We start from the raw sequence: 57671 nt of genomic DNA on the forward strand, positions 1-57671 counted from the left end.
TGCTTCGTGGCGAACAACGGCCGGCTCGGGTTCGGTTCCGGCGACTATCTGGCCTACGCCCCTGAAGCGGGCGCGCCGATCCGGTTGGAGTGGATCGCCGTCCGTGCAGACCGTACCCGGTTCACTGCGGCGGCGGGACTGGACTACCGCAGCCATCTGGAACAGGAGCTGGGACCGGCGGCGCTGGCAGGGTTCGAATCCACGCTTCGTTCAGCCGGGCTCGAAGCCGGCGACTACCTGTTTATGCCGGTGCATCCCTGGCAATGGCAGAACAAACTCAGCGTGACCTTTGCGGCCGATATTGCCCAGCAGCACATCGTGCATCTGGGTACCGGGCAGGACACCTATCAGGCCCAGCAGTCCATCCGCACCTTCTTCAACCGCGATGCGCCGTCCCGCTGCTACGTAAAGACGGCCCTCTCCGTGGTCAATATGGGCTTTATGCGCGGTCTCTCCCCCGAATACATGGTCGCCACCCCGTCCATCAACGACTGGCTGGACGGGCTGGTCCGCGCCGATGCAACGCTGCAGGCCGCCGGTTTCCGTCTCCTGCGCGAGGTGGCCGCCGTCGGGTACACCAACAGGTATTACGACGCCGCGGCCCCCAAGGGTTCCGCCTACCGGAAGATGCTGGCGGCCTTGTGGCGGGAAAGCCCGGTGGACCAGCTTGATGACGGAGAGCAGCTGGCCACCATGGCGTCCCTGCTGCATACGGATGCCTCCGGAACGCCGTTCACGTCCGCACTGGTCCGGCGCTCAGGGCTGCCCGCCCGGGAATGGCTTCGCCGTTACCTGGACGCCTATCTGGTCCCCCTGCTGCACTGCTTCTACGCATACGACCTCGCGTACATGCCGCACGGAGAAAACCTGATCCTGGTACTCCGGGACGGTGTGCCGCACCGGGTCTTCATGAAGGACATTGCCGAGGAAATCGTGGTGATGGGAGACAAGGTGGATCTGCCGGAAGCAGCCGCCCGGGTGCGGGTGCAGATTCCTGCCGATGAAAAGGTCCTGTCCCTCTTCACCGACGTCTTCGACTGCTTCTTCCGCTTCCTCTCGGCCATCCTGCACGAGGACGGCGTACTGCCCCAGGACGAATTCTGGGCGGAAGTGGCGGACACCGTGCGGCGGTACCAGGCCGGCCATCCGGAGTTCGCGGTCGAGTTCGCCGCGTCGGACCTCTTCGCCGAGGATTTCGCGCTGTCATGCTTGAACCGGCTGCAGCTGCGCAACAACCAGCAGATGCTGGACCTCAGCGACCCGTCCGGCGGCCTGCAGTTCTCGGGACGGATCGCCAACCCTCTGGCCCGGTTCCGTCCGGCCAGCTAGCTGGCTGCACCGGGCCGGGCCGGCGGGGTGTGGGAAAACCCTGCAGTTTGTGGCAACCCCTTCACCGCGCAACGCGGGAATCCCGACAAACCGAAGGGATCTGCACAAACCGCAGGGGCCCGGAGGCAGGCGGCACGCGGGCCTCCGGAACGCTCGCGCCGGTCGGCGGCACGCCGGGGCTACGCAGGAGCGCACCCCGCAGGCGGAAACCCTGCGGTTTGTGGCAATCCCTGCACCGCGCAACGCGGGGATCCCGACAAACCGAAGGGATCTGCACAAACCGGAGGGGCCCGGAGGCAGGCGGCACGCGGGCCTCCGGAACGCTCGCGCCGGACGGCGGCACGCCGGGGCTACGCAGGAGCGCACCCCGCAGGCGGAAACCCTGCGGTTTGTGGCAATCCCTGCACCGCGCAACGCGGGGATCCCGACAAACCGAAGGGATCTGCACAAACCGGAGGGGCCTGAATAAGGCGGCATCAATATTTCCCGCGAGCTCTGCGAGCGCGGAAATTTCGTTGCCGCCGTTCCAGGCCCCGCAGGGGCCCGCCCCGCAGGGGCCCGCCCCGCAGGGGCCCGCCCCGCCGTTCCAGGCCCCGCAGGGGCCCACCCCGCAGGCCCCACCCCGCAGGGGCCAGCAGCCCTAGCGCAGAGCCGACACCCCGGTGATGTCCCGCCCGACGATCAGCGTGTTGATCTCATAGGTGCCTTCATACGTGTAGATGGCCTCGGCATCGGCGAAGATCTTGGCCATCCGGTAGTCGGTGACAATCCCGTTGCCGCCGAGGATGCTGCGGCCCAGCGCCACGCTTTCGCGCATCCTTGCGCTGGCGTAGGACTTCGCCAGGGCGGCCCGCGCCATGTCTCCGGGAGCTGCGCCGGCAACGGGTGCTTCGTTACCGGGTACGGGGTAGCCCCCGTGTTCGAGTTCGGTGACCCGGGCCAGCATTCCGGTGCTGGCCACCGCATTGCCGAGGATCTGCACCAGCTGCTGCTGGATCAGCTGGAAGGCTGCCAGCGGGCGGCCGAACTGCTGGCGTTCGACGGCGTAGGCGCGGGCAACGTCGAACGTGGCCAGCTGGGCTCCCACCGCCTGCCAGCCGACCATGATCCGGGAGCCCTGCAGCAGCTGCTTGGTGTCGTCGAAGCTTTCCACTCCGGCGAGCAGGTCCGCGGCGGGCACCCGGACGTCAGTCAGCACAATGTCCGCGTTCTGCACGGTGCGCAGCGCGGTCTTGTTCTCGATCCGGGTCCGGGTTACCCCGGGCAGGTTCGCGTCGAGCAGGAAACCGCGGGTGTATCCGGTTTCCGGCTCCCGCGCCCACAGGACCATGTAGTCGCAGAAGGTGCCGTTGCCGATCCAGCGTTTGGCACCGTTCAGCACCCAGGTGTCGCCGTCGCGCACCGCGGTGGTGGACATGCCGCCGGCAACATCGGAGCCGTGTTCCGGCTCGGTCAGTGCGAAGGCACCGGTAATCCGCAGCGCACGGGCGTCGTCTAGCAGCCGGGCTTTCTGCTCCTCGGAGCCAAAGACATGCAGGGCTTCGACAAACAGGTCATGGTGGACCATGAAGAACGTGGCGAGCGAGGTGTCGGCGCGCGTCATTTCCGCGATCACCAGACCGGCGAACAGCGGCGAGTAGCCCTGCTGGACAGGCGTGGAAAGTTCCAGCTGTGCCAGCTTCGGCAGGAGGTCGGAGGGGAAACGCGCCTCGTTCCACCAGTCCACGGCGTGCGGCAGCACTTCCTCGGCGAGGAAACGCCGCAGTTCGGCAAGCTTGGCTTTCTCGGTGTCGCTGAGCAGGTCTTCGAAACCGTAGAAATCGGCGTCGGGCAGTTGGTGCAGTGGTGCGGAGGAGCTCATCAAGGTCAGCGCGGTCCCATCCGGATGGCGCCGTCCAAGCGGATTGTCTCGCCGTTGAGCATCTGGTTTTCAATGATGTGGGCCGCCAGGGAGGCGTATTCCGTGGCCCGACCCAGGCGCGAAGGGTGCGGCACCTGTGCGGCCAGGGAATCCTGGGCGGCCTGCGGCAGTCCCGCCATCATGGGTGTTTCGAAGATCCCCGGCGCGATGGTGACCACCCGGATCAGGTGGCGGGCCAGCTCACGTGCCAGCGGGAGCGTCATCGCGGCCACGCCGCCCTTGGACGCGGAGTAGGCGGGCTGGCCGATCTGGCCGTCAAAGGCGGCAACGGAGGCCGTGTTGATGATGACGCCGCGTTCCTCGGTGCCGTTGGCGGTGACCGGATCGGTTTCGGCCATGGCGGCGGCGGCGAGCCGGGTGACGTTGAAGGTGCCGATCAGGTTCACGCTGACCACGCGGGCAAAGTCCTCCAGCGGTAGGACGCCGTCGCGGCCCAGCACCTTGCCCGGTGTTGCGATGCCCGCGCAGTTCACGGCCACCCGGAGCGGTCCTGCAGCCATGGCTGCTTCGACGGCGGCCTGCATCTGTTCCGGGTTAGTGACGTCGCCGGGCACGAACCGGGCGTTGTCCCCCAGTTCCGCTGCATAGGCAAGGCCCTCGGACTGCGGCAGGTCCACCAACACCACGGAGGCGCCGGCGTCGTACAGCCTCCGCGCCGTCGCCCGCCCGAGTCCGGACGCTCCCCCTGTGACTATGGCCGATGCGCCTGCGATGTCCATGCGTTCCTCCTGGCAGATTTACTCACCGGCAGTGTCGTCTATGTCACACCGGCAGTATCCGAGCCTACTGTGCGGTGGCCTGTGCCGCATCTTCGGCCGCTGGCATAGGGTTGGCGCATGCTCTTTGAGGATTCCGACGACCGCGCCGAGACCGCCGCCCGCACCGTGAGCGCCGCGTTTGGCCGTTCGCTTGCCGGGTTGCCCGGGACGCATCTGGCTGCCACCAGCCGTCCGGTTTCGCGGCTGCAGCAGCTGCGCCAGCCCTGGCATTACTGGTGGCAGGCACACTATCTCGATGCCCTGATCGACGCCGGCCTGCGCGAACGCCGCACAGGCACGCCGTTCCGCGGACCGGAGCATCCCTCGGCTGCGGACCTGGCACCGGCGCTGGTGCGGACCATCGGACTGCGGAACCGGATGCACTACACCAACCGTTTCTACGACGACATGGCGTGGCTGGCCCTTGCCGTAGGCCGCCTGAACTCTATGTCGGGAGCGCGGGACCGGCAGGGCCCGTACCGGAAAATCCTCTCCACCCTGAATACGGCACTGGAGTCCGCCCACACCCCGGAACTGGGCGGCGGCATCTACTGGAACAAGGACCGTAACTTCAAGAACACCCCTGCCACCGCTCCGGCTGCCCTGCATTTTGTCCGCACCGGATCACGGGATCGGGCACAGGAGCTGGTGGATTGGCTTAACGCCACCGTGCTGGATCCGGAAACCGGCCTGTATCTGGACGGGGTCAAGATGGTCCGGGGCCGTCCGCAGCTGGAGAGCACCGTCTTCACTTACAACCAGGGACCTGTCCTGGGTGCCCTGCTCGAGCTCGGCGGCAGCGCCAACCTCACCCGCGCTGCGGAACTGGTGCGCGCCGTCGACACCCACCTGACCGACGACGGCGGCACCTCGCGCGTGCTGCGCACCCACGGCACCGGCGACGGCGGTCTTTTCACCGGCATCCTGGCGCGGTACCTGGCTCAGGCCGCAGTGTCCCCCGCCCTGCCGGAACCGTCCCGCCGGACGGCGGCCGCACTGGTGGAAGCCACCGCCACGGCACTCTGGGAGGGCCGGAGCAAACGGGCGGACTGGATCCTCTTCTCCGCCAAACCGCTGGTACCGGCCGCCGTGTCCTACCCGGGCGGCTCCGCCGTCGGGCTTTCCACCCAGCTTCAGGCCTGGATGGTCCTGGAAGCGTCGGCACGGGTGCAGCGGGCCGGGGCGGGCCTCACCTAAGGAACATCGTCAGCCGGTCTTGAGCGGGTGCTGCGACGCCGCCGCTGCCGGGTCCAAATCCGCCAGCGTGATCAGGTGCTGCGGGTGCTGCGGGAGCGGAAACGTGCGCAGGACATTGAGGTCGCTGTCCACATGCAGCATTTCGCCGGAGTCCAGCAGGCGCCAATTCGGGTTGGCATCCATCTTTTCGGTAGCCACCAGTACTTCCGGCCGGTTCTCCTCGCGTATCTGGTCACTGTGGACGCTGATCCGACTGCTCCGCTTCTCCCCCACCGGACCCCGCGCTCCCTGCTGCAGGACGTACAGCGGATGGGTGTCCGGGTACCGCACGGCCCACAGCTCGGTGGCGGTGGTGAGGATGATGTTCACCGCGTATAGCCGCAGGTTCTGCGCAATCCAGGTCAGCGTTGACGCAATGGCAGCGGAAACGTCTCCGCCGTTCACCCTGGCTGCGCCGGTGATAAGCGCGAAGACCCGCTCACTGTCCGTCTGGCCCTGGACCAGGTGGTACATCTCCAACTGGCGCAGCCGGTCATCGAGCTTGTCCAGGTCCTCCACCACCCCGTTGTGGGCCAGGAGGCGGTTGTCCTGCTCAAAGGGGTGCGTGTTGACGTCCGTGTCCCCGCCGGTGCTGGCGTAACGCACGTGCGCCAGGAACGTGGTGCTCTCCAGCTCCCGGGCCTCCTGGGCGTACTGGACATCCTCATACGCAGCGATGGGCGCTTTGTCGACCACCGGCCTGCCGTCGGGGGTGAAGGTGCCGATCCCGAAGCCGTCCGCTTCCTTACGGCTCTGCTGGGCCAGGCTGTCCGGGGCCGTGAGCAGCCAGAACGTTGCCCGGACCGGATCCTTCCCGGCATGCATACCAAAGAGTCGGCACATGTGGACCTCCTGGGGGCCGTTCTGGTGGACGGGCGGGGTTTCCGGGTGAACCGCGGCAGCCAAGCCGCGGCGGCTAGGTGTTAGGCGCCTGCTCCACCGCTGGCGGAGGGGACGGCTTCCGTTTCTGCGGATAGGGGGCGCGGTGTTCGCTGAGCATCTGCACATAGTCCGTGATCCAGCGCTCGCGGGCCGCCTGCGTCTTGAGGCCTTTGAGCCGGATGTACATGGCGTAGCGGTTCTGCGACGTCAGCACGTCGAACATTTCCTGGGCTGCGGGAACCGCGGCGATGGCCGCCCGAAGGTCCTCCGGGATTTCCGCTGTTGCCGATCCGGCGTAGGCGGCATCCCAGCGGCCGTCCACCTTGGCGCTGAGAACGGCGTCCCGGCCGGCCGGATGCATTCTGCCTGCCGCTTCCAGCCGGTTGATGTAGCCGACGTTCCGCAGCGACCAGTTACTGCGCGGACCGCGCGGCTGGAACCGCTGCAGGTAGCTTTGCTCGTCGCGCCGATCGGCCTGCGCATCGATCCAGCCGAAGCAGAGCGCTTCGTCAAGGGCCTCGCGATACGTCAACCGGGTGACGCTTCCGCCCTTCTTCCCCAGCACCAGGCGGACGCCGGCGGATAACCCGTAATTGTGCTCCAGCCACTCCCGCCAAGCCCCGGCATCCGGCAGGAGAAGCTCCGGGAGGTCCCGTGTCATAGCCCAAGTCTAGGGATGCATCTGGCGGGCTGAAAGGGTCCGGGCCGGTTCAGCCGATGGCCGAAGCGTAGCGTGCCGTGTGACTGGCACGGCACCTTTGAGGTAGAACACTGCTATGAACGTTCGTACTCCTGACCCGTATCCAGGCTGGCTCTCCGAGGAAGATCTCTACGAGGCCCGGCAGCGCCTGCCCATGGTTTACGTCGAGGCCGTGCCCGTGCGGTGTGACCCACTGGGCTATGTCACCGAAGTTGGACTGCTGCTGCAGGCGACGCCGGAAGGACAGATGGTGCGTTCCTTCGTTTCGGGCCGGGTGCTGTACCGCGAAACCATCCGCGGCGCCCTGCTGCGCAACCTGGAGAAGGATCTTGGGCCGATGGCGCTGCCGCAGCTGCCGCCAACCCTGGTGCCGTTTGCCGTCGCCGAGTACTTCCCCTCCCCCTCCCAGAGCGGACTGACGGATGAACGCCAGCACGCCGTGGCGCTTGCCTATCTGATTCCTGTGACCGGTGAGTGCAATCCCCGCCAGGATGCATTGGAACTGTCCTGGCTGACTCCGGACGAAGCACTCAGCCCCGCGATCTACGCCGAATTTTCCGGCGGCCGCGGAGACCTGCTGCGCCAGGCACTGGCCTCGGCCGGCTGGGGTCGCTGAAAAAGGCGCCGCTGACAAGCTTTATATACTGGAGGTTCTGGGGAGCCGAGGTCCAACCACGAAGGAATCGCCATGTCTGAGAGCCTGCCGGAAACGTACGCGTTCCGGGTCAACGCGGAACTGCTTGCCCCCGGACAGATCCTTGTCCCGGGTGAGGGTGCTGCAGAACCACTGGCTCCGGTAGCCGGAACCAGTGTGGAGGCCGATGATTTCGGTGTTCCCGCGCTGGTGCTCGCTAAATTGGATGACGGAACTTCGCTCCGGTTGGCCTACGGATCCGCCGTCCGGGTACAGGCTCCGGCTCCCGAAGGCGCGCCGTCGGACGCTGTTCGGCAGGTGCCTTCGGAGGAAGACAACGCGGCCGAAATCATTGCCGACGCCGCGGCCGCCCACCCGGAAAACTCCGCCGTGCAGGAGATTGCAGCGCGCCTGGAGCGTGGTTTGAACGTGAAATCCGGCAGCCACCTGCAGGATGTCCGAGATTTGGCCCACATTCTCTATATCGATCTCGGTGATGCCGAAAACGCCCTGAAGGTCTGCAACGTCATCACAGGGCTCCCCTTTGACGGGAACTTTGGCCGTTGGAACTGGATCCAGGGCGCTTTGGCCCTGGCGGCGCACATCACCCATGAGGCGGGCGACGCCGAGAGCGCGGCAGCGTACAGCCATGCCGTGCGTGCTGCGGACACGTCCGAGACGGACCCGATGAAGGCCAAGCTGGCTGCCGAGCTGCTGCAGCGCCAGCTGAACGAACCCAACCTGTACGACCGCGAAATCCACCGGGCTGCCGAGGCCGGTAAGGATGCCAGCGAACGGGAATGGCGGATCCTGCGCCTGAACGCCCTGCTCTACCTGCGCTCCCACGGCGGTTCGCAGACGCTGTCCGACGCGGAGCTGGACCGGCGCATCCGCACCGAGCTGATTGCCGTACGCGGCTAAGCGGACTTCCGCTGCTTTTGCTGCAGCTGCTTTTGCCGGACATGGACGGCCACCACCACGGCCATGCCGACGACGGCGCCGATCAGCGTTTCAATGCCGCGGTCCCGAAGCAGCTCCATCGGGTTGCTGGGGTGGGCCAGCTCCGTGCTGACCAGCGCCAGCGGCGTGACCACCACCTGCGCCAGCGCGTATTGCCGCGCGATGAACATTTCGGCCCCGAACTGGCAAACGGCAATGACCAGGACCATCTGCCAGGGCTCCAGTCCCGGAAGCAGGATCAGCGCCGTCAGCAACAGGCCGCCGAACGTGCCCAGGATGCGCTGCAGGCCACGGTGGACTCGGTGGCGTACTGTCGCACCGATCAGTGGAACGGTCGCCGCGACCATCGCCCAGTAGTTGTGGCCGATTCCCAGCAGGGTCGCGATGGATCCTGCCACCACTGCGGCCACCGCATACTGCAGCCCGTCAATGTAGATGAGGCGGCGCTGAGCCGGCGGAAAGCGCAGGCGTTCCGGTGGTTTCCATTCCGTGCGGTACTTCTGCACGAGCATCCCGGACAGGCCCAGCAGGATGGAGAAGGCCACCGTGAGGACCGCGGTGAGCATCCCCTGCCAGAGCGGAGGATGGTTCGGGACGGAGGATATGGCGGCGAAGGCGAAGATATGGAACAGCGAGCCGACTGGGCGCAGCCGCCAAAAGCCCGTGGCAATGGTGCCGAGCCCGGCTACTGCCGTGGTGCCGATGACGATTCCCCAGTCATCCAGGTCCAGGCGGGCACACAGCGCTGCCGCCAGGATGACGGCCAGCATAAGTGTCCCGGCGCGGCCCTGATGGCCCAGTCGCTGGCGGTGCGGTTCATTCCGGCCGTAGATCCCGGTGAAGGCACCGAACGTGGCGAAAATGGCCAGGTCGATCCGCCCCAGGAAAAGCAGCAGGACAAGCGGCACTCCCACTCCAATGGCGCAGCGGACGGCCGCGTGGTGGTCGTTGTGTGCCGGAGCGATCCGAAACATTTCCTGCAGGTGCGTCAACGCGGGTGGCCTCTGCCTTTCGTGCCGTAGGCATCGGAGGGGTGCGGGGGATATTCCTGCGGCCGGTTGCATGGCCGGTGGAATTCCGCCAATCCAACCTATCCCCGTCAAAGCGCCGGCAGACATAAATGTGGTGCATCTCCCAGCAGCCGCACCCGGCGGAAGGCCGGCGCGGAGTAAGGCAAAATGGAGGGGTGTCTTCCTCAGCCTTTTCCTTCACCCTCGGTAAGCGCCTGCGCGAAACCGCCCCTGCAGCGGCCGAACAGCGCGTCGAGGCGAACGGCGGCGGTTTTCAGGGCCGCACCGGCACCATCTCCACGCCGCACGGCGAGATCGCCACTCCGGCGTTCATCGCGGTAGGCACCAAAGCCACGGTCAAGGCGGTACTCCCCGAGTCGGTCGCGGAACTCGGTGCACAGGCCGTGCTGGCGAACGCCTATCACCTGTATCTGCAGCCCGGCCCGGACATCCTCGATGAAGCCGGCGGCCTGGGGAAGTTTATGAACTGGTCCGGCCCCACCTTCACCGATTCGGGCGGATTCCAGGTCATGAGCCTGGGCGCGGGCTTCAAGAAGGTCATCAACATGAATGCCGACGGCACCACGCACGCCACCGGGGCGGACGACGACGTCGCCCCCGGCAAGGAACGCCTGGCACATATTGACGACGACGGCGTCTGGTTCAAGTCCCATCTGAACGGCGACAAGCATCGTTTCAGCCCGGAAATCTCGATGCAGGTGCAGCACAAAATCGGCGCCGACATCATGTTTGCGTTTGATGAGCTGACCACCCTCATGAATTCCCGCGGATATCAGGAAATGTCGCTGGAACGCACCCGGCTTTGGGCGCTGCGGTGCCTTGCCGAGCACCAGCGGCTGACCGAGGAACGCGCCGACAAGCCCTACCAGGCCCTGTTCGGCGTGCTGCAGGGCGCGCAGTACGAAGACCTGCGGCGTAAGGCAGCCCGGGATCTCGGTGCCATGGACTTTGACGGCTTCGGACTGGGCGGGGCGTTCGAAAAGGAAAACCTCGGCACCATTGTCCGGTGGTGCACGGAGGAGCTTCCGGAGAATAAGCCCCGCCACCTGTTGGGGATTTCCGAGCCGGATGACATTTTCACCGCCATCGAAAACGGCGCCGACACCTTCGACTGCGTTTCTCCCACCCGGGTGGCCAGGAATTCGGCGTTCTACACGCCGTACGGCCGCAAGAACCTGTCGAATGCCAAGTTCAAGCGGGACTTCGGGCCGTTGGTGGAGGGCTGCGACTGCTATACCTGCACCCATTACACCCGTGCCTACATCCAGCACCTGTTCAAGTCCAACGAGATGGTCAGCCACACGCTGATTTCCATCCACAATGAACGCTTCACCGTGAAGCTCGTTGATGATGCCCGGCTGTCCATCGACGACGGCACGTTCTTCGACTTCAAGGCAGAGGTCCTGGGGAAGTACTACAGCGGCAAGTAGTTGTTCTACCTACCGCAGCAATCCTTGCGTGCGACGTGCCGAGCTCCAGGGATTCTGCAGAGCCGGGCTGTTAGGAATTGTCCGGCTTGGCCTGGGTCGATTCATCCTCTTCCAAGGCGGGCTGGGCATCCCGTTCTTCGTCTCCGGGGCTCGAATCCTTCTCCTGGGCGTCGTCGATCATCGCCTGGGTGACTTCATCGTTGAATTCCTCCGCGGTGCCGGCAAGATTTTCATCTACTGCCTTGGCACCGGGGTTCGGGACTGGATTGCTCATGTTTGGCTCCTGCCGTACGGGGAAGTGAAACGCTGGCGTTCCCCCACCTTTGCACACCTGGGCAGGGATTGCGCCCGGTGACCTGACGAGCATCACCGCACCTCAAAATCCCCGACACTCCCGCAAAACCGCCCGGTTTGAGAAACTGCTGCCAGTTTGTGGCTTTTGCTGCCGTTCTGCGCGGCAGCAGAATCCCGAGATGGCAGCGGATGTACAAAACCGGCAGCAGAAACCCCGGCGAATAGCCTGCCCAGCGGCGCAGGCAGCGGCAGGCGCCTGACCCCAAGCGCGTACTAACCGGCCCGTGTCAGCTCCGGCCCCGGGCCCTACGCCGCCACGGGCTCCAACTCAGCCGGTACATAGCTGGGTTCGCGCTTCTTGATGACCCGGATGACCAGAGCGGTGACCGGCACAAAAAGGTACTCGATGAGCGTTTTGTAGAGGAAGCCGAACAGGACGTAATTGAAGAACCCCCCGGCGTCGGTAATCCCGATGACCGGTGCCGCAATGGCACAGAAAATCAGGGTGTCCGCAAACTCCCCCACGCCGGTGGATAGCATCAACCGTCCGGCCAGTGCCTTCTCGCGGAACCGCTCCTTCATCCGCACCAGCACCATTGAGTTCAGCAGCTGGCCGGCCAGGAACCCCAGCAGGCTCGCAAGGACAATCTGCCAGACCGGCCCGAGCGCCACTTCCAGTGCAGCCTGCTTCTCCAGTCCGTAGGCATCAGTGAACCCGGGCAGGGCAATGATCACGGCGAAGCTGGCGACGGCGAGGAGTGCCATCGCAAAGCCGGTAAAGATGGCCCGGCGGGCGGCTTTGAAACCGTAAACCTCGCTGACCACATCGCCGAGGATGTACGCGAGTGGAAAGAGGAAGAAACCGCCGTCGGTGACGATTTCCCAGCCGCCGGGAAGGGAAAACTGCACTCCCTTGGTGGCGCCGATATTCGAAATGACGATGACCACGCACATCAGGGTGAGGATCAGGTCGTACTGCGAGCTCCCGCGGGAGGCGTAAGTTGCAGAAGTTTTCACAGCTGCCCGTGGCTGTGCATCCATGGCAATTCCGTTCCGGTAGTGGTTCGCCTGGCTTTCGCCGGCTGTATTAGCACTGTGCCCGCTGCCCCGGGCGGCCCTATTGGACCGCATCCATTCTGCCATGCCTGGTCCGCTCCTACCGCGCACCCAATTTTGAACACGTTCAAAAGAATGGTCTACTAAACGCTGAAAATACTGCAAAGGGAGCATCATTGGCCGTCACCGCCAAGAGCGAACAGACGCGCCGGCTCCTCATCGACACCGCGCTGCGCCTCTTCGCCGCACAGGGCTACGAAAAGACCACCATGCGCGCCGTCGCGCAGGAGGCAAACGTTTCGGTAGGCAACGCCTACTACTATTTCCGTTCCAAAGATGACCTCCTCCACGAGCTTTACCGGTCCCTCCAGGACGAACACCGTTCAATTGCGCTGCCGCAGATCCGCGAGGGCCACAATCTGGGGGAAAACCTGGCGGTTATTCTGTCCACCGGCCTGACAACCATGGAGCCGTACCACGCCTTCGGCACGCATTTCCTGCGCGACGCCATGTCGCCGAACCGCAGGGAGGACGACGCCGTCGGGCGGGGGAAATCCATCGCAATGTTCCGTCAGGCGGTGTCGACCGCCCGGCCGCAGCCGCCCGTGGCTATCCGCGGCGACCTGCCCGAACTGCTCTGGCTGATGCATATGGGGATCACCTTCTTCTGGGTGTATGACCGCTCCCCCGGTCAGCGCAGGTCCCACCGGCTGGCCGCGAATCTGGCCCCGCTGGTGGCCAAACTCGTGATCCTGTCCCGGCTCCCGGTGGTCCGGAACATCCTCGAGGACGTAGTCCGCCTGCTCCGAGGCGTCCGCCGGGACGGTTAGCCCGCAGCGGCGGGAGCCGGCACGGTAACGCGCCGGGACACGACGGCGGCGGGGCACGACGGCGGCGCGCCGTAACAGCGCGTCTTACAAGGGTGGCCGGTTCCGCCGTTTTGGGTGGAAGATGGACCCATGTCTGCAAACACACCCACTTCTGCGGCCTCAGCTCCGGCCGTCACGCTCACCATCGCAGGTTCCGAAGCCACCGGCGGCGCCGGCGCCCAGGCCGACCTGAAGACCTTCCAGGAACTCGGCGTCTACGGCATCACCGCCCTGACCTGCATTGTGTCCTTCGATCCCAACAATTCGTGGAACCACCGGTTTGTCCCGGTGGACCCGCAGGTCATCACCGACCAGCTCGAAGCCATCACGACCGCCTACGACCTCGACACGGTTAAGATCGGCATGCTCGGCACCCCGGCAACCATCGACGTCGTTGCCAAGGCGCTGCAGGCCCAGGACTGGAAGAACCTCGTGCTGGACCCGGTGCTCATCTGCAAGGGCCAGGAGCCCGGCGCGGCACTGGATACCGACAAGGCGCTCAAGGCCCAGATCCTCCCCCTGGCAACCTTCGTGACCCCCAACCACTTCGAGTCGATGTCCCTGTCCGGCATGGACTCCATTGAGACCGTGGAAGACCTGCAGGAAGCAGCCCGCCGCATCCATGAAGCCAGCGGAGCCGTAGTGCTGGCCAAGGGCGGTGTCCGACTGGAAGGCGACGACGCCGTCGACGTCTTCTACGACGGCGAAACCATGGAGGTCCTGCGGGCACCCAAGGTAGGCGAGGTAGCTGTCAGCGGTGCCGGTTGCACCCTCGCTGCGGCCATCACTGCTGAACTGGGCAAGGGGGCCACGCCTCTGGAAGCGGCCAAGACGGCGAAGGCCTTCGTCACGGAAGGTATCCGCAACCGCGTTTCCTCCAACGCACCGTTTGATGCGCTGTGGCAGGGCAACGCCGGCCAGGGCCCGGCCCTCTAGGTTCCGGCCTAAGCGCCGCGCACCTTCCGCCTCCGTCGTTCACGACGGCAGCCGGAGGTGCGCGGCGCTTTCTATGCAACCGGCTGCGGCTTAGGCGCGGTGTCGGCGGAACTTCGACAAGGAACTGTGCAACCCCAAAGCGGTCTGCACGGTCCTGCTGCCGGCCAGCCGCTGGTGCGCTGTCCGCTCCTCCTCCAGGGCACGGTAGATAGGAGCAGTGAAGGACTGCACCCGTTCGTCCTCTGCCGCCAGGCGTGCTGCCAGGAGGGACTGCGGGTAGAACCGCCGGCGCAGCTCAGTCTCCGCGGCCGCCCACTCCCCGCGGCCCTCCAGCCGGGCACTCGGCGACAGGCCGGTTGCCCCTGGCGCCGCAGAAACGGCCGCCGCGGAAGTATCGGCCTGCAGGACGGCAGCCACCCGGTCCCACCAGATGCCGGCATCGCGGGTACGGAATTCCAGCACTGCCTTCAGGTGGCTCGCTGTTTCGGCACGCCGTTCCCATGCTTCCAGCAGCGCCTCATCCAACAGGTCCTCCTGCAGAGCGGGAAGCGACAGCACAAAATCGTCCATCCCCCAGTTCTCCATGGCGCCCCTCAGGCGGGCATCGGAGTAGGCCTCCACGGACAACGCCACGGCGGCAACACCGGCAGAAAGCGCAAACACCGCCGGGTGGTAGCGGGTGGTCACCACGAGGGACGCCCCGCGTGTCAGCCGGGCAGCCTCACGGGCCTCCACGACCGGCACCAGGACTGCAGGCGTGTCCATCAGGGCCGCGATCTCCGCGTGCATGCCGGCGTCGGCGTCGATGTTTCCGGGGACACCCATGTGCGGGATGAACACGGCGGGCAGCTGCGTCTTGGCATGCAGCTGATCCAGTGCTGCCGCCAGCCCGCTCCGGAAGTCTTCATCCCCTCCGGGGGCAAACGTAACTGCCACATAGTCCCCCGCCGGAGCTTCATAGCGCGGCACGGGCCGAGCGGCGTCCTGCTGGACGGCGGCGCCGCCGTCGGGCAGCGCCGGGTCAGCGAGGAACGAGGCATCATCCAACCCCTGCACTGCGTCCACACCCAGTTCCCGGGCGATCCCGGCAGATGTGGATTCGCGGACGCCAACCAGTTGGGCGCCCTGAAGCATTTCGGCCAGGACCTGGGCATCCCGGGCTGTCAGCACCGGCCCGAGTGTCTGGCCGGACACCACTACGGGTTTGCCGAGGCTACGGGCAATCGCTGCCACCGCGGCACGCTCGTACAGGAGCCATCCGAAGCGCGAGTTCAGGTTCCCTCCGCCGGCAATCAGCACCGCATCCACTGACGCCAGCTGTTCCCTCAGCGCCAGGGCCGGATCCGACTCCGGCAAGGAGGACGCCCCGGCAAGATGCGCCTGGATGCGGCGCAGGTAGTCCTCACGTTCGGCAGGACTCCAGGGGAACTCCAGAGTCGATACGGCGGGATGCCCGTAGCCGTCCTGCGTCTGGTCGGGGTCCCGGGACAGCAGGACGACGTCGAACCCGCGCCTGGTCAGCTCGTCAGCAGCCGCGAGCCCCATGGCTTCGTCTCCCACGTGGTACACGTGCTGTCCGACGTCGGCCAGCACCGCAACGCGCGTCACTTCGCCGCCCTGCCGGTCAGGGAACGGATCCGCCCGGCCACTGAATGTATCCGGTCGACCGATCTGCTGAGACTGGTCCGCCGCACCACCGTATCTTCCAGCCGGAGGAGGGACTCATTCAATCTGTGTTCCATCTCCTCCATCCGCCGGCGGTTTTCCTCCAGGAGTTCTTCCTGCCGGGCCAGCAGCTTGGTCAGGTGCAGCAGGGTTCCCATACCGTGCCGGGAAATATCATCGCGAAGATAGGCGTCACGGACCTTGGCATCAAAACGGCGATGCGCGTCGGCCTTGTTGTTTACGCTGTTTGCACTGTCGCCGGATGCATCGGGACGCTGGCACCAAAACGCCAGCGGTTCGTCGTCGAGGAATTCCAGGGTGTGCCGGGACAGTACCCGGAGATGGAATTCCCAGTCGCCCACCGCTTCGAGGCTCTCGTCGTAATACCCGAGCTCCTCGTGCAGGGACCGCCGGTAAAGAAAGGAAATGGGCACGGCCTGGTTGATCCGCAGCATGGCGCCAAGGGAAACCTGCGTCATGTCGGGCCAGAAGGGAACCGAGTCGATTTCCCGGATATCTCCGCCGGCCATCTGTTCATAGCGGATGTTTGTCCGGACCATCACGCCTGCGGCAGCAGTGCTTTCCAGGCAATCCACGGTCCGCTTGAGGAAATCGGGATGCCACAGGTCATCATCGTCGTGGATGGCAATGTAGGTACTTGAGCAGGCCCGGATACCCGCGTTGGAGGCAGCTTCCATGCCTCGGCTCTCAGGCCGGTGAAGCACGGTAATACGTTCCCGGTACTCACCCGGGACAGCGGAAACTACTTGCTCGACGTCGGCCGGGGCGCCGCCGTCGTTAACCACGACCACAGTGAAATCACTGAAGTTCTGGCCGAAGATATTCTCCAGGGCCCGGGCCAGAAACAGCGGCCGATTCCGCGTCCTGACAACAATCCCGACGGAGGCAGAATCTAAAACCACGTGGCTCCCAGCTTTGGACGAACGTTCAGCTCACCTTACCAAGAAGGCGTAAGCACCCGACCCGTCACAAATCACCCGCCAGTAACACTGGTAACACCGTTGACATCCTTCCCCGGAGGGATGACTCTACTAGCAGTGCTGCAGCGTTCGGGGTCGCTTCTTTGGGGGTCACTGCATTCTGAGGCACCGGATCTGCCTATCCATTTTGCCAGGTTCGCCGGTCTCGGTCACTCTGCGGAACTCACTGCCGTACTTGTCCCTGGCCCCGGCGGCCTCTTTTGAGGGAGAAGTATGAACAATCCAAACCACCGGAGAGCAGGAAAGGCAGCGCTGGCAACAGTCGCAGGCTTTGCCCTCGCCTCCAGCATGTGGGCACCGGCTGCGGCCACTGAGGGGACCGCAAACGAGGAACCGACCATTCGGGGAATCGAAACGGTTACGCCTGATTTCAAGGTTTCACCGGATCTCGAAACCAAGCAGGGCCCGGTCTCGGTTTTCGTACAGTTCAGCGGCAAAGGCGCCTATGAACAGACCCAGCCCGTGGAAGTACTCGAAGGACTCGCCGAACCGCTGAACAAGTCCGGCCAGGTGCAGGAAATCCGCAGCGGCATCGAGACGAAGGCCGAAGAAGTTGCCCAGGCCGCTTCCTCATCCATTCTTTACACCACCACCAACACCATCCCGGGTGTTGCCATCAACGGCGACGCTGAGGCAATCAGGGCGCTGGCAGCACGCGGCGACGTCGTCAAGATCACCGGCATCGTTCCCAAGACCTTTGACAACAAGGGCGGGGATATTGACGTCCGTGCCGTGGATTCCTGGGTGCAGCGGTCCCAGACCGGTGAGGGCGTCACCATTGCCGTCCTCGACACCGGCCTGGACTACACGCACTCGGACTTCGGCGGCCCGGGCACCCCCGAAGCGTTTGCGGCGGCGCAGGCTTCGCCCACTATCCCGGCAGCAAACTTGGGCCTTTACGATCCGGCCAAGTTCGCCGGCGGCTGGGACCTCGTCGGTGACGCCTACAACGCGGATCCCACCGACCCCGCCACGTACAGCCCCATCCCTGTCCCGGACGCCAACCCCCTGGACTGCGGGAGCCACGGCACCCACGTTGCGGGAACGGCAGCGGGCTACGGCACCAACGCTGACGGAACCACGTTCAGCGGGGACTACTCCACGCTCACCGGCGACCAGGTGAACGCCATGGGCATCGGCCCGGGCACCGCACCGAACGCCAAGCTCGTCAGCGTCCGTGTCTTCGGCTGCGTCGGCTCCTCCGAGGTTGTCGGCCAGGCCCTGGACTACGTCCTGGACCCGAACGATGACGGCGACTTCAGCGACCGCGCCCAGGTTGTGAACATGTCCCTGGGTTCCGCTTTCCCCGCCTATGACGATCCCGAAAACGACATTGTCAATGCGCTCACGGCCCAGGGCATCCTCTCGGTCGTGTCCTCGGGCAACTCCGGCGACATCTACGATATCGGCGGCTCCCCCGGCAGCGCCGAGACTGCACTGACCGTGGCGAACAGCGTCGGGTCCCAGACCACCCTGGACGCTGCACGTGTCCTGGCTCCGACTGCCGGAACCGGCAAGGGCCAGTACACCTCCAGCTTCGACTACGCCTCCGCCTCCGAGGCCGCTCGGACGGGCACCGTGGTGATGGCGCCGCAGGGCGGCAACTCCGACGGCTGCGCCGCACTGGAACCCGCGGGCGCCAATGCGGGCAAATGGGTCTGGCTGACCTGGGATGACAACTCCGCCACGCGCGAATGCGGTTCGGCCGTCCGCTGGAACAACGCCGCAGCCGCCGGCTACGCCGGCGTCGTCCTTGACTCCACCCTGAACGGCTTCTCGGCCGGTATTGCCGGAAACGCTACGATCCCCGGCTTCCAGTTCACCCGCGAATCCAGCGAGCAGCTGCGGCCGGCCGCCGAGGCCGGGACCCTGCAGATTCAGCTCGCTCCCGAGCTGGTGGGCAGCGTGACCGGACAGTCCGGCGCGCTGGACACCCTGAACGCCAGCTCCTCGCGCGGCGTCCACGGCTCCAACGGCGTGATCAAGCCCGACGTCGCCGCCCCGGGAACGCAGATCAAGTCCGCCCAGGTTGGCACCGGCACCGGCGCCTCCATCAAATCCGGCACCTCGATGGCTGCCCCGAACGTAGCGGGTATTGCCGCACTCGTTGTGGGCGCGACGGATTACAACCCGTACGAGGTCAAGTCGATCATCATGAACACGGCGACCCACGACGTATTCGCCGGTGAAGGCGTAGTCCATGCGCCGAACCGCGTTGGATCCGGACGCGTTGACGCCCTGGACGCCCTGAACACGAAGGTCCTGGCCTACGACGCAGACAACCCGCGCCTGACGTCCATGAACTTCGGCGTCCTGGAAGTCGGAGCCGAGCCGGTCGAGATCACGCGCACCATCACGGTCGAGAACAAGGGCGATTCACCGAAGACGTACACGCCCGAGTACCTGCCCGCAACCGACATGCCCGGCGTCAGCATCAGCGTCAGCACTGCACCCGTGCAGGTTCCCGCCAACGCTACTGCCACCATCCCGGTCACGCTGAGCATTGCGGATCCCACCGCGCTGGCAAAGCGGATCGACCCGGCGGCCGAGCGGACCCAGGGCACTGGCGCCACCGCGCGCCAGTACATCGCCGAAGAATCGGGCCGCATCCAACTGACGAGCGAAGGATCGCCGGCCCTGCGGGTGCCGGTCTACTCCGCACCGAAGCCGACGTCCGACATGCAGGCAAGCTCCAAGATCTCGTTTGCCGGCGCGGCAGACCTGGCTACGTCCGTCACCTTCACCGGTCGCGGACTGGCCCAGGGCGAAGGCACCGAGGCTTATGTTTCGATGATGACGCCGCTGGTGCTGGGCGAGGAAAGCCCGCGCAGGAGCGATCTTGCGCTGGATTCCCTCTACGGCCTGGACCTGCGCAACGTCGGTGCTTCGTCCAACGTTCCGGCACTGACTGCTGCAGGGAGCACCAACCTGAACGCGGCTGTCCTGAACATCGGATTGAGCACCTGGGAAAACTGGGCCACGATCAGCGGTAACAGCACGATCCTGGTCGAGCTGGATACCAACTCCGACGGTGTACCCAACTTCGTGGCCGTCACCACCCGGATCACGGGTCTTGACCAGAGCGTCTTCCGCATTGCTCCGGTGACGGGCGTCGATGCGGACGGAGGGCTCGTGCTGGGCACCCCGCTCCCGGGTTCCTACCCGGTGAACGGTACCGTGGGCAACGTCGACAGCAATGTCTTCGACACCAACGTGATGACCCTGCCGATTCCGGCCGGTTCCCTTGGCCTGGATCTCACGAAGTCACAACCGATCCAGTACCGCATCTCCACCACCAACGCCATCAACGTGGATGAGTCCGGCGAGCGGGTTCCGGTTGACACCACCGCATGGATTCCGTTCAACCTCAGCCAGCCGGCCGTTTGGTTCCAGAGCAACAGCCCTGCTGCCTTCGTCTACGCGGAAGAGGACGGCGCAACCCTTACGGTCAACCGTCAGGCCAGCACCACGGGCGCCAAGGCACTGTTCCTGCACCACCACAACGCCGAGGGCGTCAAGGACCAGGTCACTCAGGTGGAAGTTGCTCCGCTGCGGTTCCCGGATGTTCCGGGCACCATGTTCGAATCGGACATCAACTGGATGGCTGACCAGGGGCTGACCACCGGCTACGAGGACGGCACCTACCGTCCGGCCGGTTCCATCAACCGCGATGCAATGGCGGCGTTCCTGTACCGTCTCGCGGGTTCGCCGAACTACGACGCGCCGGACGTGTCGCCGTTCACGGACGTCACGCCGAGCACGCAGTTCTACAAGGAGATCTCGTGGCTGGCCGAATCGGGCATCACTACCGGTTACCCGGACGGCACCTTCCGCCCGGTGGCACCGGTCAAGCGTGACGCGATGGCTGCCTTCATGAACCGGTTTGCCGGGGAGAAGTGCGGGATCGACGCCGCCGAGGGCTACCAAGCTCCGGGCACGGCTTCCTTCACGGACGTTCCGACCAACGACCAGTTCCACCGGGAGATCTCCTGGATGAAGGCATCCGGAGTGTCTACCGGTTACCCGGACAGCAGCTACCACCCGGGTGAGAACGTTTCCCGCGAGGCCATGGCGGCGTTCATTCACCGCCTGGACACCTACACGGAAAACAACGGTGGTTGCCGCTAAGCCCGTAGGGGCCTGGCACCGAAACACACCGGCAAGATAAACAGCACAACATAAAAACAGCGGGCCCCGGAGAAATCCGGGGCCCGCTGTTTTTCTGCCGGAAGCCCGGCCGCGAAGCTACTTCAGCAGCCGGGACATCCTCCGGTCCGCCAGCAGCTTGCCGCCGGTCTGGCAGGTGGGGCAGTACTGCAGGGAGGAATCCGCGAAGGCCACCTCCCGGACGGTGTCCCCGCACACCGGGCAGGGCTCACCGGTCCGCGCATGCACCCGCATGGCCTGCCGCTTGGAGTCCTTTAATTCCGCGGCGGGACGCCCGGACGCATTCTCGATTGCAGATTCCAGGACGGCACCCATGGCTTCGAACAACCGTTGGACCTCGCCCGGTCCGAGCTTGGCGCCGATGGCAAACGGAGACAGATGTGCTGCATGCAGAATCTCGTCGCTGTAGGCATTGCCGATCCCCGCGATGGCTGATTGGTCCCGCAGCAGACCCTTGATCTGGCCGTGATGGGAGCCGACCAGCTCCTCGAAAGCCGCCGGGCCGACGTCGAGCGCTTCCGGCCCCAGCCGGGCAATCCCGGGGACGTCCGCGAGGTCCCGGACAACGTAGACCGCCAGCGACTTCCGAGTCCCAGCTTCCGTGAGGTCAAAGCCCGGTTGCGCCGAGCCGTCCTCCGTTGCGAAACGCACCCGCAGCGCCATCGCTCCCCGGCCCGGTCGCAGCCGTCCCGGCTTCAACGCATCGGACCAGCGCAGCCAGCCCGCCTTGGCCAGGTGCATCACCAAATGCACTCCCCCGGCGGTGACGACCAGGAACTTTCCCCGGCGTTCGACGTCGGACACCGGGCCTGCGTAGAGCTCCTCCAGCGGCACCGCAGCGGTTTTCAGCACGGGAAAGGACAGCACTTCGACGTTGTCGATCACCAGTGCGGGGGCATCGGGCGGGAGCAGCTTTGACCGCAGGTAATCGACCAGTCCCTGCACTTCAGGCATCTCGGGCATGCCAACACCCTAGGCGAAACCAAAACCCTGAACCAGCGCTTATCCCGTACCGGGCCGGCAGTCCAACCCCGCTGCTGGCTCAGTTCCCCAGTGCTCTTACTTCACGGTTGAGTTCCCAGGCGTCCGCTACTGCTCCCAGATGCCGTAGCTTGTCGGGATTGATGACCGAGCGGATCGCTTGGATCCGCCCATCGAGCATGTCAAGCACCACCGTGGTCAGCACCCGCCCGTCCCGGTCACGGACTATCGCGCCGGGTTGCCGATTGATTTCGTGCTGCTCGATGGTGATGTCCAGCCGGACCATGCGGGGGAAAACTGCGGCCAGCAGACGGGCCACGTTTGCGGCGCCGATAATCGGGCGAGCCAACTGCGGGGCGTTGCCGCCGCCGTCGCCGACCATCGACACGTCAGAGGCGAGCACTTTCTGCAGGCCGGCGATGTCACCGTCACGGAGGGCGTCGAAGAACCTCGCCGCCAGTTCGGAATGCTCGGTTCGGTCCGCCGCGAAACGTGTCCTGCCTGCTGCCATGTGGTCCCGTGCCCGCACCGCCAGCTGGCGGCAGGCGGCCTCCGACCGCCCGACCGCGGAGGCGACCTCTGGGTAGCCGAAGTCGAAGACCTCCCGCAGGACGAAGACCGCCCGTTCCAGCGGGCTGAGGCGTTCCAGCAACAGCAGCGCCGCCAGTGACACCGAATCGGCAAGCTCAGCGGCCCGGGCCGGATCCTCATATGGATCGTCGACCAGCGGTTCGGGGAACCAGGTGCCGACGTATTCCTCCCGCTGGACCCGCGCCGAACGCAGCACGTCGATCGAGCTCCGGGTCACCGCGGTGGAGAGGAAGGACTTCGGAGAGCGGGGCTCCCCGGGGTAAGCCTCGTACCGCAGCCAGGTATTCTGCAGCACGTCCTCTGCCTCGCTCACGCTGCCCAGAATGCGATAGGCGATCGAGAACAGCAGCGGCCGCAACGCCAGGAACTCTTCGGTCCGGCCCACCGGGGTACCTCTTTCCATGAGCGATGCCGCCCGCAGCCGGGCGGCATCGCTGGGGTGACCACCACCCTCCGCGATGGGTCAACGAGTTTCAAGCCCCGCAGGAGTCCCGGGACCGCTCACGCAACAAAACGCTCGGGACCCAGCCGGCCCCACGCGATGAAGGCGGCCAGTGCCAAATACACCAGGTTGACCAGCATCAACGGGGCCTCGCTGCGCCGGCCGTGCGTGATCATCGCGCCGATCATCAGCAGGACCCAGCAGATAGCGGTCACCGGCACCAGAAAGGGGGCAACCCCGGAGACAGCAGGCAGGATCAGGCCCGCCGCAGCCATGACTTCGAGGACACCAAGGGTCTTGACGAATCCGCCACTGACATCGGCAGCCCATCCCCCTCCCTTGGCCGCAGCGAGTTTGGCCTTTGGAACGCATAGCTTGAGCAGTCCGCTGGCCAGGGCTACAGCCGCCAGCATCCCGGTGGCAATCCACAGTATGAGGTTCATCGTCTGCTCCTTGATGAGGAAATACCTACATCAGAGATGACGAAACAGCCGCTGCGTCTGTGACATGCCCCCGTGGTGGCGCTACCCCTCCGAATGCGCCTGCAGGAAGGAATACACCTCGGTCTCGTCCACGCCGGGGAACGCGCCGGGCGGCAGGGCAGCCAGCAGGTGCGAATGTGCCCGTGCGCTGGGCCAGGCAAAGCCGGACCACTCGGACGCCAGCTCCCCCGGCGGGGTGCGGCAGCAGTCCGGATCGGGACAGCGGGATTTGGAACGTTCGGTGGTGTCCCGGCCCCGGAACCACTTCACGTGCTGGTACGGCACCCCGATGCTGAGCGAAAACTTCCCGGCCGAACCCCGTTCCGTACGTGCCGTGCACCAGTAGGTGCCGGCCGGAGTGTCGGTGTACTGGTTGAACGCACTGAACTGGTCCGGCACGGAAAAGACCTCCCGAGAGGTCCAGTACCGGCAGATCGGCTGGCCCTCAATGGCGCCCGTGTGGTCCGCAGGGAACGTCACGCCGTCGTTCTCATATGCCTTGTAGACAATGCCGCTCTCGTGCACCTTCTGGAAATGGGTGGGAATCCCCAAATGCTCGGTGGCGAGATTAGTGAACCGGTGCGCAGCAGTTTCATAGGACACCGCGAAGGCATCACGGATGTCCTCCACGGCAATCTCCTTGGCAGCCTTGGCCCGCTGCAGGAACTCCACCGTGGCTTTCTCCGGCAGCAGCAGCGCGGCGGCGAAGTAGTTCGTGGCCACCCGCTGGCCCAGGAATTCCCCGTAGCTGCTGGGCGTCTGGTGCTGAAGCACGTAGTGCCCCAGCGCCTGCAGCAGCACCGACCGCGGATCGTGGTCCGAACGCTGTGACTGGGTCAGGTAGATGCGCCGGTTCTTCAGGTCGGTGACGGAGCGCGTGGAGTGCGGCAGGTCGTTGACGTGGTGCAGGCTGAAACCCAGATGAGCCGCAATATCGGCGATCACATGCTGGGACAGCGGACCGGACGTGTGCCCCACCGAATCCAGCACCTTCTGCGCCTCGGCCTCGTATTCGGGGAAGTAGTTGTTGCGCTCACGCATCATGGCCCGCAGTTCGCCGTTGGCCCGGCGGGCCTCCTCCGGGGTGGCCACCTGCTCGTTGAGCCGGCGCTCGAGCTCGGCCTGCAGCCCCACCAGGGATTCCAGGACGTCGATGGGCAGCCGCGAACCGATCCGCACCTTCGGCAGGCCCAGGGAAGCATAGAGCGGGCCGCGCTGCGCCCGCTCGAGTTCGATTTCGAGCGCGGCACGCCGGCTGGGCGGCTCCGAGCCCAGCAGGGAATCGATGCTGACATCCAGCGCAGCGGCCAGCGCCTGCATCATGCCGAGCTTCGGCTCCCGCTTGCCGTTCTCGATCAGGGACAGCTGGGACGCCACGGTTCCGACGGCGGCACCCAGGTCATCGAGCGTCATGCCCTTGGCCTTGCGCAGGTGCCGCACGCGGCGGCCGAGGCTAATCACGTCCAGCGTGCGCTCGGCGTCGGGCCCCAATCCGCCCTTCGGAGAGTCAGGAGCGGGTCTGTTCCATGTAGTAGGCGTCACATTTTCAGATTACGCGAAGAATCGCATTTCTTTCCATAGAAAACCCCTAGAAGAGGGCTTGTTGTTGGCACAGGCTTAGTTCACAGCAGGAAATTCCGGTTTGAAGCGGACCGGTTTGAATGAATGAATTCAAGGAGATACAAGCATGAGCCAGGACCAGTTCACCGCCCCCACAGCAGAACAGCTCACTTCCGACTGGGAGACCAACCCCCGCTGGGACGGCATCGAGCGCGACTACACCGCCGACGACGTCGTCAAGCTGCGCGGCCGCGTCCAGGAAGAGCACACGCTGGCCCGCCGCGGTTCCGAAAAGCTCTGGGACCAGCTGCGGAACGCCGGCGATGACGGCTACACCAACGCCCTGGGCGCCCTCACCGGCAACCAGGCCGTCCAGCAGGTCAAGGCCGGGCTCAAGGCCATTTACCTCTCCGGCTGGCAGGTTGCCGCCGATGCGAACAACTCCGGCCACACCTACCCGGACCAGTCCCTCTACCCGGCCAACTCGGTTCCCACCGTGGTCCGCCGCATCAACAACGCCCTGCTGCGCGCCGACCAGATCGAATTCGCCGAAGGCATCCAGAGCGTCGAGGACTACCTGGTGCCGATCGTGGCTGACGCCGAGGCCGGCTTCGGCGGCCCGCTGAACGCCTACGAACTGATGAAGGCCATGATCACCTCGGGCGCCTCTGGCGTTCACTGGGAAGACCAGCTTGCCTCGGAGAAGAAGTGCGGCCACCTCGGCGGCAAGGTCCTCATCCCCACCGGCCAGCACATCCGCACCCTGAACGCCGCCCGTCTCGCGGCCGACGTCGCCGGCACGCCCACCGTGGTGATTGCCCGCACCGACGCCGAGGCAGCCACGCTCATCACTTCCGACGTCGACGAGCGGGACCAGGAGTTCATCACCGGCGAGCGCACCGCGGAAGGCTTCTACAAGGTGCGCAACGGCATTGAGCCCTGCATCGCCCGGGCCAAGGCCTACGCCCCGTACTCGGACCTGATCTGGATGGAAACCGGCACGCCGGACCTGGAGATGGCCCGTAAGTTCGCCGAGTCCGTGCGGTCCGAATTCCCCGACCAGATGCTGGCGTACAACTGCTCGCCGTCCTTCAACTGGAAGAAGCACCTGGACGACGAGACCATCGCCAAGTTCCAGCGCGAACTCGGCGCCATGGGCTTCAAGTTCCAGTTCATCACCCTGGCCGGCTTCCACGCCCTGAACTACTCCATGTTCGACCTGGCGCACGGCTACGCCCGCTCCGGCATGAGCGCCTACGTGGAACTGCAGGAAAAGGAGTTCGGCTCCGAATCCCGCGGCTACACCGCCACCAAGCACCAGCGTGAGGTCGGCACCGGCTACTTCGACGCCATCGCCACGGCACTGAACCCCGAAGGCAGCACCCTGGCCCTGGCCGGCTCCACGGAGTCCAGCCAGTTCCACTAAACCCCGGTACCGCGGGGGCGCCGGCTGCATCCGCAGCGGCGCCCCCGCGGCAACACCGCCACAGTTTTGAAAGACCACAAGGAGAACGCCATGAATGACCCGATCACCCTGAACGGCATTTCCCTCACCGCTCCCGCAGTGCGGCGGCAGGAGGAAATCCTCACCCCGCAGGCGTTGGACTTCGTCAAGGCGCTGCACCGGGCCACGGCCACCCGCCGGCAGGAACTCCTTCAGCAGCGCCAGGCCCGCCGGACGCAGATTTCCAACGGTGCGGACCCGACGTTCCTGCCCGAAACCCGGAACATCCGCGAGGACGACACCTGGCAGGTGGCCCCCACGGCACCGGGGCTGGAAGACCGGCGGGTGGAAATCACCGGCCCGGTGGACCGGAAGATGACCATCAACGCCCTGAACTCCGGTGCGAAGGTATGGCTGGCCGACATGGAGGACTCCTCCACGCCGTCGTGGTCCAACGTCATCAACGGCCAGTTGAACCTGCGCGACGCACTGGACCGCCGGATAGACTTCACGTCCCCGGAGGGCAAGGAATACCGGGTGCAGGGTGCCTCACTCACCGAGCTGCCCACCATCGTGGTCCGCCCCCGCGGCTGGCACCTGCCGGAAAAGCACATGCTGGTGGACAACACCCCGATCGCCGGCGGCCTCGTAGACTTCGGGCTGTACTTCTTCCACAACGCCCAGCGCCTGATCTCCCAGGGCCGCGGCCCCTACTTCTACCTGCCGAAGATTGAAAACCACCTCGAGGCACGGCTCTGGAATGACATCTTTGTCCTGGCCCAGGACCTGCTCGGCATCCCGCAGGGAACCATCCGCGCCACGGTCCTGATTGAAACCATCACCGCCGCGTTCGAGATGGAGGAAATCCTCTACGAACTGCGGGACCACGCTGCAGGCCTGAATGCCGGCCGCTGGGACTACATCTTCTCGGTCATCAAGAACTTCCGGACCCGCGGACCCCGGTTCGTGCTGCCGGACCGCAACATGGTCACCATGACCGCACCGTTCATGCGTGCCTACACCGAGCAGCTGGTCCGGGCCTGCCACCGCCGCGGCGCCCACGCCATCGGCGGCATGGCTGCCTTCATCCCGAACCGCAAGGACGCCGCAGCCAACGACGTCGCCATGGAGAAGGTGCGCGCCGACAAGACCCGCGAGGCCGGCGACGGTTTCGACGGATCCTGGGTGGCGCACCCGGACCTGGTCCCCGTGGCCATGGAGGTGTTCGACGGGGTGCTCGGCGACCGTCCCAACCAGCTGGAGAAGACCCGCGAAGACGTGGTGCCCAACGACAAGGCACTGCTGGACATCGCTTCCACGCCCGGCGTCATCACCGAGGCCGGCATCCGCAGCAACATCGAGGTGGGCATCCGCTACATCGAGTCCTGGCTGCGGGGCAACGGTGCGGCCGCCATCAACAACCTGATGGAAGACGCCGCCACCGCGGAAATCTCCCGGTCGCAGATCTGGCAGTGGATCCACAGCTCCGCCGTGACCGACGAGGGCGACGTCGTGACCCACCAGTGGGTGGAGGAACTGCTCGACGAGGAGTTCACGAACCTGCAACGCTTCGAGGGCGACCGCTTCGACGACGCCCGCGAACTCTTTGAGGAAGTTGCCTGCGGGGAACATTTCCCCACCTTCCTCACCGTGCCTGCCTACGCCCGCTTCCTGCATGAATCGCAGGAGCTGGCCACGGCATAGCCGCTTGGGGGCGGCGAGGCGGATACCGCTTCAGTATCCGCTTCAGCAAGGGCCGGGAATCATTACCGCAGATGTTCGATTCGTTGAGCACTGCGGGAATGGCTCCCGGCCCTTGGCGCGTTGCACCCGATATGAAGATTGATATCTGGTCCGACATTGCCTGCCCGTGGTGCTACATCGGCAAGCGCCGCTTCGAGACAGCCCTCGCCCGTTTCCCGCATCGGGACGAGGTGGAAGTCCACTGGCACAGTTTCCAGCTCGACCCGTCCCTGCCGGACCACTTTGACGGCACCGAAGTCGAGTACCTCAGCGAGCGCAAGGGCATCGACCCCGAACAGCTCGCCGGAATGCTGGATCAGGTAACCGTCCAGGCCGCCGGCGAGGGACTGTCCTATGACTACGACTCCCTCGTGGTGGCCAACAGCTTCTCCGCCCACCGCCTGATCCACCTGGCCAAGGCGGAAGGCGGGCTCAAGACCGCCGACGCCGCCAAGGAAGCACTGCTTTCGGCCCACTTCGAAAAGGGCATGAACATCGGCTCCGCTGACGACCTGCTGGAAATCGGCACCGGTATCGGACTGCCCGCGGACCGGGTGAAGGCCGTGCTGGCCAGTGACGAATACGCCGATGCCGTTCGCACCGACATTGCCCAGGCACGCTCCCTGGGGATCAGCGGAGTCCCGTTCTTCGTGCTCGATGACAAATACGGCATTTCCGGTGCGCAGCCTGCCGACTTGTTTGCCTCCGCCCTGGAACAGGCCTGGCAGGAATCGCACCCGCTGGTTCACCTGACGCCGAAATCCGCGGATGGACCTGCCTGCGGACCTGACGGCTGCTAGGCCCTGAAGACGGCTGACGGGACCGTGGGTTCGAACAGCCACGGCCCCAGCAGCCCGTTGGCCGAGACACCGGCGGCGGCATATGCCTTGTCGGCAAGGTCCAAAAAGTCAGAAGTACCGGCACAAGCGTGCCGGTACTTCTGCGTCCACTCCTGCAGCAGCTCGAAGAAGATCCCGTCACCGGCGCTGCGCCGCAGGACGTGCAGCGTCAACGCTCCGCGCCGGTAAACCCGTTCATCGAACATGGCTGCCGGCCCGGGATCTGCCAGCTGCAGGTCCTGCCGCTGGTGCTGCAGCCACTCCAGGTCCGCCGCGGCCCGCTGGTCGCTGCTGGCGCCGTCGGCCGCCTCCGCCCACAGCCACTCCGCGTAGGTTGCGAAACCCTCGTGCAGCCAGATATCCCGCCAACTGCCCGCCGTGACCGAATTGCCGAACCACTGATGCGCAAGTTCGTGGGCCACCAAAGACGCCGAACCCGAACCCAGGTGGTTGCATCCGAAGACCGACACCGACTGCGCCTCCAAAGGGATCTCCAACTCGTCGTCGGTCACCACCACCGTGTACCGGCCGAAGGGGTAGGGCCCGAACCGGGAGGTAAACAGGGTCATCATGGAATCCTGCCGGGACAGCGCGGCACTCGCGCGGTCGGTCAGGGACGGGGGCACGACGACGGACTGCGGTACCGCGCCGGGCAGGTCCAGGCACTCGTACCGCCCAATCTGGACCGTCGCCAAGTAGCTGGACATGGGTTCGGGTTGTTCGAAGACCCAGGTCTCCCGGCCGCGGCGGTCTTCGTGGGAGACCAGCTCTCCGTTGCACGTCACCCGGTAGCCGGACTCCACCGTCACGCTGATCCGATACCGTGCTTTGTCCGCAGGCAGGTCGTTGCAGGGAAACCAGGACGAAGCCCCGGTCGGCTGTCCGGCAACGAGGGCGCCGTCGGTCAATTCCTCCCAGCCGATGTCCCCCCACAGGCCGTTGCCCGCACGCGGTTTGCCCCGGTACCGGATGCCCAGCCGAAAGGTGTCACCGGCCTTCAGCTCCCGACTGGGCGTTATCGCCAGTTTGCCGCGTCGCTGGCGGAAGGAACGGACGTCCACCGGAGTTCCGGCGCACCAAAGCAGGACTTCTTCCACCCGCATCGGCCGGTCCAGGTCCAGGGTGAGCTGTTCAATGTCGACCAGGGCCGAGCCGGCGAGGCGCGCCTGCCCCTTCAGCCGGTTGGGGCCGACGTCGTAATCCAGTGTCAGGTCATACTCGCTGATGCTCAGGTCCGTGGAGCCTGTCGCGGGAGTGTAGGGGTCGGGCGCGTGGTGCGGGTGTTGATGGTGGGATCCGGTCTGCCGCATGGCGGACATCCTGACACGGTGCGGCGTTTTCGCCACGGGTAGCTCCGGGAACCGGCCTTAGTTTTCAGCGTCCCGGGCGTATTGGCGCCACCGCTGCCGGTCCGCTTCGGGCAGGTCCTCCCAATCGGGTGCCGGGGGCATCCACAACCCGGGGAGCAGGGCCGCCCGTTCCTCGTACAGCAACCTGCCCTCGTCGGCTGCGTCGGGGTCCGTCCAGGCCGTCCCGTCGCCGGCAGGTGTTTCGTTCACGCTTAAACTCTAAGCGACACCGCAAACGCATCAGGGATTGTGTGAAGAAACGTCCTCCCGCGGTTTCCCTTCGCGCTCACTGTCCACCGGCCGGTCGAGCGGCCGGTCGAGCGGCCGGTCCCGTGTCCGCTCCAGCTGCCGGGACGCGCCTGCCGGAGGGGCTTCCGCCGGCGGGGACCACCCCGTATGGGTCCGTGGTCTTGCCGCACTCTGGCGGTCCGACGCCGCCGTCTTGGCGAATGTGCCGGCGCTGGGCGGAGAGCCCGGCGGCTTCCGCCGACGCCCGGCCCTTTTGAGCGCCAGCCGGATCAGCAGCCCCAGCGCCGCCAGTACGCCGAGGGTCGTCAGCGTGCCGGTCAGCGTCTCCAGCCTGTGCTCGACTGCCGCTGCCTTCTCTTCTGCACGGGCCGCAGCGGCGGCAGCTTCGGAGGCGGCAGTGGACGCCGTGAAAACGTCTTCCACGGTCCCCATAACGATGCGGTCGCCCGGGACGGCCCTGCGCAGCAAGCGTGTGACCGTGGCCAGGTCCGTGGAAATGCATCCCCACGTTGGTGCGTACCCGGCATGGAAGAAAATCGCGAAGGAGGCACCCTGCCGGGTCGGCATATCCGGCGGGCGGTTCCAATTGATCACTGCTGCCTGCTCATAGAGGCCCTGCTCCATGTACCGCCAAAGATTCTCGTCTGCTCCTGCGCCTTCCCCTTCGAAGTACTGGTTATAGGTCTCCCCGTGCTGCCCGCCCCACCGGGAGGAGGGATTCAGCTCGTGATATTCCAGTTCAGTGCCCGGGTTGCTGCGTCCGAGCGCCTCGGTGAAGCTGAAGGACCCGGTCGGTGAATACAAGGTGTTTTCCCACATGCTGCCCGGGGGTGCAAAGCCGTTGCGGCCGCTGAAGCCCCAGGACTGCCATTCCTGCACATAGCCCCCGTCCTCGAAAACACAGCCGGTGAGGCGGGTTTCCGCAGCTCCGTACTTTTCAGCCGTCGCGAAAGTGACGCGCTTGGCTTTATGGACGGAGTAGCGGACTTCGCCCGCGTTGAGCCTCGCACACGGGTCGTGCTCCTGCTCCGCGCCGGCGGCCGGGAGAGGATGCAGCAAAAGGGCAGCAAGCAGCACCGAAGCTGCCGCAAGCCCGAGACGGCGTGCACGACTCAACAGCATCAACTGCGCTGACGGGCCCGGTGACGGGCCCGGCCTTCCGGCTCCGGCGGAGCCGGCGGATAGGGCGGGGCAGGTGGGTAGGCCACCGCGCGCGGTGCCGACGACGACGGTGCAAGCGGCTCAGCCTGGGTTCCCGCAGCCGCTGGATCCGGCCTTGTCGGCGACGTCAGGCTCTTCCGCTGACCTCCGGTGCGCTCCAGGTATTTGTTCCGCGCCCACTTCGAGGCTTCGGCAACACCCTTTTCCAGCGGCCCCTGGGCGGCGTACCGCAGCCAGATGGCGGCGAAGGCCGAGAGGATGACCAACTGGAGAATCATTGCCGGCACTGGCTGGTCCGCGAGCAGCCCGGTGGCCAGGAGTATCAGGTGCAGAGAGTACAGGGTCAGGGTCATCTTTCCCAACAGAGCCAAGGGCTGCAGGAGCCGCCCGCTGGCCCGCCCCAGCAGCAGCAGCCCCGCCAGGAACGCCGCCGAGATGCCGATGGTGTTGGCCAGCACCAACGGCGTACTGGAATAGGGGGCCAAGGAGGCAAGCCACCACCACGAATCTGTCGGCATCACCGGGTCCGGCCCCCAGATCAGTATCTCCTCAACGGTGCCCTCGGGGGCCGAAGACCATACCGACGTCGCGTCGACCAGTTGTTGCCGCCCGCCGAAGGGGCCAAGGATGAGGGCGGAAAGGACTGCTGTTGCAAGGGCAAGGCCGATGCCGGCCACCAGCAGCCGAATCTGCACCCCCCGCTCGGCCAGGTCCAGCCGACCGATAGCCAAACCGACGCAGACGTACGCCATCCACGGCAGTGCGGGATACGTGCCGGAGAGAAGGACCTGGCCAAGGACACCGCCGGGGGCTTCGACGAGCGTGGAGAAGCTGGGTTCCACACCGTTCATATCCGGCAGCAGATCCCTGGTGGCGTGCATCAGGACGGGGCCGGCGGCAGCGATACCTGCAGCAAGAACCAGCAGGGTCCGCACCCGCAGCCCGAGCAGTGGAAGGGCGAGCAGGAACATCACGCCGTAATAGACGAGGATCACCTGGGCGTTGATGGCGAGGTAGCCGAGCAACAGCCCGATGACGGTGATGAGGGCAGCGCGCACCGCAAGCCCGTATCGGACGGCAGCCATCTCCCGTCCCCGCGGCGGGTGCTTGCCGCCTGACATAAAGGCCAGCGATATCCCGGCAAGCAGTGCAAAAAGGGCGGCTCCTCGGCCGGCGAACAGAAGCCAGGTGAGCGTGGGTGCGAACTCCTCGTTCCAGGCGGGCAGGATGTGGATCGCCATCATGGCAATCAACGCCGCTCCCCGGGCAGCATCGACACCGGCGACTCGCCGTTTGCCCACCCCTGCCAGAGCCGACCCGCTCATGCTTCCCCCTTTGCTCAATGCGCCCGTGCCAGAGTTTCGGGGAGTGTGGGGCCGGACGCAAGCGTAGTCGGCAATCCCGCGGCGGCGAGGTCAGCCACAAGCAGTTCAGTCTCCTCTTCGCTCAGGTCGGTCAGCGGTCCCCTGACGGGGCCGGCGGGCAGCCCCAGTTTCCGAAGCGCCGCCTTGGCCGATGCCGCGCCGGGGCACCGGAACATACCGGTGTAGATCGGCAGCAGGTCACGGTGAATCTGCAGCGCGTCGTCCACCCGGCCCTGCCGGTACGCGACCGTCAGGGCACGCAGCCGGTCAGCGGCGACATGGCCGACCACCGAGACGACACCGACAGCGCCAACGGACATCAGGGGCAGGTTCAGTGCGTCATCACCCGAGTAATAGACCAGCTCGCTGTGCTTCATGACCCAGGAGGAGGATACGAGATCCCCCTTGGCGTCCTTCACCGCAACGATGTTCGGGTGGCGGCCGGCCGCCACCAAGGTTTCGGGGGCAATTGCGACGCCGGTGCGGGCGGGGATGTCGTAAAGCATCACCGGCAGGTCGGTGCTGTCGGCAATGGCTTCGAAGTGGCGCAGCAGGCCTTTTTGCGTGGGGCGTGAATAGTAGGGGGCAACCACCAGCAGCCCGTCCGCCTTCTGTTCCGCCGCAGCCCGGGCCAGCTCGATGCTGTGCCGTGTGTCGGTGGAGCCCACTCCGGCGATAACCCTCCGCTCGGTGCCCGCGGTGACCCGCTTGGCCGAGTGGATCATTGACGCTTTTTCCCAGTCCGAGGTAGCGAAGGACTCCCCGGTGGTGCCGTTGACCACCACGCCGTCATTCCAGCCGGTCCGCAGCAGCCATCGGGCCAGCTCCTCGGCGCCGGTCTGGTCCAGTTGGCCGCGCTCGTCCATGGGCGTGACCATTGCGGTAAGCACGGTGCCGAACCGTCGGGAGACGGTTGTCCCTGTGTTGTCCGTAGATGTACTCATAATCCTGCTCCTACAGTTTTGTACTCGATCGATTTACGGTGACGGGCACGGCGTTCCGTGGGGCGGCTCTGGCCCCAATGTGCCAACGGGTTCCCGCACCAGGCGCTGTTCGTGGGGACGCTTTCCCCGCGCATCACCAACGAGCAGCCACCAACGGTGCCGCCCACTTCGATGGCGCTGCCCGGCAGCACGATGCTGTTGGGTCCCAGCGTGGAACCGTCGCCCAGCGTTACTTCGTCCAGGCGCATGATCCGGTCATGGAAAAGATGGGTCTGCAGTACCGTGCCGCGGTTGATGCTCGCTCCGTCGCCCACCTGTATCAGGTCGAATTCCGGCAGCCACCAGGTTTCGCACCAAACACTGCGGCCGATCCGCGCACCCATCCAGCGCAGCCAGGCGTTGAGCATCGGGGTGCCCAGACTCATCCGCACCAATCCGGGAACGGCCAGGGCTTCGGAAAACACGTCCGCCAGCTCGTTCCGCCAGACAAACGAACTCCACAGCGGGTGCTCCGAAGTTTCGAAACGGCCCACCAGCAGCCACTTCGCCATTACGGCGATAAGCGCTGCGGCGATCCCGCTCAACAGGAGGACCGGACCGGACCACAGGACGGCTGTGAGGAACCCGAAGGCGTCATACAGTCCGGCCAGCGCCCACACTGTCAGCAGGGCCAGCCAGGCCGTGATCACCGCAGGCAGGATCCTGCAGGCTTCAACCGCGCTTCGGGCAACCAGCAGGCGTCGGGGAGGATCGTAGGTCCGTGCGGTGTCCCCCACCTGCACCGGCCTCGGCAGCTCCACCGCCGGACGCCCGAACCAGGAAGTGCCCGCCGGCATATTCCTGGGAGCCGAAGAAAGTACCGCGATCAGGGAGTTCCCCGGAACGTGTGTGTCCGGCCCCACGATCGCCGAGTTCCCGACGAAGGACTGTTCCGCGACACTCGCGGGACCGAGGTGCAGCCATCCCTGGCGCACCCGCCGCGCCGACATCATGGAATGGTCCGCCAGGAAGGTCCGGTCCTCCAGCCGCGTCAGGTGCGGCACGGTTTCCATAGTGGAGATTTCCACATGCCGGCCGACCTTCGCACCCAGGATCCGCATCCACACCGGCGTGAGCACGCTGGCGTAGATCGGATACATCGTAATCAGCGACCGGCTCAGCATCAGGTTGCTCAACCAGGACGCCCAGCCCGTTATACCGTCCGCCGGGTGCATGCCCGGCGGCATCAGGTGAGCTGTACCGCGGACCACGGCGGCGGTGAGCACGAGGAACATCAGCATGGAAATCACCACGAAGACAGGTGCCCAGACGGCCAGGATCCACAACGCGTCGGTGAAAGAGGAAACACCGTTCAGCAACCACAGCATCAGGGCGGATCCGGGCGCTATGGAAAGGAGATTCAACAAGGCGATGCCGCCCAGGGATGCCGGGTAGAGCAACCGTACTCTTCGGGATTCAGCGGCAGGCGCTGCTTCCTCTGGCCATCCCGCCCCGGCACTACCGGTCTTCCGCATCTGGGATCCCGCCCAAAGCTCAAAGGCGGGGATTTCGCCGGAGACCAGGGTGCCCGGTTCCGTTTCCGCTCCGCGGCCTACCTTCGCCCCGCCCATCAGCGTGGACCGTGCACCGATCCGTACGTCTTCACCGATCTGGATCCTGCCGATGTGGAGCTGCCCGCCTTCAACCCAGTGGCCTGCCAGGTCTACTTCGTATTCGATGGAGGACCCGTCACCTATCGACGCAAAACCGGTAACGGGCGGCATGGCGTCAAGGTGCACGCCTTCACCGATGTTGCAGCCCAACTGCCGCGCATACCAGGTGCCCAGCGGGGATCCCATGATGGGCTCGAGCTTGCAGTACGTCACTATCCGCTCAGCAGCCCACAGCCTCAGGTGGGTGCTGCCGCCGCGCCGATAAATGCCGGGACCGATTCCCAGGAGCAGCAACCTGGACGAGACCACCGCGGCGATCATCCGTGCCGGCAGGCTGTACAAGGCCAGCCAGGCCGCAAGGGTGGGAACCACCGGTGGATCCGGGGTCCAGGGGCTGCCCACTACATGGAACATCACCATGCACACGACGGCGATGCCGGTGACGTACCGCAGGCCCGTGATCCCGTAGAGCGCCACGATCAGCGGCGCCTGGACCAGCCCCAGCCACCAGGGCGATTCGGGGGTTTCGCGGACGTCCAGGGTTGAATCACGCAGTGACGCCAAGTGCTCGGACATCGTGATCAGCGTCGGATGCTCGTAGATATCGGCGACCGAGACCTTCGGGTAACGTTCCCGCAGCGCAGAGACCAATTGGGCGGCAGCCAGGCTGGCTCCGCCCAGGGCAAAGAAATCGCTTTCCTCGGTCAGCGGCAGCGGTCCGAGGAGATCGGTCCACCGCTGGCCCAGCCATCGCAGATCGGCGTTGAGCTCCACCCGGACGTCGGTTGGGGTTTCCATAACAGGCAGGGGCCAGGGCAGGGCCTTGCGGTCAACTTTCCCCGAGGCCTTCATCGGCAGCTCATCGACGATCCCCAGCGACGGGACGATGGATGCCGGCAGGTTCTGGGCCAGCTGGGCCCGTGCGGCGCCAAGGTCCAGGGTGGCGCCGGCCGCCGGGACCAGATATCCGGCCAGCACCTGGTTTCCGGACTGGGTGGAATGGACGGCGGCTGAAGCCACGGCCACGCCCGGCAGCCGGCTTAGGGCATCGTCAATCTCGCCGAGCTCAACCCGCCGGCCGCCCAGCTTGATCTGCTCATCCACTCGCCCCACAAAGACGAGGCCTTCCTGGTCTGCGCGGACGTGGTCTCCGCTGTAGTAGGCCCGTTCCCATCCGAGGGCGGGAAGCGGGGTGAATTTCTCGGCGTCCTTTTTCGGGTCGAGGTACCGCGAAACCCCTACACCGCCGATGACCAGTTCGCCCACTTCCCCCCAGCGCACGGGGGTCCCGTCTTCGCCGATGACGGCGAGGCTCCACCCGTTCAGCGGCAGGCCGATCCGGACGGTGGACTGTCCGTCCAAAAGTGCGCCGCAGGCAATAACCGTGGTTTCAGTGGGGCCGTAGGTGTTCCAGACCTCGCGCCCGGGGGCAGCCAGACGCCGGACCAGGTCCTCCGGGCAGGCTTCACCGCCGAAGATCAGCAGCCGCACGCGGTCAAGGGTCTCGGTGGACCAGTGCGCGGCAAGGGTGGGCACTGTTGAAACGGCAGTGATTCTCCGTTCGACGAGCCAGGGGCCGAGGTCCGCTCCGGACCGCACCACGGAACGAGGCGCCGGAACCAGGCACGCACCGTGGGCCCACGCCAGCCACATCTCCTCACATGAGGCGTCAAAGCTGACGGACAGCCCGGCCAGGACCCGGTCCCCCGGCGAAAGCGGGGCACTGACGCAGTAGAGCGAGGATTCGGCATCCACCAGGGCAGCCGCTGAGCGGTGGGTGACGGCCACCCCCTTGGGCTTGCCCGTGGAACCGGAGGTGAAGATGATCCACGCATCATCTTCGGGGTGCGGCTGGGGGCTGTGTCCGCCGCTGGGGACGCCCTGGAGCAGGTTCAGCTCCAACCCTGCTTCAATAACCGCGCAGACTCCGCCTTCGGCCCACACCGTTTCGGCACGGCCGGCCGGTTCGTCCGTGTCCACGGGGACATAGGCGGCACCGGAGTACAGCACACCGAGAATAGCTGTGTACAGATCCACGGACCCGGAGGGGACATAGATTCCCACCCGGTCTCCTGCACCGATGCCGCCGGCCCACAGCCGCCTTGCGAGGTCCTGCACCCGGAGCTGAAGTTCGGCGTAGCTCAAGGAGACGGATCCGTCATCAATGGCGGGTGCGCCCGGATAGGCGGAGACCGTTTCGGTGATGATATCGACCAGTGTGCGCTGCTCCGGTGTGCGGCCGCCGTGAAGAACCGCCGATCCTGCGGGAACGGGACCGGAGTTTGCTACTGATGGTTCCCTCTGGGGAAGGGGTGGTGCGGTCTTGCTGCCGGAGGCGGCCGGGTGCCGGGTGGTTAATGGTCCTGCCGCCACGTCTTGCGGGTTTTCGGGCGTGTTCATATAAAGCAGTTCTCCCTGCTGGTGCATCTCATATCCGTGGTCGAGGGACCACAACCTGAGCCCGGCGATGGCCGGGGCGATGCAGGGAAGACTAGGAAAATCCCAGCGGATTCACATGAGTACCGCGGGCACGCAGGAGTCCATTCAGTACGGGGTTAATTACTCCCCCACCGCAGCGGCTACTCGAACCACTACCCGACCTGGATTCCGTTCCTCGGGCATCCCGCGTCAGGACGGGCAAGCAGGGCACAGGTAAAAACGGCTTCCGGTGCTTCACAGCCTGCGCTTAGGTTTCCGATAGGTTACGGACAGACGCCGTTGGTTGTGTGGTCCACCCCGGCACTCGACAGGGGCGCTGGACAACACCTGCCGATGGGATCCAAAGCATGTCTTCCTTAGCTACATCGAGACCCAGGCTGTCAGGAGTGGACGCTGCGCGCGGGCTGGCGCTTTTCGGGATGATGGCGATCCATCTCCTGCCTGCCGCGGGTGAAGATGTCGAGCCGACCCTGACGTGGCTGCTGTTCGCCGGCAAGGCGGCCGCGCTCTTTGCCCTTCTGGCCGGGGTTACGTTGGCCTTCACCACCCGAAGTGCAAGGACGGAAGGGGGACACTTCCTGGCTGCGGCCCGGAGGAGCGTGGCGGCAAGGGCGGGACTGGTTACCGCCCTTGGCCTCGCCATCGCTTATGTGGACATGGACGCCTTCATCATCCTGGCCTACTACGGTGCCATGTTCCTGCTGGCAGTCCCGCTGCTGGGAGTATCGACCCGGACACTGCTCGTCGCCGCAGCGGCGTTCGCGCTGCTTGGGCCGATCCTGTTGCAGGGCCTGCGGGATTACCTCCCTGCGCCCGGATTCGACCCCACCTTCTCCACTGTGTTCACCGAACCCGGCGTCTTCCTGAGTCAGCTTTTGCTGACAGGGACCTACCCCGCCATTCCATGGCTGGCCTACATTGCCGCCGGGCTCGCTATCGGCAGGATGAGCTTGGACCGTCCCAGAGTGCAATTGGTGCTGCTGGGGTCAGGCTCGGCACTTGCCGCGGCTGCCTGGTTCGGCTCCCGGCTACTGCTCGCCGGTCCGGGGTTTGACCGGTTGCTGGCATCGGAACCGGATCTAAGTCCAGACGACCTCCAGGGCATCCTGGTGTGGGGCACCGAGGAGTACCTTCCCACCAGCTCCTGGTGGTGGCTGTCCATCGCCGCGCCGCACAGCACCACACCATTCGACCTGCTGCACACCATCGGAGTTGCCACGGCCGTGCTCGGCGCCATGCTGCTGGTTTCACGCTTTGCCGGCAAGGCGTTGCTCCTCCTGTCCGCGCCCGGCCGGATGACGCTTACCCTCTACTGCACCCATCTGCTTTTCCTCGGCACCGGGGCACTGGCCGACCTCCCGGTAATCTCCCTTTGGCTTCAGATCACCGCATTCGTAATCTTCGCGGTGATTTGGCAGCGTGCGGGGAAACAGGGGCCGTTGGAGAAACTCGTCTCCCGTGGCGCCGCTTCCGCGCGGGACTCCGTCCTTCGGCGGCACCCGGATCCCCGTTCCGCCAAGCGGGGCCGCTAAGCCAACCCGTCCGCAATACTCGCGTCCACGGCGTAGGACAGCGCAAAGGAGGCGGGTAGCCCCAGCTGCTCCGGCCCGACGTCGTACGCGCGCAACCCGCTGAATCCGGCGCCGTTTCCGCGCCCCCGTTCGCCGAAATCCGTTTCCACATTGCGGGGATCAACCCGCAGCCCCTGGCCGGAGGCCTTCAGCAGGGCTTCCTTGCGTACCCAGATCTGCGCCCGCAGGCGGGGGCGGTTGGAAACCGCGGCGGCCGCGATGGCCGCCTTTTCCGTATCGGTGGCCATAACGTCCTCCACCGCCGTATCGGCGAAGGCCCGGGCATCTGAGTCCTCCAAGTCCACCCCCACACGCGTCTGCGCGAGCGCCGCCGCGAGCCAGTTCCCGGAACGGCTGAAACTGACCCTGAGCGGGGTTGGCTCGCCCGCAATGAAATAGCGCGGCTCCCCGTGGCTTCCGTCATTGCCGTGCAGGCAGTCGGGACAGTGCGCCACTGCGCTCACCGCGTCCTCGGGCGCTTGGAGGTACGCGGCCACCAGGGACCGGGCGGCCAGCCGTCCGGCAAGGAAACGACGGCGGTCCTCCTCGTGATGGAATCCCTGTGCCCGTGCGCGTACGGCGGGGCCCAGGCTGTCCGCTGCCCGAAGGTCCACCGAGTCCAGCGGCCGTACCGCCAGCCGCAGTACCGCCGGTTCCTGCCGGTGTCGAAAGGCGCGTGTTTCACTGTGCGGCAGGCCCACCGCGGTTACTGTCCGTCCGGCGTCGAACTGCCCGGACAACTCAGGGCACCCGGGCCCGCCGCCACGGCCTGTTCCGCCGGGAGGAGTTCCTGGAATCCGGAGCCGATCACCACGTCCACCGATGCGTCCGTCCGCTCGTCCAGGACATAGTCCGTGCCGGGAATGTGCTGCTGCAGCGTGTAGGCGGCCGCGGCCCCGGAGGGTCCGGAAAGCACCAGCGCGGTCATGCCGGAACGGTTCACGCTGCTGTTGCCTATCCGGTCCACCCGGAATCCGCGCTCATTCAGGGCGTCTCCGACGGTTCCGCCCAGGCCCGGCGACGCCGTCGCGTTGTAGACATTCACCGTCACGGTGGCGGGGTCCAGATACGGAAAAGGCCCGGCCGGACATTCGTCCACCGGACCCGCAGAGGTGCTGGGTGCTGCCCCGGGCAGCCGTACCCACCCCGAAACCAATCCCTGGGCCAGGATCACTGCCAGCACCAGGAACAACGCCAGCACCCCGACCACTGAATTATGCAGCCGCCGGCGCCGTCTCGCACGCCGGACGAGCTCCGGTTCCTCGGTCGGTGCAAATACCGCGCCGAGGTCGCCTCCGGTAATGATCCGGTGCCCGTGCCATTCCCTTGGATCGTTCCTCGCCGGGTTGCCGCGGTGCCGCCCCTCAAGGGGCTCCTTAGTCATCGAGGACCAGCACGCGTGCGTGCAGTATGGTCCGCTGGTGCAGTGCCGTCCTTACGGCCCGGTGCAATCCGTCTTCGAGGTACATGGTGCCCTTCCATTGGACGACGTGCGGGAACAGGTCTCCGAAAAAGGTGGAATCCTCGGCCAGCAGCGCGCCGAGGTCCAGTGTGGCCTTCGTGGTCACCAGTTCATCCAGGCGAACCTGCCGGGGAGGTACCGCTGCCCAGTCCTTCGGTGTTACGTATCCATGGTCAGGGTAGGGGCGTACGTCGCCAACAGCTTTGAAGATCACTAGTACAGAGTAGATAACATCCGCATCCAAAGAAACAGCGGTGCTCGGGCGCGCCGCCCGCAAAAGCCCCGATTAGGCCGCTGATTACCCCCGAGACACGAAAATGCGGCCCGGGCAGCAGACACGGGATACTGGGGAGGTGAACACCTCTGCTCCCCGAATCGGTCTCCTGCTCGACGTCGACGGCCCCGTGGCCAGCCCCGTCTCCCGGAGCGTCCGTCCCTCCATCATCCGGGACCTGGTTACCCTGGCATCCGCAGGCTGGCCGGTCATTTTCAATACGGGCCGTTCCGACGCCTTCATCCGCGAGCAGGTCATGCAGCCGATGATGGCCGCTGGGCTGCCGGAAGGGGTGCGGCTGCACGCCGTGTGTGAAAAGGGTGCCGTCTGGTTCTCCTTCGACGGGACCGGATCTGACCAGCCCCAGGTGGACCCGGAATTGAAGGTCCCCGGCGACTATGCCGAGGCCATCCGCGACCTGGTGGCCGCCAAGTACTCCGAGACCATGTTCTTCGACGAAACCAAGCTGGCCATGGTCTCCGTGGAGCAGCACGTGCAGGTGGACAACTCGGATTACCTCACGGACCAGCGCCGCTTCGACGCCGATGCCCTGGAACAGATGTCCCTGGCCGGAATGGGCGGCCGGCGTTTGGAACATGCCATTCCGGATGCCCGCGGAACCGTCGCCTTCCGCATTGATCCCACCATCATCTCCACCGACATTGAAGCCATGGGGGTGGGCAAGGACCTGGGTGCACGGCGCGCACTGTCCCTGCTCGAAGCCGACGGCACGCCGGTTCCGCACGTCTGGCGGACGGTCGGCGATTCCCGCACCGATTACGCCATGGCTGACGAACTGCACGCACAGGGGTACGACGTCGCGCACGTGGACGTGCGGCCGGCGGACGGGGTCCCGTCCACGCCCTATCCGGTGCTGACGGCCGGGTCCCTGATTCACGACGACGCCGGCTCAGCCTTCTTTGAACGCTGGGTGGCAATGGCTGCCGGGGAAGCGGACGACGACGCCGTCGTCGTCTAGCGCTCCCCCGGCGCTGGAGCCCTACTCCAGGCGCAGGACCGCTTCTACGGATTCCTGGATTTCCGGTGCCCCGGGGGCGACGGCGGACGCGAAGCGGCCCACAATCTCGCCGCTGTCGGTGATGAGGAACTTCTCGAAGTTCCAGCCGATTTCGTCGCCCAGCTCGCCGTCATGGAACCGGGTCAGGGCTGCGTAGAGCGGGTGCCGGTTCGGTCCGTTGACGTCGACCTTGGCTGTCAGCGGGAAGGTGACGCCGAAGTTCCGCGAGCAGAACTCGGCGATCTCTTCGTTGGTGCCCGGTTCCTGCCCGGCGAAGGAGTTGCTGGGCACACCGAGGATGGTGAAGTTCCGGTGCTCATAGGTTTCGTAGAGGGCCTGCAGTCCCTCGTACTGGGTGGTGAAACCGCAGCGCGAGGCAACGTTCACCACCAGCACGGCCTTGCCTCGGAACAGTTCTCCGAAGGTGGTTTCGGTGCCGTCCAGCATGGTCAGGGGAATGTCGTACAAGTTGTCGTTCGTATTGTCGTACGAGTTGTCATACAAGGCGTTGTCCTCCACGGAGCTCCCTTTCGTTTGGCCTGCTTCCATTGCATCCCATTCGCGGCGCAATACCGAATTTCCGGCGCCGATGCCTACCGAACGAAACACCGGGACGTGGTTCATAGCACTTCGTAATATTCTGTTCGAACTTGACATGCCCGGTGATAACTTGCCGCTATGAGTGTGATTCCCGAGTCAATTCCCGTCCTGGACCTGAGCGCGGCACGCAATGCCGACGGCTCCTTCAATCCCGAGTTCATCGACCAACTGCGTGATGCCACGCACCGGATCGGCTTCTTCCAGCTGGTCGGCTACGGCGCCGCACAGGCCCGGGTGGAGGAGCTGTTCGACGTCACGAAGCGGTTCTTCGACCTGCCGCTCGAGGACCGGCTGGCCCTGGACAACCGCAATTCCCCGCACTTCCGCGGCTACACCCGGCTCGGCACCGAAATCACCAAGGGCCGCCCCGATGCCCGGGAGCAGGTGGACTTCGGCCCGGAACGCGCACCCGTGGCGGACTATCCTGCGGACCAGCCGTACTGGCTGGTCCAGGGCCCCAACCAGTTCCCGGACGAGGTGCTGCCCGAACTGCGCTCCACCGCCATGGACTGGGCGGAGGCGATGAGCTGGGTGGGTGCGGAGCTGCTCAGCGCCATCGCGGTGTCCCTGGAACTGCCCGAGGACCACTTCGCCGAACCCTTCGAGGACACCCCCGCCTGGATGGCCAAGCTCATCCACTACGTGGGCGGCGTCGTGAAGGAAGCCGGCACCCAGGGCGTCGGCGCCCATGCCGACTACGGCTTCATCACCCTGCTGCTGCAGGATTCGGTGGGCGGCCTGGAAGTGAAGCCGCATGAGTCCGACACCTGGCTTCCGGTTGAACCCATCCCCGGCGCGCTGGTGGTGAACCTGGGCGAAATGCTCGAGGTGGCCACCCAGGGCTACCTCTCCGCGACTATCCACCGTGTCCTGGCACCGGCGCCGGGCGTGGACCGCTACGCCATTCCGTTCTTCTGGTCCCCGCGGCTGGACACGGTGATCGACCCGGTGCAGCTCCCTGCCGAGCTGGCTGCGCAGTCCCGGGGAATTTCCGATGATCCGGACAACCCCATGCTGGCCTCCTACGGCGCCAACGTCCTGAAGGGCTGGCTGCGGGCGCACCCGCAGGTGGCCAAGCTGCATCATCCGGAGCTGGTGGGGAAGTAGGCCGGCTCAGCCCGACGGCGGAGTGAACTGGCTGGCGGTGAATTCCGCACCTTGCGGGTCACGGATCAAGGCCGTGCGCGACCACTCTTCATCGCTCTGGTCCAGGACGGTGCCGCCGAGTTGTCCGGCGGCACCTGCAGTCCGGTCGCGGTCCGATACGGCAAACGTGACATGCCAGTGCGGCTGTTCGCCGGCGCCTGCATCCACATACCAGGCAACCGCATCTTCGAAGCCGGGCGGAACCTGGATCCCTGCCTGCCGCTCCCGGATGCCGGGATCGACCGTCGCCTCGAGGTGGTCGCCGTAGCCCGGCCTGCGGACCAGCCACCCGTACCCCAGATCGTCGGCCTGCCAGCCGAAGGCGTTGCCGTAGAACGCGGCGGCAGCACCGGCGTCGGCCGTATGCAGATCACTGAAGTTCCATGCCCCGGGCTCGTTGACCACCTGGGTTCCCAACCGGCGCCGGGCCTGCCAGATCCGGAACTCAGCGCCCTCGGGATCGGCCAGCACAGCGGCGCGGCCGCCCTCCCCGGCATCGGACGGCGGGGACTTCACCGTCGCACCGGCAGACTCCAGGCGTTCAGCCGCGGCCTCGGCGTCGTCGACTGCCAGATAGGTATTCCACGCCGCACCGGACCCGCCGCTGTCAGCGAACCCGCCGACGTCGGCTCCGTTGAGTCGGGCAATCCGGTAGCGCCCCGGCGCTCCCGGCGGCGTCGCATCCTCGAAGGTCCACCCAAAGAGCCGCCCGTAAAAGTCAGCGGCGGCGTCAACGTCAGGCTGTTCGGTGTCGATCCAGCACGGCACTCCCGCCGGATAGGTCCTTGCTGTCATGGCCTGCTCCCGTCCACGGCCACAGCCTAGTAGGCGGGAAACCGGCAGGGTAGACCCGGGAGCTGCCGGGGACATTCGAGGCCGGCGAGATGATTCCAGCCGGCTGCGGAAGCGGGAACCATGTGGTGCCCGCTTCCGGTTTCAGTTCGGCAAGAGCGCTAGTCGACGGCGCCTGCTTTTACCTTCTCCGAAGGCTCTTCCTCCGGGCCCTCAACAACATCCTGGTCCTGCACGTTGTCCGTGTACCACTCGGTGAGGGCGGGGTCGTCGCTCTCAAAGTCGGCACCGGCGCCTTCAGCCTCCGGCACATGCGCGGTGCCGAAGACGAAGTCGTCTCCGTGCTCGTCGATGCCGCGGCGCACGCCGCCGCTGATGGCCTCCAGCGCATACCGGCGCCGGATCATCAGCGGGTCGTTGCGCAGGTCCTTGGCCCAGGAGATCATCACACCGACGAGGATGATGGTGAACGGCAGGGCGCTGGTCACCATCATGGCCTGGAGTCCCGAGAGGGCGTTGTGCCCCCCGGCCAGCAGCAGGAACATGGCCATCAGCCCGAGTGCCGCCGACCAGATGATGGTCACCGATTTCGAGGGCACGGGCCGGCCCGACTGGGACATCGAACCCATGACGTTGGCCGCCGAGTCCGCGGCGGTGACGAAGAAGACCATAATCGCGAGCATGCACACGATCGCCGTCACGGAGCTGAACGGCAGGTTGGCCAGCAGATCGAACATGACGTTCTCTCCGGAGCCCTTCATGGTCAGGTCCAGCCCGTTCTGGTTCATCCAGATGGCGGTGCCGCCGAAGACCGTGTACCAGCAGACGGAGATGGACAAGGGAACGAAGACGACGACGGTGACGAACTGGCGCAGGGTGCGGCCCTTGGAGATCTTGGCGATGAACATTCCCACGAACGGCGACCAGGAGATCCACCAGGCCCAGTACAGGGTGGTCCAGCCGGTCAGGAAGGCCTCCTGCTCGGCGCCCTGGCCGGCGAAGACGGTCAGCATGTCCGGCAGGTTGCCGACAAACGCGATGAGCGAGGCGGGCAGCAGATCGAGCAGGAAGAACGTCGGACCGGTCAGCAGGACAAAGAGCGTCAGCAGAATGACCAGGGTCATGTTGAGGTTGGAGAGCAGCCGGATGCCCCTCTTGATGCCGGCGACCGCGGAGATGGTGAAGACAACCGTCAGGAGGCTGATGGCGACGACGACGAAGCCGTTGCCCAGCTCCTGGCCCGTGATGATCGAGACTCCGGTGCGGATCTGGATCGCGCCGATACCCAGCGAGGTCGCGGTGCCGAACAGTGTCACCAGCACGGCGGAAACGTCGATGATCTTTCCCAGCACGCGGTTGTTGCCGTCGGGGAAGACCGGTTCAAACAGCGACGAAATCAGCGGCAGCCGGCCGCGCCGGAAAGAGGCGTAGGCCAGGGCGCCGCCCACCAGGGCGTAGATGACCCAGGCGAGACTGGCCTGGTGCAGGAAGGTGGTCGACATGGCCGGCAGGATGGCGGCGGAGGTGCCGGCCTCGGCATCAGTCGAGGGCGGCGGGGAGAGGAAATGGCTGAGCGGTTCCATCGGCCCGTAGAAGATCAGCGCGATGCCCAGACCAGCTGCGAACAGCATGGAGATCCAGGACGTCGTGGAGTACTCCGGCGTGCTGTCGTCGGCCCCCAGCCGGATTTTGCCGGTCGGCCCGAAGCCGACCACCAGCATGAAGATCGCGGCGGCAACCATGGTGGCGTTGAACAGCCAGCCGAAATGCACAACCACCCAGCCCTGTATGCCGGTGCCCACGGAACTGAGGTTGCTGGGCGCAAAAATCGCCCACGCCAGGACGGCGACAGAGATGGCCATGGCAAAAATGAACACGCTGCGCCGGGTCGGATAGCTGACCCCGGTGTCCTCAACGCTGATGCCCGGGACCAGCCCGGGATGGAGGCTAAGCGCTGGGGCGGAAGCAGCAGTACGCAGCGCTTTTTTGACACGCTCGACAGGGCGGCCGGCAGCCTTGCGCACCGGAGCCCCGGACACGCTCGAACCGTCGGTACTGCCTGAGGCGTGCTCTGGTGGTGAAGACTCGGAATTCATAACGCTAAACTTTAGGGCATAAAACGCCAATTACAGTAAATCATGGATTGCAACGGTGCCCCCTCGACCAAGCGCGGAAGCGCCCGCATAGCACTAATACCGCGGCAGGACCAATCGAGCGTCAGGGCCCAAACCATGCTCCATGGATAGCCCTGCGCCGCGAAAGTATTGCACTTTACTCACCGATGCAGTCGACAGAAATAGCGAAAGTCCTGTTACTAATATCTCTTAACAATTCATTCTGATAATTCCCTCAAAACAATTGCAGCCGGCCGAATATCCCCATCGCGCACCTACCGTTGACTCGCCCCGGCCCCGTCCCTAGGCTGTCGGGCAAGCCGGAGCGGCACCGCTATTTCCAGTCCGTGACGCTCCCTCGGTGATCGAAAGGCTTTCGACATGCCGCTCTACGCCTATCGCTGCGGTTCAGCCGGGTTCACCTGCGCCGATTTCGAGGTCCAGCTCGCCATGGGCTCTGCCCCTGCTTCCCTCCCCTGCCCCAGCTGCGGGGCTCCCGCCCGGCGTCGCTTCACCGTGCCCAATCTCTCGCGCGCTTCCTCCACCGCGTACCAACTGATCGAGTCCACGCAGCGCTCGGCGTCGGATCCCGCCGTCGTCCGCTCCCCCGGCCCGATGTCCGGTACCCGTCCGGCCGGCAACATCACCACCAATCCGCTCCACCGAAAGCTGCCCCGCCCCGACTAAAACTCCGCGCAAGAGCCCGCCCCCGTTAGAGGAGAAGCCATGCCCAAGATCGTCTTTCCCCTTGATTCGTCCCGGAAGTTCGAGGACCAGGAAAAACTGGGGCACAACCGGTGGCATCCCGAAATACCGCCCGTCGCGGTACTCAAGCCAGGAGAGGCTTTCCGGGTGGACTGCCGCGAGTGGTTCGACGGCGCCATCGTCAATGACGATTCCGCCGAGGACATCCTCAACGCCCCGCTGCTGACCGTGCATAAACTCAGCGGCCCGTTCGCGGTGGAAGGCGCCCGTCCCGGCGACCTGCTCGTGGTGGACATCCTCGATGTCGGCCCTATTCCGCAGGAAGATACCGGCCCGCTGGCGGGACAGGGCTGGGGTTATACCGGGATTTTCGCCCGGGAGAACGGCGGCGGTTTCCTCACCGAGCAGTTCCCCGACGCCTACAAGGCCGTCTGGGATTTCACGGGCCAGACCGCCACCTCCCGGCACGTTCCCGGTGTCTCCTTTACCGGCCTGATCCATCCCGGACTGATGGGGACCGCGCCGTCGTCAGACCTGCTCGCCAAGTGGAACCGGCGGGAAGGCGACTTGATCGCCACCGACCCGCAGCGGGTGCCGCCGCTGGCGCTGCCGCCGGAGGCTGAACACGCCGTCCTCGGGGGCCTGCCCCGGGACCAGTGGGAACGGGTGGGCGCGGAAGCTGCCCGTACCGCGCCGCCGCGGGAGAACGGTGGAAACCAGGACATCAAGAACCTGTCCAAGGGGAGCCGGATCTTCTATCCGGTGTTTGTGGACGGCGCGAACCTCTCGGTGGGTGACCTGCACTTCTCCCAGGGCGACGGCGAAATCACCTTCTGCGGCGCCATTGAAATGGGCGGGTTCATCGATCTCCGGGTGGACCTTATTAAGGGCGGCATGGAGACCTACGGTGTGTCCGAAAACGCACTCTTTATGCCCGGCAACGTGGATCCGCAGTTCAGCGAGTGGATCGCGTTCTCGGGCACCTCGGTGACGCTCGACGGCGAGCAGCGCTATCTCGACTCGCACCTGTCCTACCAGCGGGCCTGCCTGCACGCGATCGACTACCTGACGAAGTTCGGTTACAGCCCGGAACAGGCCTACCTGCTGCTGGGTGCCGCACCGATCGAGGGCCGCCTGTCCGGAGTGGTGGACATCCCCAATTCGTGTTCCACGGTGTACATTCCGACGTCCATTTTCGATTTCGATGTCCGTCCGTCGGCGGCCGGACCGTTCCAGATTGACCCGGGCATTGGAGCGCCGCGGGCAAGCCGCACCTGACCGGCGGGGAGCGGGCGCGGCCCGGCGGGCCGCGGCGCGTGTTTACGGTGTACACATCGGGGCTAAAATACCCCTGTGAATACCAAAAACTTCCCCCACCTCATGGCCCCGGGGCGCATGGGCCCCATGGAAACGCACAACCGCATCGTCCTGCCGGCGATGGACATGAACGTCTCCGAGCACGGCGAGATTGAACAGCCTGAAATCGACCACTACGTGGCCCGTGCCGCGGGAGGCGCCGGCCTGATCATCACCGGTGCCTGCGCCATCGCGTTCCCGCACGGCGCGGCGTCCATGAAGGAGCCGGGACTGTCGGATGACAAGTACATTCCCGGCCTCAAGGCGCTGGCCGATGCCGTTCACGCCGCCGGCAGCAAGCTCTGCATCCAGTCCACGCACCACGGCAAAGTTGCCCGCGTGGACGTCGCCAATGACCGTCCGGTGCTCGCACCCAACCAGCCGGACTACACCTATGACATGTCCGCCCTGGCGGACAGCACCCGCGAAGAGCTCGGCAAGATGGGCGCCGCCACCGCCGGCAAGAAGACTGCCTACCGCGAGATGACGGCCGAGGACATTTCCTGGCTGGTCTCCACCTGGGCCGACGCCGCCGAACGCGTCGCCAAAGCCGACGCCGACGCAATCGAGATCCATGTGGCGCACGGCTACATCCTCGGCGTCTTCCTTAACCAGCGGGACAACCTGCGCACGGATGAATACGGCGGCTCCCTGGAAAACCGGGCCCGGCTGGCCTGCGAAGTCATCACTGCCGTCAAGGAGCGGGTAGGCGATCGCCTGGCCGTCCTGGTCCGTGTGTCCGGTGAAGAATACGGACAGGAGGGCGGACTGACCCTCGACGAGGCGATCGAGGCCTCCAAGCTGTTCGAAAAGGCCGGCGCTGACGCCATCCACGTCACCGGCTGGGGACGCAACCCGTTCGACAACTTCACCGACGGCCCGCTGCCCAACAAGGTGGGTGCCTACCTGAAGAACGCCGCGGAGATCAAGAAACACGTCAGTGTTCCGGTGATCGCCGTCGGCCGGATGCTGCCGGAGGTTTCCGAAAAGGCGCTGGCCGCCGGACAGATCGACTTCGCAGCGATGGGACGCCAGCTGCTGGCCGACCCGGAGCTGCCGAATAAGCTGCGCGACGGCAAGTTCGACCAGGTCCGCCCCTGCATCAACTGCTACCTCTGCGTCGCGGAGAATTTCTTCGACGACACCCCGTTCTGCGCGGTCAACCCCGCACTGGGCAACGAGGCACTGCTGCCGCTGAAGCCTGCATCCGCGACCAAGCACGTAGTGGTTGTCGGCGCCGGCCCCGCAGGTCTGGAAAGCGCCCGGGTCCTGACCGAGCGCGGCCACCGGGTCACCGTCGTGGACAAGTCGGACCGCCTCGGCGGCACCATGTGGTTCTCCACCATGACCACCCCGGACAACGAACGCCTGCTGAAGTGGTTCAAGTCCGAAATCCGGCGCCTGAACATTGCGGTGAAGCTGAACACCAAGGCCACGGTGGAGTCCATCCGGGCCCTGCACCCGGACCACGTGATCGTGGCCACCGGCGCCGTCCGTCCCAAGCCGGACTTCCCGGGCGGCGACCTGCCGATCGTACAGACCGGTGACACGCTGCGTGCCATGATGCTCGGCACCGCCACCGCTGAGGAAGCCGGCGCAGTGTTGAGCACCCTGGGCAAGCTCGGCCGCCTCTCCGGCGTGACCAAGAGCCCGGAGTTTGTCCGCCAGTTCACCAAGGTCTGGCTGCCCATGGGCAAGGACGTGGTGGTGATCGGCGGTTCCCTCGTGGGCCTCGAGCTGTCCGAGTTCCTTGCCGAGCGCGGCCGCCGGGTCACGCTGCTGCATGAAAAGCAGCAGCTCGGCCTGCCGCTGGCCATGCCGCGCCGCTGGACCGCAGTGAAGGAATCGGAAAAGCACGGCGTGAAGATCCACCGCAACGCCTCCATCACCCGCATCACCGAGAAGAGCGTCGAGTGGACCGTGGGCGGGGAAAGCTTCTCCGCCCCCGCCGACATGGTGGTCTACGCGGACGGCACGACGTCGGCCTCACCGCTGGCGGACGAACTGCGGGCCGCGGACATCAGCTGCGACGTCGTCGGCGACGCCGGTGAAGTCAACTACATCCACGGCGCCATCCACTCGTCCTGGAAGGTGAGCACCGAGCTCTAGGACGGTATTGCCTCCTCCTTTGGAGGCGCAAGAAGCCGGCAGGCCGCAGTGATGGCGGCCTGCCGGCGTCGTTCGCGGGCGGCGTCGGAATCCTCGGTCCTGCCGGTGTAGAGCAATTCCGGGGACTGCGCCCATGCAGTGGCCAGCGAAAAAAGCAGGGTCATCAGGTCATCCGGATCCCAGGCAGGATCAATGATCCCCTGCGCCTGGGCGGCGGCAATATCGGGGGACGACGGCCCCGGGCGGCTGCAGGGGGCCAGCACTTCCGGCGCCCCCTCGAGCCGGGCCCAGTCCAGCATGCGCAGATGCTCGGGGTGCTCCACCGCATGGTCGTAGAGGGCGCCGACAAACCCGGGAAGGTCCAGCGCATCCCGTGGAACCTGGTCCGTGGTCTCCTGCAGGTTCGTTGCCAGCACTGCGGCGAACAAGGCACTTTTTCCGCCGAAATACGCATAAAGACGTTCCTTGCTGGCGCGTGCCTCTTCCGCAATACGGTCAACACGGGCACCGGCCAGCCCATACTGTGCAAACTCTTTTCGTGCTGCAGCCAGGATCCTGGCCCGCGTGGCTTCGCCGTCGGTTCTCATACCTGTAGTCTAGCTAAGCCAACCAACCAGTTCGTTTGATTAGGATTTCCCCTTCATGGACCGCACCATCCCTTCCGGCCTGCCCCGGGCCGCCGCCGTGGACCACTCGGCACATCCGCACCGCTGGCTGCTGCTGGCCGTCCTGGCGCTGGCCCAGCTGATGGTGGTCCTGGACGGAACCATCGTGAACATCGCCCTGCCGGATGCGCAGCGCGAACTGGGGATGTCCGACGGCGACCGCACCTGGGTGGTCACGATCTACGCACTGGCCTTCGGCTCGCTGCTGCTGCTCGGCGGTCGCATCGCCGATTACTGGGGCCGCAAGCGCACGTTCATGGTGGGAATGGCCGGCTTTGCCGTCGCTTCCGCCATCGGCGGTTTCGCGGAAAGCACCGAAATGCTCCTGACGGCCCGCGGCCTGCAAGGTGCCTTCGCCGCACTGCTGGCACCGGCGTCGCTCGCCATCCTGACCATCACCTTCCCCTCGGGCAAGGACCGCATCAAGGCTTTCGCCGTGTACGGCGCCATCGGCGGCGGCGGCGCGGCCATCGGCCTGCTGCTTGGCGGCGTCCTGACGCAGTACGCCAGCTGGAACTGGTGCCTGCTGGTCAACGTGCCGATTGCGATTGTCGCCATGGCCGCCGCCGTGCCCCTGATCCGGGAGAGCAAAGCCCATGGCAACACCCGCTACGACCTGCCGGGCGCCATTCTCGTGGTGGCCGGACTGGCTTCGCTCGTGTACGGGTTTTCGCAGGCCGAAAACGGCTGGGCGCGTGTTGAAACCATTGCCTTCCTTGCCGCAGGCGTACTGATCCTGGCGCTGTTCGTGTTCGTGGAAAGCCGCGTCTCCAACCCGCTGCTGCCCCTGCGCGTGCTGACCAACCGGGTCCGCGGCGGCGCGTTCCTGACCTCCACGCTGACCGGCGCTGCCCTGCTGGGCGGCATCCTCTTCCTGATCTTCTACTTCCAGATTGTCCTGGGCTACTCGCCGCTGAAGTCCGGCCTCGCGTCGCTGCCCATGACCATCGCCATCACCGTCGGCGCCGGCGTGCTGTCCAAGTTCCTGCCGCGCACCGGCGTACGCCTGCCCATGACCGTGGGGCCGATCGTCGGCGCTGCCGGCCTGATCTGGCTCTCCTTCATCACAGTGGAAGGGAACTACGCCCTGGAGGTCCTGCCCGGACTGGCGCTGCTGGGCTTCGGCCTCGCCATGATTTTCGTGCCGCTGCAGAACGTGGCCCTGGCAGGCATTGACGAGCACGACGCCGGCGTGGCCAGCGCCGCGGTATCGGCCACTCAGCAGATCGGCGGGTCCATCGGCACCGCACTGTTCACCGCCGTCTACACGGCCGGCATCACTTCCTACCTGAGCAGCAACGGCGGCCAGCCTGCCGCGGAACTCGAGGCGCTGGTGAACGGTTACTCCACCGCATTCATCTGGGCCGGCGTCGCGCTCTTCCTTGCCGCTCCGATCGGTTACTTCATGATCCGGCCGTCCAAGGAGGACCTGCTGAAGGTTCCCGAGGTAGCCCCCGTCGGCTAAAGCGGTCCCACCCTCTCTCACCGAAAAGGAACCGGCTCCCGCGAAAGCGGGACCGGTTCCTTTTCGTGCACCCGGAGCCGGGCCGGGCAGGAAACCTCCGGAATTATTCGGCGCCCCGCCCAGTTAGCTCCCCCATGACTACTATCGCGATCATTGGTGCAGGACGCGGCCTTGGTGCCGCCGTGGCACGACGTTTCGGCGCAGAGGGATTCTCCGTTGCGCTGATCTCCCGCAGCCAGGCAAAGGTGGATGCCCTCGCCGAAGACCTTGGCAAGGACGGGATCCCGGCCCGGGGCTTTGCCGCCGACGTCCGGAACCCGGAATCGATCGCCGCGGCCCTCGAAGCTGCGGCCGAAACCCTCGGCCCCGTCGAGGTGCTGCAGTACAGCCCCCTTCCGCAGAAAGACTTCATGCGTCCCGTCCTTGAGACGACGGTGGCGGACCTCCGGGGTCCTGTTGAGTTCTCCATCTACGGGCCGGTGGCCGCAGTCCACCAGGTGCTGCCGGGGATGCGGTTCCTGGGTGAGAACCGAGGCACCATCCTCTTCGTCAACGGCGGTTCAGCCGTAAAGCCCGGGCGCGGTGTCACCGGAACCTCGGTGGCGTTCGCCGGCCAGGCTGCCTACGCGCAGCTTCTCAACGAGGTCCTCGGCGAGGAGGGTATCCACGTATCGCAGCTCATCATCGGCGGACGCATCATCGAGGGTGATCCTGAAAAGGATCCCGACGTTCTCGCCGGCGTCCTCTGGGACCTCCACACCCGTCGGGACACGTTCCGCCACCAGATCAGCACGGACTGATCCGCCCTAGATGGCTGACGGCTGCGGTTGCGCGTGGCCGAGGGTCCAGTCCAGCGCATAGTCGGCCACCTCTTCCCACCCCGGTTCGGCGCAGGTCCAATGCGCCCGGCCGTCAAACTCGTGATACTCCGTGAGGGCGGGTGATTTGGCCCAGTGCTTGGCATTGGACTTATTCACCGACGGAGGCATGATGTGGTCTTCGCTGCCTCCGATAAACAGCAGCGGCGCCCTGTCGGTTGAGTAGTCCACCCAGGTCTCCTGGTGGCCCGGCTGGAAATTCGCAAGCAGTCCGTACGCCCACACCCAGTTCCCGGGAGCGGCAATGGCGTACCGTTCGTAGGCGGCGTCGGAGTCCTCCCGGCTGAGCGTATTCGTGAAGGCATAGTGCCACTCATCCGGGGTAAACCCGACCGCTTTATGGAAGTTGGCAGGATTCTTCAGCGCGGGAAAGAGTGAGCGGGCCTGGGACAGCGGAGTAACCCTGATCCCCTCGGTTGGTGCCGAATTGATGGCGGCCCCGGCAACACCCAAACCGCGGGCGAGCAGCATCTGGGTCAGGAGCCCTCCGAAGGAGTGGCCCATGATGATGGGCGGACGGGGCAGGGCCTCGATGACGCCGGCAAGATGATCCAGGGTTTCCGGCACGGTGAGCGCGGCGATCACGTCCGGGTTTTCGCGCAGTGCCTCAACCTCTATCTCGAAGCCCGGATAAGCGGGCGTCAGGACGGTGAAGCCCTTCGCCTCATAATGGGCTTTCCATCCTTCCCAGCTCCGGGGCGTCACCCAGAGCCCGTGGACCAGCACGATCGTATCCGGGGTGTTGGAACCGTTCATGGTGACCCCTTTGGTGCTCCGTTGGATTCGGTGGAAATCAGCGTATGCCGCAGGGTACGTAGTCCTGCGGGATGGAACAATCCTGGAAGTCAGTTTTGGTTGCGGAACCTGTCACGTCCGTGCAGCCCGACGCGGTGGGACACTATGCAGCTCTGGATGCACGTAGCTTTGGAAGCAACGGAACGGCTCGCGAACGCGATGTTCGATTTTCTCCGTGTACACGTTCCCAGTGGTCACGAGGCTCAGATACCGGTCGGTTCAGAACAGCGACGCCGGTGCCTAGAACGGCGGCGCCGATGCTTGCCGGGGGTCTTTCTCCCCGTGGTCCGCTGGCTGCTGGGCATTGGGTGGATGTGTTGCCTGTTCGACTGCCGGGTCCGGCGGTCCGAGTTCCAGAAAAGGCTCGGTTTTATAGACCCGCCCGGTCGGCGAGGTCCATTCGATCACCCCGGGTGTTGGCTGGCAGGCCTTCCAGAACCCGAGGGTCTTGAAGCGGTGGTGCCGGCGGCAGAGGTGTTCCAGGTTTCCGTGGTCTGTGGGTCCGCCTCGTGCCCAGTCGACGGTGTGGTCGATGTCCGCATTGGCGGTACTGACCCGGCAGCCGGGGAACCTGCAGGTTCCGTCCCGGGCGCGAAGCCAGCGGCGGAGCCCGGCCGGGACCTTTCGACGTCTCCCGACGCCCAGGATCTCCCCTGTCTTTGGGTCCTGAGCCAGCCCTGTCCATCCAGCTGCGTTCCTGGCCAACCGCCGGGCTTCTTCGGCGCTGATGGGGCCGTAGCCGTGCAGCTCGGCGGGTTCGTCGTCGGCTCCGAAGAGGGTTTCCGCGCTGATCAGGACCATGATTTCCGTCCGAGGGACGATTCCCTCATCCGGTCCGGACCCCGCGTCCGGTCTGGCCTTCGTATCGGGGCTGTCTTCCAGGCCGCCGGTGTTCTCCTGGACGCCGTCAACACCGATGCTTCCCTCGTTCTGTCTGGTTCTGTCAGTGTCGTCGCCGGTATGCCCGGCCCTGCCGTTGTTTCCGGTCGCGTCTTGGGTTCCGGCCTCGTCCGAGGTTCCGGCCGTCACGAAAAGTCCCCGACTGCCGCCCATGAGCAGCTGGGCCAGAATATCCGCACGCAGCTGGTCCGTGGTCCGGGAATCCCCTCCCGACTGCTCACCCCGCGCCGCAGTGCTGAGAGCGGTATAGATCTGCTGCGCTTCCGCAGCACGCAGATAGGCCGACAGGCAGGACATGCCGTCCTCTTCCCGGTCCAGGGTGACCTTGCGCTGCCCGAACGCGGTCAGGTGCCTTTTGCTGACCGTCTCCGGAAACGTCTTTTCGCGCAGCCGCCGGGCCTTAGCTGAGAACTGCGCCCGCGTCTGACCCTCCGCAGCCTTCAGCAGGTCCGCTTCGAACCCAGGGAGTTTCGAGGCGGGAACGTTCTGGCACTGTTCCAGGACCACCTGCGCATGCTGGTACGAGAACCGTCCCTCTTCCAGCCCGGCCAGGGTGGCGGTATGGGGGCCGCACAGCTGCCCGGCCTCGCTCAGCAGCCGCTGGCCGGTCACCTGCGGAACATTCAGGATGGCGGCGCATTCGGCCGCCGCGAGGCTGAAAGCGATCCCGGGTTTATCGCGCTCCGACGGGTCGAAGAAGTTGTGTCGGAAGATTTGCTCCATCCGATTCAATAGGCAGGCCCGCTGCGCCAGCCCCCAGGAAATCAGATGTTCCATCCGGACCAAGGCCTCACCGACCGTGGCTTCGTCGAAGGCTTCAAGGTTCTGCAAGGCAAGGGTTCCGGTGAAACCGTCCGGGTAGGCCTCAACAGGATCGGCACCGGAACCCGCGGAGCCGAAGGTATCCTCACCAGCGACCCCGGCAGGCTCGGCGGCCAGTTCCGCCCGGTACACAGCCAGAGTGACCGAAGGACAGGGCGATTCGGCGCCACCGGCCTGTCCTTCCGGCTGCTGGTTCTCACCGCTCTGCCCTTCGCTGAGGGGTTCGGTACTCCTGGGCTGATCCATGTCTTAGGATTTCATCCCTCACTGACATTCCAGGCCGAAAAATAGGCAGAAAACGGCCATCAGAAAAACCCAAAATACCCGTCTTTCGCACCCAACTACCTGCCCGCAGCCCGGGCGTCGTCAGTCACGGTCGACAAACCCGCCCGAGCTAAACCCGACGCCAGCGAAGACCCGCTTAGGTGGGCCGACCTGAGCAGCCCGTCCAAGAACCACCCGGGCATTTGCCCTGACCAGCTGTTTCGCTAACCCCCTTGACGCCCTCCCTCCGTCAATCTAAGTTGACGACATGGAAGATCAATCCCGCCTGGCCGCCGCGGCGGCAAGTCCCGATCCGGCCACCGGGCTGCGCGCCGTCGTCGCCCTCGGCAGGCTGCGCGACCAGCTCGAGGCCGTGCAGGTTGCCAATGCCCGGGCGCAGGGCTGGTCCTGGCAGGCCATCGCCGACCAGCTCGGCATCAGCAAGCAGGCAGTACACCAGAAGTACAACCGGAAAGCGAAGTAGCGCCATGTTTGAACGGTTCACTCAGCAAGCCCGCCAAAGTGTCGTCTCCACTCAGGAAGAAGCCCGCACCTTGGAGGCGACCCAGATCCTCCCGGTGCACGTGCTGATCGGCACGGTGTCCGCGGTCGAAACATCCACCCCT

Annotated in this window: 49 protein-coding genes (2 of these 49 only partly in view); 21 read left to right on the forward strand and 28 right to left on the reverse strand. The window is 65.6% G+C overall.

Annotation, left to right across the window (positions count from 1 at the left end):
* Nucleotides 1-1329 carry the 3' portion of an IucA/IucC family protein gene (locus LJ760_RS14685; RefSeq protein WP_374200068.1) on the forward strand. 543 nt of this gene lie to the left of the window's left edge, so 1329 of the gene's 1872 nt are visible here — the last part of the coding sequence; its start codon lies off the left edge, out of view; it ends in the stop codon at nucleotides 1327-1329.
* Nucleotides 1330-1969: 640 nt separating this feature from the next.
* On the opposite strand, the gene LJ760_RS14690 is transcribed toward LJ760_RS14685, so the two are convergent.
* Both LJ760_RS14690 and LJ760_RS14695 read right to left on the reverse strand, forming a co-directional pair.
* Nucleotides 1970-3190 carry an acyl-CoA dehydrogenase family protein gene (locus tag LJ760_RS14690; protein WP_227924046.1) on the reverse strand — a complete coding sequence of 407 codons (1221 nt, stop codon included), beginning with the start codon at nucleotides 3188-3190 and terminating at the stop codon, nucleotides 1970-1972.
* Between the two features lie 5 nt (nucleotides 3191-3195).
* On the reverse strand, nucleotides 3196-3969 hold the full coding sequence (locus tag LJ760_RS14695) for an SDR family NAD(P)-dependent oxidoreductase (protein WP_227924047.1): 774 nt from the start codon (nucleotides 3967-3969) through the stop codon (nucleotides 3196-3198).
* 117 nt (nucleotides 3970-4086) lie between these two features.
* Here LJ760_RS14695 and LJ760_RS14700 point away from each other — a divergent pair, with 117 nt between their 5' ends.
* The gene (locus LJ760_RS14700; protein ID WP_227924048.1) at nucleotides 4087-5205 is read left to right on the forward strand and encodes a glycoside hydrolase family 76 protein; all 1119 of its coding nucleotides are present in this window, start codon (nucleotides 4087-4089) and stop codon (nucleotides 5203-5205) included.
* Between the two features lie 9 nt (nucleotides 5206-5214).
* Here LJ760_RS14700 and LJ760_RS14705 read toward each other — a convergent pair whose 3' ends face one another.
* Complete coding sequence (locus LJ760_RS14705; protein ID WP_227924049.1) at nucleotides 5215-6087, reverse strand: class II glutamine amidotransferase; 873 nt, start codon at nucleotides 6085-6087, stop codon at nucleotides 5215-5217.
* Between the two features lie 73 nt (nucleotides 6088-6160).
* The gene (locus LJ760_RS14710; protein WP_227924050.1) at nucleotides 6161-6787 is read right to left on the reverse strand and encodes a YdeI/OmpD-associated family protein; all 627 of its coding nucleotides are present in this window, start codon (nucleotides 6785-6787) and stop codon (nucleotides 6161-6163) included.
* Between the two features lie 115 nt (nucleotides 6788-6902).
* On the opposite strand from LJ760_RS14710, the gene LJ760_RS14715 reads away from it, so the two are divergent.
* Together LJ760_RS14715 and LJ760_RS14720 are read left to right on the forward strand one after the other, a co-directional pair.
* Nucleotides 6903-7442, forward strand: a complete 540-nt coding sequence (locus LJ760_RS14715) for an NUDIX hydrolase family protein (RefSeq protein WP_227924051.1) — start codon at nucleotides 6903-6905, stop codon at nucleotides 7440-7442.
* 72 nt (nucleotides 7443-7514) lie between these two features.
* On the forward strand, nucleotides 7515-8381 hold the full coding sequence (locus tag LJ760_RS14720; RefSeq protein WP_227924053.1) for a DUF6707 family protein: 867 nt from the start codon (nucleotides 7515-7517) through the stop codon (nucleotides 8379-8381).
* Here LJ760_RS14720 and LJ760_RS14725 read toward each other — a convergent pair.
* Nucleotides 8378-9412 (reverse strand): FUSC family protein, encoded by a 1035-nt coding sequence (locus tag LJ760_RS14725; protein WP_227924054.1) that lies wholly within the window; start codon nucleotides 9410-9412, stop codon nucleotides 8378-8380. The two genes, LJ760_RS14720 and LJ760_RS14725, sit on opposite strands and share 4 nt — an antisense overlap.
* 194 nt (nucleotides 9413-9606) lie before the next feature.
* On the opposite strand from LJ760_RS14725, the gene tgt reads away from it, so the two are divergent.
* On the forward strand, nucleotides 9607-10881 hold the full coding sequence (gene tgt, locus LJ760_RS14730; protein ID WP_227924055.1) for a tRNA guanosine(34) transglycosylase Tgt: 1275 nt from the start codon (nucleotides 9607-9609) through the stop codon (nucleotides 10879-10881).
* A 70-nt stretch (nucleotides 10882-10951) separates the two neighbouring features.
* Here the strand turns inward: tgt and LJ760_RS14735 are convergent, their stop codons facing one another.
* Nucleotides 10952-11155, reverse strand: coding sequence for a hypothetical protein (locus LJ760_RS14735; RefSeq protein WP_227924056.1), 204 nt, complete (start codon nucleotides 11153-11155; stop codon nucleotides 10952-10954).
* Between the two features lie 326 nt (nucleotides 11156-11481).
* Nucleotides 11482-12216 carry a queuosine precursor transporter gene (locus tag LJ760_RS14740; protein WP_227924057.1) on the reverse strand — a complete coding sequence of 245 codons (735 nt, stop codon included), beginning with the start codon at nucleotides 12214-12216 and terminating at the stop codon, nucleotides 11482-11484.
* Between the two features lie 191 nt (nucleotides 12217-12407).
* On the opposite strand from LJ760_RS14740, the gene LJ760_RS14745 reads away from it, so the two are divergent.
* Both LJ760_RS14745 and thiD read left to right on the forward strand, forming a co-directional pair.
* Nucleotides 12408-13061: a TetR/AcrR family transcriptional regulator gene (locus tag LJ760_RS14745; RefSeq protein WP_227924058.1), complete on the forward strand. Its 654-nt coding sequence runs from the start codon at nucleotides 12408-12410 to the stop codon at nucleotides 13059-13061.
* Nucleotides 13062-13190: 129 nt separating this feature from the next.
* Nucleotides 13191-14036 (forward strand): bifunctional hydroxymethylpyrimidine kinase/phosphomethylpyrimidine kinase, encoded by an 846-nt coding sequence (gene thiD / locus LJ760_RS14750; RefSeq protein ID WP_227924059.1) that lies wholly within the window; start codon nucleotides 13191-13193, stop codon nucleotides 14034-14036.
* A gap of 90 nt (nucleotides 14037-14126) precedes the next feature.
* Here the strand turns inward: thiD and LJ760_RS14755 are convergent, their stop codons facing one another.
* Together LJ760_RS14755 and LJ760_RS14760 are read right to left on the reverse strand one after the other, a co-directional pair.
* Nucleotides 14127-15644, reverse strand: coding sequence for a polysaccharide pyruvyl transferase family protein (locus tag LJ760_RS14755; protein WP_227924061.1), 1518 nt, complete (start codon nucleotides 15642-15644; stop codon nucleotides 14127-14129).
* A complete protein-coding gene (locus tag LJ760_RS14760; protein WP_227924062.1) occupies nucleotides 15641-16624 on the reverse strand; it encodes a glycosyltransferase family 2 protein in 984 nt (327 codons plus the stop codon). Before LJ760_RS14760 ends, LJ760_RS14755 begins: the two co-directional genes overlap by 4 nt.
* A gap of 291 nt (nucleotides 16625-16915) precedes the next feature.
* Between LJ760_RS14760 and LJ760_RS14765 the strand changes: the two genes are divergently transcribed.
* Complete coding sequence (locus LJ760_RS14765; protein ID WP_227924064.1) at nucleotides 16916-20830, forward strand: S8 family serine peptidase; 3915 nt, start codon at nucleotides 16916-16918, stop codon at nucleotides 20828-20830.
* Nucleotides 20831-20947: 117 nt separating this feature from the next.
* Here LJ760_RS14765 and LJ760_RS14770 read toward each other — a convergent pair whose 3' ends face one another.
* The 4 genes from LJ760_RS14770 to LJ760_RS14785 form a co-directional block, all read right to left on the reverse strand.
* On the reverse strand, nucleotides 20948-21832 hold the full coding sequence (locus LJ760_RS14770; protein WP_227924066.1) for a DNA-formamidopyrimidine glycosylase family protein: 885 nt from the start codon (nucleotides 21830-21832) through the stop codon (nucleotides 20948-20950).
* Between the two features lie 79 nt (nucleotides 21833-21911).
* Entirely contained in the window at nucleotides 21912-22844 is a 933-nt protein-coding gene (locus LJ760_RS14775) for an RNA polymerase sigma-70 factor (RefSeq protein ID WP_227924067.1), read from the reverse strand.
* 98 nt (nucleotides 22845-22942) lie between these two features.
* Nucleotides 22943-23326 carry a DoxX family protein gene (locus LJ760_RS14780; protein ID WP_227924068.1) on the reverse strand — a complete coding sequence of 128 codons (384 nt, stop codon included), beginning with the start codon at nucleotides 23324-23326 and terminating at the stop codon, nucleotides 22943-22945.
* A gap of 81 nt (nucleotides 23327-23407) precedes the next feature.
* The gene (locus LJ760_RS14785) at nucleotides 23408-24907 is read right to left on the reverse strand and encodes a helix-turn-helix transcriptional regulator (protein ID WP_227924070.1); all 1500 of its coding nucleotides are present in this window, start codon (nucleotides 24905-24907) and stop codon (nucleotides 23408-23410) included.
* A gap of 145 nt (nucleotides 24908-25052) precedes the next feature.
* Here LJ760_RS14785 and aceA point away from each other — a divergent pair, with 145 nt between their 5' ends.
* From aceA to LJ760_RS14800, 3 genes are all read left to right on the forward strand, one after another.
* Complete coding sequence (gene aceA / locus LJ760_RS14790; protein WP_227924072.1) at nucleotides 25053-26351, forward strand: isocitrate lyase; 1299 nt, start codon at nucleotides 25053-25055, stop codon at nucleotides 26349-26351.
* A 90-nt stretch (nucleotides 26352-26441) separates the two neighbouring features.
* The gene (gene aceB, locus LJ760_RS14795) at nucleotides 26442-28073 is read left to right on the forward strand and encodes a malate synthase A (protein ID WP_227924073.1); all 1632 of its coding nucleotides are present in this window, start codon (nucleotides 26442-26444) and stop codon (nucleotides 28071-28073) included.
* Nucleotides 28074-28204: 131 nt separating this feature from the next.
* Entirely contained in the window at nucleotides 28205-28912 is a 708-nt protein-coding gene (locus LJ760_RS14800) for a DsbA family oxidoreductase (protein WP_227924076.1), read from the forward strand.
* On the opposite strand, the gene LJ760_RS14805 is transcribed toward LJ760_RS14800, so the two are convergent.
* From LJ760_RS14805 to LJ760_RS14830, 6 genes are read right to left on the reverse strand one after another with little or no spacing between them, the layout of a single operon-like run.
* On the reverse strand, nucleotides 28909-30261 hold the full coding sequence (locus LJ760_RS14805; RefSeq protein WP_227924077.1) for a M1 family metallopeptidase: 1353 nt from the start codon (nucleotides 30259-30261) through the stop codon (nucleotides 28909-28911). The two genes, LJ760_RS14800 and LJ760_RS14805, sit on opposite strands and share 4 nt — an antisense overlap.
* 57 nt (nucleotides 30262-30318) lie before the next feature.
* Nucleotides 30319-30510 (reverse strand): hypothetical protein, encoded by a 192-nt coding sequence (locus LJ760_RS14810; protein WP_227924079.1) that lies wholly within the window; start codon nucleotides 30508-30510, stop codon nucleotides 30319-30321.
* A gap of 30 nt (nucleotides 30511-30540) precedes the next feature.
* Nucleotides 30541-31665, reverse strand: a complete 1125-nt coding sequence (locus LJ760_RS14815; protein WP_227924080.1) for a hypothetical protein — start codon at nucleotides 31663-31665, stop codon at nucleotides 30541-30543.
* 5 nt (nucleotides 31666-31670) lie between these two features.
* Nucleotides 31671-33035, reverse strand: a complete 1365-nt coding sequence (locus tag LJ760_RS14820) for a heparan-alpha-glucosaminide N-acetyltransferase domain-containing protein (RefSeq protein ID WP_227924082.1) — start codon at nucleotides 33033-33035, stop codon at nucleotides 31671-31673.
* A 14-nt stretch (nucleotides 33036-33049) separates the two neighbouring features.
* A complete protein-coding gene (gene dapA, locus LJ760_RS14825) occupies nucleotides 33050-34018 on the reverse strand; it encodes a 4-hydroxy-tetrahydrodipicolinate synthase (RefSeq protein ID WP_227924083.1) in 969 nt (322 codons plus the stop codon).
* Nucleotides 34015-38070 carry a Pls/PosA family non-ribosomal peptide synthetase gene (locus LJ760_RS14830; RefSeq protein WP_227924085.1) on the reverse strand — a complete coding sequence of 1352 codons (4056 nt, stop codon included), beginning with the start codon at nucleotides 38068-38070 and terminating at the stop codon, nucleotides 34015-34017. The genes dapA and LJ760_RS14830 overlap by 4 nt, the downstream gene beginning before the upstream one ends.
* Nucleotides 38071-38495: 425 nt before the next feature.
* On the opposite strand from LJ760_RS14830, the gene LJ760_RS14835 reads away from it, so the two are divergent.
* Nucleotides 38496-39641: a heparan-alpha-glucosaminide N-acetyltransferase domain-containing protein gene (locus tag LJ760_RS14835; RefSeq protein ID WP_331460732.1), complete on the forward strand. Its 1146-nt coding sequence runs from the start codon at nucleotides 38496-38498 to the stop codon at nucleotides 39639-39641.
* Here the strand turns inward: LJ760_RS14835 and LJ760_RS14840 are convergent.
* From LJ760_RS14840 to LJ760_RS14850, 3 genes are read right to left on the reverse strand one after another with little or no spacing between them, the layout of a single operon-like run.
* Entirely contained in the window at nucleotides 39638-40420 is a 783-nt protein-coding gene (locus tag LJ760_RS14840; RefSeq protein ID WP_227924087.1) for a 4'-phosphopantetheinyl transferase family protein, read from the reverse strand. The two genes, LJ760_RS14835 and LJ760_RS14840, sit on opposite strands and share 4 nt — an antisense overlap.
* Complete coding sequence (locus LJ760_RS14845; RefSeq protein ID WP_227924089.1) at nucleotides 40387-41064, reverse strand: LytR C-terminal domain-containing protein; 678 nt, start codon at nucleotides 41062-41064, stop codon at nucleotides 40387-40389. The genes LJ760_RS14840 and LJ760_RS14845 overlap by 34 nt, the downstream gene beginning before the upstream one ends.
* On the reverse strand, nucleotides 41057-41356 hold the full coding sequence (locus tag LJ760_RS14850; protein WP_227904874.1) for a type II toxin-antitoxin system VapB family antitoxin: 300 nt from the start codon (nucleotides 41354-41356) through the stop codon (nucleotides 41057-41059). Before LJ760_RS14850 ends, LJ760_RS14845 begins: the two co-directional genes overlap by 8 nt.
* Nucleotides 41357-41459: 103 nt before the next feature.
* Here LJ760_RS14850 and LJ760_RS14855 point away from each other — a divergent pair, with 103 nt between their 5' ends.
* Nucleotides 41460-42395 (forward strand): hypothetical protein, encoded by a 936-nt coding sequence (locus LJ760_RS14855; protein WP_227924090.1) that lies wholly within the window; start codon nucleotides 41460-41462, stop codon nucleotides 42393-42395.
* Nucleotides 42396-42416: 21 nt separating this feature from the next.
* Here LJ760_RS14855 and LJ760_RS14860 read toward each other — a convergent pair whose 3' ends face one another.
* Nucleotides 42417-42953, reverse strand: a complete 537-nt coding sequence (locus LJ760_RS14860) for a glutathione peroxidase (RefSeq protein ID WP_227924092.1) — start codon at nucleotides 42951-42953, stop codon at nucleotides 42417-42419.
* A 159-nt stretch (nucleotides 42954-43112) separates the two neighbouring features.
* Here LJ760_RS14860 and LJ760_RS14865 point away from each other — a divergent pair, with 159 nt between their 5' ends.
* A complete protein-coding gene (locus LJ760_RS14865; protein WP_227924093.1) occupies nucleotides 43113-44141 on the forward strand; it encodes an isopenicillin N synthase family dioxygenase in 1029 nt (342 codons plus the stop codon).
* A 6-nt stretch (nucleotides 44142-44147) separates the two neighbouring features.
* Here LJ760_RS14865 and LJ760_RS14870 read toward each other — a convergent pair whose 3' ends face one another.
* Both LJ760_RS14870 and LJ760_RS14875 read right to left on the reverse strand, forming a co-directional pair.
* The gene (locus LJ760_RS14870; protein WP_227924095.1) at nucleotides 44148-44975 is read right to left on the reverse strand and encodes a VOC family protein; all 828 of its coding nucleotides are present in this window, start codon (nucleotides 44973-44975) and stop codon (nucleotides 44148-44150) included.
* A gap of 158 nt (nucleotides 44976-45133) precedes the next feature.
* The gene (locus LJ760_RS14875; protein WP_227924096.1) at nucleotides 45134-47068 is read right to left on the reverse strand and encodes a BCCT family transporter; all 1935 of its coding nucleotides are present in this window, start codon (nucleotides 47066-47068) and stop codon (nucleotides 45134-45136) included.
* Between the two features lie 399 nt (nucleotides 47069-47467).
* Between LJ760_RS14875 and LJ760_RS14880 the strand changes: the two genes are divergently transcribed.
* The 3 genes from LJ760_RS14880 (at nucleotide 47468) to LJ760_RS14890 (ending at nucleotide 51256) form a co-directional block, all read left to right on the forward strand.
* Nucleotides 47468-47773: an FmdB family zinc ribbon protein gene (locus tag LJ760_RS14880; RefSeq protein ID WP_227924099.1), complete on the forward strand. Its 306-nt coding sequence runs from the start codon at nucleotides 47468-47470 to the stop codon at nucleotides 47771-47773.
* Between the two features lie 39 nt (nucleotides 47774-47812).
* Complete coding sequence (fmdA, locus tag LJ760_RS14885; protein WP_227924100.1) at nucleotides 47813-49069, forward strand: formamidase; 1257 nt, start codon at nucleotides 47813-47815, stop codon at nucleotides 49067-49069.
* Between the two features lie 75 nt (nucleotides 49070-49144).
* A complete protein-coding gene (locus LJ760_RS14890) occupies nucleotides 49145-51256 on the forward strand; it encodes an FAD-dependent oxidoreductase (RefSeq protein ID WP_227924101.1) in 2112 nt (703 codons plus the stop codon).
* On the opposite strand, the gene LJ760_RS14895 is transcribed toward LJ760_RS14890, so the two are convergent.
* On the reverse strand, nucleotides 51253-51843 hold the full coding sequence (locus tag LJ760_RS14895) for a TetR/AcrR family transcriptional regulator (RefSeq protein ID WP_227924102.1): 591 nt from the start codon (nucleotides 51841-51843) through the stop codon (nucleotides 51253-51255). The two genes, LJ760_RS14890 and LJ760_RS14895, sit on opposite strands and share 4 nt — an antisense overlap.
* Nucleotides 51844-51898: 55 nt before the next feature.
* Here LJ760_RS14895 and LJ760_RS14900 point away from each other — a divergent pair, with 55 nt between their 5' ends.
* Together LJ760_RS14900 and LJ760_RS14905 are read left to right on the forward strand one after the other, a co-directional pair.
* A complete protein-coding gene (locus LJ760_RS14900; RefSeq protein WP_227924104.1) occupies nucleotides 51899-53386 on the forward strand; it encodes an MFS transporter in 1488 nt (495 codons plus the stop codon).
* Between the two features lie 134 nt (nucleotides 53387-53520).
* Nucleotides 53521-54186, forward strand: coding sequence for an SDR family NAD(P)-dependent oxidoreductase (locus tag LJ760_RS14905; protein ID WP_227924106.1), 666 nt, complete (start codon nucleotides 53521-53523; stop codon nucleotides 54184-54186).
* A 6-nt stretch (nucleotides 54187-54192) separates the two neighbouring features.
* Here the strand turns inward: LJ760_RS14905 and LJ760_RS14910 are convergent, their stop codons facing one another.
* Both LJ760_RS14910 and LJ760_RS14915 read right to left on the reverse strand, forming a co-directional pair.
* A complete protein-coding gene (locus LJ760_RS14910) occupies nucleotides 54193-55020 on the reverse strand; it encodes an alpha/beta hydrolase (protein WP_227924107.1) in 828 nt (275 codons plus the stop codon).
* 279 nt (nucleotides 55021-55299) lie between these two features.
* A complete protein-coding gene (locus LJ760_RS14915; RefSeq protein WP_227924109.1) occupies nucleotides 55300-57027 on the reverse strand; it encodes an HNH endonuclease in 1728 nt (575 codons plus the stop codon).
* 286 nt (nucleotides 57028-57313) lie between these two features.
* Here LJ760_RS14915 and LJ760_RS14920 point away from each other — a divergent pair, with 286 nt between their 5' ends.
* Together LJ760_RS14920 and LJ760_RS14925 are read left to right on the forward strand one after the other, a co-directional pair.
* Nucleotides 57314-57529, forward strand: coding sequence for a helix-turn-helix domain-containing protein (locus LJ760_RS14920; protein ID WP_227924110.1), 216 nt, complete (start codon nucleotides 57314-57316; stop codon nucleotides 57527-57529).
* Between the two features lie 4 nt (nucleotides 57530-57533).
* On the forward strand, nucleotides 57534-57671 hold the 5' portion of the coding sequence (locus LJ760_RS14925; RefSeq protein ID WP_227924112.1) for a Clp protease N-terminal domain-containing protein. The gene runs 444 nt beyond the window's last position; 138 of the gene's 582 nt are visible here — the first part of the coding sequence; it begins with the start codon at nucleotides 57534-57536; its stop codon lies beyond the right edge, outside the window.

The sequence above is a fragment of the Arthrobacter sp. zg-Y895 genome (assembly GCF_020731025.1).
Lineage (GTDB): Bacteria > Actinomycetota > Actinomycetes > Actinomycetales > Micrococcaceae > Arthrobacter_B.

Bases quoted from the DNA above. Each gene is read 5' to 3' on its own strand.
- LJ760_RS14765 (WP_227924064.1), top strand. From the start codon at position 16,916: ATGAACAATCCAAACCACCGGAGAGCAGGAAAGGCAGCGCTGGCAACA.
- LJ760_RS14870 (WP_227924095.1), bottom strand. From the start codon at position 44,975: ATGACAGCAAGGACCTATCCGGCGGGAGTGCCGTGCTGGATCGACACC.
- LJ760_RS14780 (WP_227924068.1), bottom strand. From the start codon at position 23,326: ATGAACCTCATACTGTGGATTGCCACCGGGATGCTGGCGGCTGTAGCC.
- LJ760_RS14715 (WP_227924051.1), top strand. From the start codon at position 6,903: ATGAACGTTCGTACTCCTGACCCGTATCCAGGCTGGCTCTCCGAGGAA.
- LJ760_RS14695 (WP_227924047.1), bottom strand. From the start codon at position 3,969: ATGGACATCGCAGGCGCATCGGCCATAGTCACAGGGGGAGCGTCCGGA.
- LJ760_RS14855 (WP_227924090.1), top strand. From the start codon at position 41,460: ATGCGGCCCGGGCAGCAGACACGGGATACTGGGGAGGTGAACACCTCT.
- LJ760_RS14915 (WP_227924109.1), bottom strand. From the start codon at position 57,027: ATGGATCAGCCCAGGAGTACCGAACCCCTCAGCGAAGGGCAGAGCGGT.
- aceB (WP_227924073.1), top strand. From the start codon at position 26,442: ATGAATGACCCGATCACCCTGAACGGCATTTCCCTCACCGCTCCCGCA.
- LJ760_RS14705 (WP_227924049.1), bottom strand. From the start codon at position 6,087: ATGTGCCGACTCTTTGGTATGCATGCCGGGAAGGATCCGGTCCGGGCA.
- LJ760_RS14710 (WP_227924050.1), bottom strand. From the start codon at position 6,787: ATGACACGGGACCTCCCGGAGCTTCTCCTGCCGGATGCCGGGGCTTGG.
- LJ760_RS14700 (WP_227924048.1), top strand. From the start codon at position 4,087: ATGCTCTTTGAGGATTCCGACGACCGCGCCGAGACCGCCGCCCGCACC.
- LJ760_RS14875 (WP_227924096.1), bottom strand. From the start codon at position 47,068: ATGAATTCCGAGTCTTCACCACCAGAGCACGCCTCAGGCAGTACCGAC.
- LJ760_RS14910 (WP_227924107.1), bottom strand. From the start codon at position 55,020: ATGAACGGTTCCAACACCCCGGATACGATCGTGCTGGTCCACGGGCTC.
- fmdA (WP_227924100.1), top strand. From the start codon at position 47,813: ATGCCCAAGATCGTCTTTCCCCTTGATTCGTCCCGGAAGTTCGAGGAC.
- aceA (WP_227924072.1), top strand. From the start codon at position 25,053: ATGAGCCAGGACCAGTTCACCGCCCCCACAGCAGAACAGCTCACTTCC.
- LJ760_RS14830 (WP_227924085.1), bottom strand. From the start codon at position 38,070: ATGAACACGCCCGAAAACCCGCAAGACGTGGCGGCAGGACCATTAACC.
- LJ760_RS14805 (WP_227924077.1), bottom strand. From the start codon at position 30,261: ATGCGGCAGACCGGATCCCACCATCAACACCCGCACCACGCGCCCGAC.
- LJ760_RS14770 (WP_227924066.1), bottom strand. From the start codon at position 21,832: ATGCCCGAGATGCCTGAAGTGCAGGGACTGGTCGATTACCTGCGGTCA.
- dapA (WP_227924083.1), bottom strand. From the start codon at position 34,018: ATGAGTACATCTACGGACAACACAGGGACAACCGTCTCCCGACGGTTC.
- LJ760_RS14800 (WP_227924076.1), top strand. From the start codon at position 28,205: ATGAAGATTGATATCTGGTCCGACATTGCCTGCCCGTGGTGCTACATC.
- thiD (WP_227924059.1), top strand. From the start codon at position 13,191: ATGTCTGCAAACACACCCACTTCTGCGGCCTCAGCTCCGGCCGTCACG.
- LJ760_RS14845 (WP_227924089.1), bottom strand. From the start codon at position 41,064: ATGACTAAGGAGCCCCTTGAGGGGCGGCACCGCGGCAACCCGGCGAGG.
- LJ760_RS14775 (WP_227924067.1), bottom strand. From the start codon at position 22,844: ATGGAAAGAGGTACCCCGGTGGGCCGGACCGAAGAGTTCCTGGCGTTG.
- LJ760_RS14880 (WP_227924099.1), top strand. From the start codon at position 47,468: ATGCCGCTCTACGCCTATCGCTGCGGTTCAGCCGGGTTCACCTGCGCC.
- LJ760_RS14895 (WP_227924102.1), bottom strand. From the start codon at position 51,843: ATGAGAACCGACGGCGAAGCCACGCGGGCCAGGATCCTGGCTGCAGCA.
- LJ760_RS14905 (WP_227924106.1), top strand. From the start codon at position 53,521: ATGACTACTATCGCGATCATTGGTGCAGGACGCGGCCTTGGTGCCGCC.
- LJ760_RS14820 (WP_227924082.1), bottom strand. From the start codon at position 33,035: ATGAGCGGGTCGGCTCTGGCAGGGGTGGGCAAACGGCGAGTCGCCGGT.
- LJ760_RS14720 (WP_227924053.1), top strand. From the start codon at position 7,515: ATGTCTGAGAGCCTGCCGGAAACGTACGCGTTCCGGGTCAACGCGGAA.
- LJ760_RS14865 (WP_227924093.1), top strand. From the start codon at position 43,113: ATGAGTGTGATTCCCGAGTCAATTCCCGTCCTGGACCTGAGCGCGGCA.
- LJ760_RS14735 (WP_227924056.1), bottom strand. From the start codon at position 11,155: ATGAGCAATCCAGTCCCGAACCCCGGTGCCAAGGCAGTAGATGAAAAT.
- LJ760_RS14920 (WP_227924110.1), top strand. From the start codon at position 57,314: ATGGAAGATCAATCCCGCCTGGCCGCCGCGGCGGCAAGTCCCGATCCG.
- LJ760_RS14690 (WP_227924046.1), bottom strand. From the start codon at position 3,190: ATGAGCTCCTCCGCACCACTGCACCAACTGCCCGACGCCGATTTCTAC.
- LJ760_RS14740 (WP_227924057.1), bottom strand. From the start codon at position 12,216: ATGGATGCACAGCCACGGGCAGCTGTGAAAACTTCTGCAACTTACGCC.
- LJ760_RS14900 (WP_227924104.1), top strand. From the start codon at position 51,899: ATGGACCGCACCATCCCTTCCGGCCTGCCCCGGGCCGCCGCCGTGGAC.